55 protein-coding genes and 1 tRNA gene (1 of these 56 only partly in view) are annotated in these 56,451 nt (G+C 62.9%); 44 read left to right on the top strand and 12 right to left on the bottom strand.

Translation table 11 applies throughout. From position 1 onward, the window contains the following. The first annotated feature begins 818 nt into the window (after positions 1-818). Both WBR68_RS26465 and WBR68_RS26470 read left to right on the top strand, forming a co-directional pair. On the top strand, positions 819-1,751 hold the full coding sequence (locus WBR68_RS26465) for an N-carbamoyl-D-amino-acid hydrolase (protein ID WP_205737011.1): 933 nt from the start codon (positions 819-821) through the stop codon (positions 1,749-1,751). A gap of 422 nt (positions 1,752-2,173) precedes the next feature. Continuing rightward, entirely contained in the window at positions 2,174-3,115 is a 942-nt protein-coding gene (locus WBR68_RS26470) for an ornithine cyclodeaminase family protein (protein ID WP_127185331.1), read from the top strand. 151 nt (positions 3,116-3,266) lie between these two features. Here the strand turns inward: WBR68_RS26470 and WBR68_RS26475 are convergent, their stop codons facing one another. Both WBR68_RS26475 and amaB read right to left on the bottom strand, forming a co-directional pair. Continuing rightward, the gene (locus tag WBR68_RS26475; protein WP_127185330.1) at positions 3,267-4,559 is read right to left on the bottom strand and encodes a phospholipase A; all 1,293 of its coding nucleotides are present in this window, start codon (positions 4,557-4,559) and stop codon (positions 3,267-3,269) included. Positions 4,560-4,764: 205 nt separating this feature from the next. Continuing rightward, positions 4,765-6,267 carry an L-piperidine-6-carboxylate dehydrogenase gene (gene amaB, locus WBR68_RS26480; RefSeq protein WP_050450281.1) on the bottom strand — a complete coding sequence of 501 codons (1,503 nt, stop codon included), beginning with the start codon at positions 6,265-6,267 and terminating at the stop codon, positions 4,765-4,767. A 153-nt stretch (positions 6,268-6,420) separates the two neighbouring features. Between amaB and WBR68_RS26485 the strand changes: the two genes are divergently transcribed. The 23 genes from WBR68_RS26485 (at position 6,421) to WBR68_RS26595 (ending at position 30,363) form a co-directional block, all read left to right on the top strand. After that, entirely contained in the window at positions 6,421-7,170 is a 750-nt protein-coding gene (locus WBR68_RS26485) for an amino acid ABC transporter ATP-binding protein (RefSeq protein WP_342490521.1), read from the top strand. A 129-nt stretch (positions 7,171-7,299) separates the two neighbouring features. Next, positions 7,300-8,094 (top strand): ABC transporter substrate-binding protein, encoded by a 795-nt coding sequence (locus tag WBR68_RS26490; RefSeq protein ID WP_050450279.1) that lies wholly within the window; start codon positions 7,300-7,302, stop codon positions 8,092-8,094. 33 nt (positions 8,095-8,127) lie between these two features. Beyond that, positions 8,128-8,820: an amino acid ABC transporter permease gene (locus tag WBR68_RS26495; RefSeq protein WP_050450278.1), complete on the top strand. Its 693-nt coding sequence runs from the start codon at positions 8,128-8,130 to the stop codon at positions 8,818-8,820. A gap of 2 nt (positions 8,821-8,822) precedes the next feature. Continuing rightward, positions 8,823-9,512, top strand: coding sequence for an amino acid ABC transporter permease (locus WBR68_RS26500; protein ID WP_050450277.1), 690 nt, complete (start codon positions 8,823-8,825; stop codon positions 9,510-9,512). A gap of 17 nt (positions 9,513-9,529) precedes the next feature. Continuing rightward, positions 9,530-10,822: an NAD(P)/FAD-dependent oxidoreductase gene (locus WBR68_RS26505; protein WP_050450276.1), complete on the top strand. Its 1,293-nt coding sequence runs from the start codon at positions 9,530-9,532 to the stop codon at positions 10,820-10,822. Between the two features lie 13 nt (positions 10,823-10,835). Beyond that, positions 10,836-11,420: a helix-turn-helix domain-containing protein gene (locus WBR68_RS26510; protein WP_050450275.1), complete on the top strand. Its 585-nt coding sequence runs from the start codon at positions 10,836-10,838 to the stop codon at positions 11,418-11,420. Between the two features lie 105 nt (positions 11,421-11,525). After that, positions 11,526-11,602, top strand: a tRNA-Arg gene (locus WBR68_RS26515). Positions 11,603-11,799: 197 nt separating this feature from the next. Next, positions 11,800-12,312, top strand: coding sequence for a sigma-70 family RNA polymerase sigma factor (locus WBR68_RS26520; RefSeq protein WP_230695692.1), 513 nt, complete (start codon positions 11,800-11,802; stop codon positions 12,310-12,312). Next, positions 12,305-13,309, top strand: a complete 1,005-nt coding sequence (locus WBR68_RS26525; RefSeq protein ID WP_050450273.1) for a FecR domain-containing protein — start codon at positions 12,305-12,307, stop codon at positions 13,307-13,309. The genes WBR68_RS26520 and WBR68_RS26525 overlap by 8 nt, the downstream gene beginning before the upstream one ends. A 118-nt stretch (positions 13,310-13,427) precedes the next feature. Next, on the top strand, positions 13,428-15,908 hold the full coding sequence (locus WBR68_RS26530) for a TonB-dependent siderophore receptor (protein WP_230695693.1): 2,481 nt from the start codon (positions 13,428-13,430) through the stop codon (positions 15,906-15,908). Positions 15,909-16,163: 255 nt separating this feature from the next. Further along, entirely contained in the window at positions 16,164-17,096 is a 933-nt protein-coding gene (locus tag WBR68_RS26535; RefSeq protein ID WP_230695694.1) for a DUF4123 domain-containing protein, read from the top strand. Between the two features lie 10 nt (positions 17,097-17,106). Beyond that, positions 17,107-19,938 carry a toxin VasX gene (locus WBR68_RS26540; protein ID WP_230695695.1) on the top strand — a complete coding sequence of 944 codons (2,832 nt, stop codon included), beginning with the start codon at positions 17,107-17,109 and terminating at the stop codon, positions 19,936-19,938. Continuing rightward, positions 19,938-20,882 (top strand): DUF6708 domain-containing protein, encoded by a 945-nt coding sequence (locus WBR68_RS26545; RefSeq protein WP_230695696.1) that lies wholly within the window; start codon positions 19,938-19,940, stop codon positions 20,880-20,882. The genes WBR68_RS26540 and WBR68_RS26545 overlap by 1 nt, the downstream gene beginning before the upstream one ends. A 244-nt stretch (positions 20,883-21,126) precedes the next feature. Continuing rightward, the gene (locus WBR68_RS26550; protein WP_230695697.1) at positions 21,127-21,321 is read left to right on the top strand and encodes a hypothetical protein; all 195 of its coding nucleotides are present in this window, start codon (positions 21,127-21,129) and stop codon (positions 21,319-21,321) included. Positions 21,322-21,672: 351 nt separating this feature from the next. After that, a complete protein-coding gene (locus WBR68_RS26555; protein ID WP_230695698.1) occupies positions 21,673-22,413 on the top strand; it encodes a DUF6708 domain-containing protein in 741 nt (246 codons plus the stop codon). 304 nt (positions 22,414-22,717) lie between these two features. Further along, complete coding sequence (locus tag WBR68_RS26560) at positions 22,718-23,260, top strand: hypothetical protein (protein ID WP_230695699.1); 543 nt, start codon at positions 22,718-22,720, stop codon at positions 23,258-23,260. Between the two features lie 199 nt (positions 23,261-23,459). Then, on the top strand, positions 23,460-24,221 hold the full coding sequence (locus WBR68_RS26565; RefSeq protein WP_230695700.1) for an enoyl-CoA hydratase/isomerase family protein: 762 nt from the start codon (positions 23,460-23,462) through the stop codon (positions 24,219-24,221). Next, entirely contained in the window at positions 24,218-25,837 is a 1,620-nt protein-coding gene (locus WBR68_RS26570; RefSeq protein ID WP_230695701.1) for an AMP-binding protein, read from the top strand. The genes WBR68_RS26565 and WBR68_RS26570 overlap by 4 nt, the downstream gene beginning before the upstream one ends. Next, on the top strand, positions 25,834-26,769 hold the full coding sequence (locus WBR68_RS26575) for a hydroxymethylglutaryl-CoA lyase (protein WP_230695702.1): 936 nt from the start codon (positions 25,834-25,836) through the stop codon (positions 26,767-26,769). Before WBR68_RS26570 ends, WBR68_RS26575 begins: the two co-directional genes overlap by 4 nt. A 52-nt stretch (positions 26,770-26,821) precedes the next feature. After that, positions 26,822-27,349 (top strand): MarR family winged helix-turn-helix transcriptional regulator, encoded by a 528-nt coding sequence (locus tag WBR68_RS26580; protein ID WP_230695703.1) that lies wholly within the window; start codon positions 26,822-26,824, stop codon positions 27,347-27,349. Between the two features lie 85 nt (positions 27,350-27,434). Continuing rightward, positions 27,435-28,157, top strand: coding sequence for an enoyl-CoA hydratase/isomerase family protein (locus WBR68_RS26585; RefSeq protein WP_230695704.1), 723 nt, complete (start codon positions 27,435-27,437; stop codon positions 28,155-28,157). Beyond that, a complete protein-coding gene (locus WBR68_RS26590; protein ID WP_230695705.1) occupies positions 28,154-29,350 on the top strand; it encodes a CaiB/BaiF CoA transferase family protein in 1,197 nt (398 codons plus the stop codon). Before WBR68_RS26585 ends, WBR68_RS26590 begins: the two co-directional genes overlap by 4 nt. Positions 29,351-29,391: 41 nt before the next feature. Beyond that, positions 29,392-30,363 carry a Bug family tripartite tricarboxylate transporter substrate binding protein gene (locus WBR68_RS26595; RefSeq protein WP_230695706.1) on the top strand — a complete coding sequence of 324 codons (972 nt, stop codon included), beginning with the start codon at positions 29,392-29,394 and terminating at the stop codon, positions 30,361-30,363. 166 nt (positions 30,364-30,529) lie between these two features. Here WBR68_RS26595 and WBR68_RS26600 read toward each other — a convergent pair whose 3' ends face one another. After that, the gene (locus WBR68_RS26600) at positions 30,530-31,480 is read right to left on the bottom strand and encodes an NAD(P)H-dependent flavin oxidoreductase (RefSeq protein ID WP_127185312.1); all 951 of its coding nucleotides are present in this window, start codon (positions 31,478-31,480) and stop codon (positions 30,530-30,532) included. A gap of 158 nt (positions 31,481-31,638) precedes the next feature. Between WBR68_RS26600 and WBR68_RS26605 the strand changes: the two genes are divergently transcribed. The 4 genes from WBR68_RS26605 to WBR68_RS26620 all read left to right on the top strand — a co-directional run bounded on the left by WBR68_RS26605 (position 31,639) and on the right by WBR68_RS26620 (position 33,620). Beyond that, on the top strand, positions 31,639-32,478 hold the full coding sequence (locus WBR68_RS26605; protein WP_230695707.1) for a hypothetical protein: 840 nt from the start codon (positions 31,639-31,641) through the stop codon (positions 32,476-32,478). Positions 32,479-32,559: 81 nt separating this feature from the next. Further along, entirely contained in the window at positions 32,560-32,724 is a 165-nt protein-coding gene (locus WBR68_RS26610; protein ID WP_198158214.1) for a hypothetical protein, read from the top strand. A gap of 127 nt (positions 32,725-32,851) precedes the next feature. Then, positions 32,852-33,190: a DUF6693 family protein gene (locus tag WBR68_RS26615; RefSeq protein WP_050449299.1), complete on the top strand. Its 339-nt coding sequence runs from the start codon at positions 32,852-32,854 to the stop codon at positions 33,188-33,190. A gap of 226 nt (positions 33,191-33,416) precedes the next feature. Further along, on the top strand, positions 33,417-33,620 hold the full coding sequence (locus tag WBR68_RS26620; protein WP_172616244.1) for a cold-shock protein: 204 nt from the start codon (positions 33,417-33,419) through the stop codon (positions 33,618-33,620). 243 nt (positions 33,621-33,863) lie between these two features. Here the strand turns inward: WBR68_RS26620 and WBR68_RS26625 are convergent, their stop codons facing one another. Together WBR68_RS26625 and WBR68_RS26635 are read right to left on the bottom strand one after the other, a co-directional pair. Continuing rightward, positions 33,864-34,148, bottom strand: a complete 285-nt coding sequence (locus WBR68_RS26625; protein WP_230695708.1) for a type II toxin-antitoxin system HicB family antitoxin — start codon at positions 34,146-34,148, stop codon at positions 33,864-33,866. 371 nt (positions 34,149-34,519) lie between these two features. After that, a complete protein-coding gene (locus WBR68_RS26635; protein WP_255696295.1) occupies positions 34,520-34,645 on the bottom strand; it encodes a hypothetical protein in 126 nt (41 codons plus the stop codon). Positions 34,646-34,833: 188 nt separating this feature from the next. Here WBR68_RS26635 and WBR68_RS26640 point away from each other — a divergent pair, with 188 nt between their 5' ends. The 3 genes from WBR68_RS26640 (at position 34,834) to WBR68_RS26650 (ending at position 37,166) form a co-directional block, all read left to right on the top strand. Next, positions 34,834-35,097, top strand: a complete 264-nt coding sequence (locus WBR68_RS26640; protein WP_050449297.1) for a hypothetical protein — start codon at positions 34,834-34,836, stop codon at positions 35,095-35,097. A 140-nt stretch (positions 35,098-35,237) separates the two neighbouring features. Beyond that, entirely contained in the window at positions 35,238-36,737 is a 1,500-nt protein-coding gene (locus WBR68_RS26645; protein WP_230695709.1) for a metal-dependent hydrolase family protein, read from the top strand. 258 nt (positions 36,738-36,995) lie between these two features. Beyond that, positions 36,996-37,166 carry a hypothetical protein gene (locus WBR68_RS26650; RefSeq protein ID WP_157055491.1) on the top strand — a complete coding sequence of 57 codons (171 nt, stop codon included), beginning with the start codon at positions 36,996-36,998 and terminating at the stop codon, positions 37,164-37,166. A gap of 11 nt (positions 37,167-37,177) precedes the next feature. Here the strand turns inward: WBR68_RS26650 and WBR68_RS26655 are convergent, their stop codons facing one another. Beyond that, the gene (locus tag WBR68_RS26655; protein WP_230695710.1) at positions 37,178-38,005 is read right to left on the bottom strand and encodes an IclR family transcriptional regulator; all 828 of its coding nucleotides are present in this window, start codon (positions 38,003-38,005) and stop codon (positions 37,178-37,180) included. A gap of 130 nt (positions 38,006-38,135) precedes the next feature. On the opposite strand from WBR68_RS26655, the gene WBR68_RS26660 reads away from it, so the two are divergent. The 3 genes from WBR68_RS26660 (at position 38,136) to WBR68_RS26670 (ending at position 42,122) form a co-directional block, all read left to right on the top strand. Further along, entirely contained in the window at positions 38,136-38,957 is an 822-nt protein-coding gene (locus WBR68_RS26660) for an enoyl-CoA hydratase/isomerase family protein (RefSeq protein WP_230695711.1), read from the top strand. Beyond that, positions 38,954-41,050 (top strand): acetate--CoA ligase family protein, encoded by a 2,097-nt coding sequence (locus WBR68_RS26665; protein WP_230695712.1) that lies wholly within the window; start codon positions 38,954-38,956, stop codon positions 41,048-41,050. Before WBR68_RS26660 ends, WBR68_RS26665 begins: the two co-directional genes overlap by 4 nt. 79 nt (positions 41,051-41,129) lie before the next feature. Next, positions 41,130-42,122 carry a Bug family tripartite tricarboxylate transporter substrate binding protein gene (locus WBR68_RS26670; RefSeq protein ID WP_370641286.1) on the top strand — a complete coding sequence of 331 codons (993 nt, stop codon included), beginning with the start codon at positions 41,130-41,132 and terminating at the stop codon, positions 42,120-42,122. 88 nt (positions 42,123-42,210) lie between these two features. Here WBR68_RS26670 and WBR68_RS26675 read toward each other — a convergent pair whose 3' ends face one another. Next, positions 42,211-42,861 carry a nucleotidyltransferase family protein gene (locus tag WBR68_RS26675; RefSeq protein WP_230695713.1) on the bottom strand — a complete coding sequence of 217 codons (651 nt, stop codon included), beginning with the start codon at positions 42,859-42,861 and terminating at the stop codon, positions 42,211-42,213. Between the two features lie 164 nt (positions 42,862-43,025). Here WBR68_RS26675 and WBR68_RS26680 point away from each other — a divergent pair, with 164 nt between their 5' ends. From WBR68_RS26680 to paoC, 4 genes are read left to right on the top strand one after another with little or no spacing between them, the layout of a single operon-like run. After that, positions 43,026-44,054 (top strand): XdhC family protein, encoded by a 1,029-nt coding sequence (locus tag WBR68_RS26680; protein WP_230695714.1) that lies wholly within the window; start codon positions 43,026-43,028, stop codon positions 44,052-44,054. A gap of 15 nt (positions 44,055-44,069) precedes the next feature. After that, positions 44,070-44,717: an aldehyde dehydrogenase iron-sulfur subunit PaoA gene (gene paoA / locus WBR68_RS26685; protein ID WP_230695715.1), complete on the top strand. Its 648-nt coding sequence runs from the start codon at positions 44,070-44,072 to the stop codon at positions 44,715-44,717. Beyond that, on the top strand, positions 44,714-45,664 hold the full coding sequence (locus tag WBR68_RS26690; RefSeq protein ID WP_230695716.1) for an FAD binding domain-containing protein: 951 nt from the start codon (positions 44,714-44,716) through the stop codon (positions 45,662-45,664). The genes paoA and WBR68_RS26690 overlap by 4 nt, the downstream gene beginning before the upstream one ends. Positions 45,665-45,668: 4 nt before the next feature. Continuing rightward, on the top strand, positions 45,669-47,888 hold the full coding sequence (gene paoC, locus WBR68_RS26695; RefSeq protein WP_230695717.1) for an aldehyde oxidoreductase molybdenum-binding subunit PaoC: 2,220 nt from the start codon (positions 45,669-45,671) through the stop codon (positions 47,886-47,888). A 33-nt stretch (positions 47,889-47,921) separates the two neighbouring features. On the opposite strand, the gene WBR68_RS26700 is transcribed toward paoC, so the two are convergent. The 4 genes from WBR68_RS26700 to WBR68_RS26715 form a co-directional block, all read right to left on the bottom strand. Next, positions 47,922-48,899, bottom strand: a complete 978-nt coding sequence (locus WBR68_RS26700; protein WP_230695718.1) for a Bug family tripartite tricarboxylate transporter substrate binding protein — start codon at positions 48,897-48,899, stop codon at positions 47,922-47,924. A 101-nt stretch (positions 48,900-49,000) separates the two neighbouring features. Then, on the bottom strand, positions 49,001-49,903 hold the full coding sequence (locus WBR68_RS26705) for an NAD(P)-dependent oxidoreductase (protein WP_230695742.1): 903 nt from the start codon (positions 49,901-49,903) through the stop codon (positions 49,001-49,003). Between the two features lie 43 nt (positions 49,904-49,946). Further along, the gene (locus WBR68_RS26710; protein WP_230695719.1) at positions 49,947-51,434 is read right to left on the bottom strand and encodes an aldehyde dehydrogenase family protein; all 1,488 of its coding nucleotides are present in this window, start codon (positions 51,432-51,434) and stop codon (positions 49,947-49,949) included. Between the two features lie 35 nt (positions 51,435-51,469). After that, entirely contained in the window at positions 51,470-51,862 is a 393-nt protein-coding gene (locus WBR68_RS26715; protein ID WP_050449284.1) for a carboxymuconolactone decarboxylase family protein, read from the bottom strand. Between the two features lie 124 nt (positions 51,863-51,986). Here WBR68_RS26715 and WBR68_RS26720 point away from each other — a divergent pair, with 124 nt between their 5' ends. Continuing rightward, a complete protein-coding gene (locus WBR68_RS26720) occupies positions 51,987-52,913 on the top strand; it encodes a LysR substrate-binding domain-containing protein (RefSeq protein ID WP_050449283.1) in 927 nt (308 codons plus the stop codon). A 73-nt stretch (positions 52,914-52,986) separates the two neighbouring features. Here the strand turns inward: WBR68_RS26720 and WBR68_RS26725 are convergent, their stop codons facing one another. Continuing rightward, a complete protein-coding gene (locus WBR68_RS26725; RefSeq protein WP_050449312.1) occupies positions 52,987-53,790 on the bottom strand; it encodes an IclR family transcriptional regulator in 804 nt (267 codons plus the stop codon). A gap of 209 nt (positions 53,791-53,999) precedes the next feature. Between WBR68_RS26725 and WBR68_RS26730 the strand changes: the two genes are divergently transcribed. The 4 genes from WBR68_RS26730 to WBR68_RS26745 all read left to right on the top strand — a co-directional run. Then, positions 54,000-54,326: a recombinase-like helix-turn-helix domain-containing protein gene (locus tag WBR68_RS26730; RefSeq protein WP_050449282.1), complete on the top strand. Its 327-nt coding sequence runs from the start codon at positions 54,000-54,002 to the stop codon at positions 54,324-54,326. Positions 54,327-54,387: 61 nt separating this feature from the next. Continuing rightward, on the top strand, positions 54,388-55,458 hold the full coding sequence (locus WBR68_RS26735; RefSeq protein ID WP_050449311.1) for an aromatic ring-hydroxylating dioxygenase subunit alpha: 1,071 nt from the start codon (positions 54,388-54,390) through the stop codon (positions 55,456-55,458). After that, positions 55,451-56,233 (top strand): SDR family oxidoreductase, encoded by a 783-nt coding sequence (locus tag WBR68_RS26740; RefSeq protein ID WP_127185298.1) that lies wholly within the window; start codon positions 55,451-55,453, stop codon positions 56,231-56,233. The genes WBR68_RS26735 and WBR68_RS26740 overlap by 8 nt, the downstream gene beginning before the upstream one ends. A gap of 26 nt (positions 56,234-56,259) precedes the next feature. Further along, positions 56,260-56,451, top strand: the beginning of a protein-coding gene (locus WBR68_RS26745) for an SDR family oxidoreductase (RefSeq protein ID WP_230695720.1). The gene runs 600 nt beyond the window's last position; only the first 192 of its 792 coding nucleotides appear in the window; the start codon lies at positions 56,260-56,262; the stop codon falls past the right edge of the window.

Here is a 56,451-nt window from a genome sequence, read left to right on the forward strand (position 1 = left end):
GGTCTGGCGCACTGGTCAGTCCTTCGATCCTGGGAAATTGCGGCCGGTTATGGGTTGACCCAAACCATAGAATCTCGTTGCCGCCTGCGGCGGCTGCCTTCGGATTCCCTCGGGCTTATCGACTCCCCGCGCCACCAGGCCGCCACCACCCCGAGCTGCGCCGCAGAAACTTGTCGGTTGCTGGGGCGGGCGGTGTGCTTGGCATGCTTCTGTGAGGCTGGTGAGGGATTGGAACAGTGTGCAGGGCCGCCAAAGCCGGCCGCGCGGGCGGCCTCTTTTGGCGTTTGGTTTGGTGGCATTTTCCGGGCGTGATTCGACGGACCTCTCTTGGCATGTAATCCGACGACGGACGTTGGCACCTGATTCAACGGACCTATCCTCGGCACCTGACGCGACGGTACTTTGTAGGATGGGTGAAGCGCGGCACGCCCGTCACGCGAAATCCGACGCTTAACGCGCGCAACCCATCACGATCAACCCACACCAACCGCCGTCGAAGCACACGCCCGACACTGCGGGGAAACCCGATATAAAAGTTTGCATGGCGTCCATGATCCAGGGTTATGCCTGGGCCGTCCGCCAACACCGTCCGCGGGCTGAATCCTCAATTTAATCAGCGCCTTGGCCACAATTTCCGCCCAGGCCGCCATCTGCCGCAACCCAACCGCTCACGGTATCGCAAAGTCGCGAAGGCATGCATGCTTCTTTCTTACGGTCGCGCGCGCCATTCGCCGCACCCCCCCCCCCGGCACTCGAACCCCATTCGAAACGAACTTCTGGAGATTGACATCGTGAGTAACGCATCCCCCGCCCGCAAAATGGGCCTGGCGGTCGCCCAGATGGGCGCCGTGAATCTTGCCGACACCCGCGCGGTGGTTGTGCGTCGCCTGGTCGAGATGATGCGTGAGGCCGCCGCCCGCAAGGCGGAATTCGTGGTGTTTCCCGAACTCGCCCTGACGACCTTCTTCCCGCGCTACTGGATGGAAGACGCCGAAGCCGTGGACCGCTTCTTTGAAAAGTCCATGCCCAATGCCGATGTGCAGCCGCTGTTCGACACCGCGCGCGAGCTGGGCATCGGCTTTTACCTGGGCTATGCGGAAGTGACGCCGGAAGGCCGCCAGTTCAATACGGCCATTCTGGTGGATCGCTCGGCCAAGATCATCGGCAAATACCGCAAGATCCATCTGCCGGGCCACTCGGACCACAAGGTTGACGCGCCGTTCCAGCATCTTGAGAAGAAGTTTTTTGAAGTCGGCGACCTGGGCTTTGGCGTGTGGGAGACCAACGACGTCAAGATCGGCATGTGCTTGTGCAATGACCGCCGCTGGCCCGAGACGTACCGCGTGATGTCGCTGCAAAGCGCCGAGCTGATTGTGCTGGGCTACAACACGCCGTCGCTGAACATCCATTGGAACGAGCCCGCGCACCTGCGCACCACCACGCACGAGATCGTGCTGCAGGCCAGCGCCTACCAGAACGCGGTGTGGGTCGGCGCCGCCGGCAAGTGCGGCCATGAAGACGGCCACCACATGATCGGCAGTTCGATGATAGTGGCGCCGTCCGGCGAGATCGTGGCGCGTTCCAGCGGCGAGGAAGACGAAGTGATTACCGCGAAGATCGACCTGGGCATGGGCCAGACCTTCCGCGAACACGTCTTCAACTTCGCCAAGCATCGCAGCCCGCAGCACTACAAGCTGATCACCGAACGCACCGGCGCGGGCGAGCCGCTGCCCGTGCCGGACGTGGCTTAAGCCCGGTTGAAAATTGCCTGCGTCATCGCAGGCAATTTTTTTGGCGACCAGGGATAGCTGCGCCAGGGAATGCCTTCAATGGAGGGCGGGGCGCATCGGGGAATGTCTTGGCAATGACTGGCGCAGGCGCAATTCAGGAATGTCTTGGCAATGGAGGGCGGGGGCGCATCCAGGAATGCCATTGGCAATGGCCGGCGCAGGCGCACCTGGAATGCCGTGGCAATGGAGAATAGGAGCGCATCCTGGAATGCCATTGGCAATGGATGTCGGAGGTTCCATCCAGGGTTGGATCAAGTCCGCCAATAGCTTCCCGAGTGGGCGGGATCTCGACAATCCGGCCCATGATCATCACGACCCACTGCCCACGCTGCTAGACTGCCTTCGGCTCTTTGATTGATTGACCCTTTTCAGGCACTGATCCCATGCGCTTTATCGACACCGAACAGACACGCGGCGCTCTGTCATTCGACGCCGTCATTCCCGCTTTGCGCGAGGCATTCCGCCAGGGCGCCACCGTGCCCACGCGCCACGTCCACGCCATCCAGTCGGGAACGGCGCACGGCACCACGTTGATCATGCCGGCCTGGAGCGACCGCGGTTACTTCGGCGTGAAGATCATCAACATCTTTCCCGAGAACACGCACCAGGGCCTGCCCGGCCTGCACGCCACCTACAACCTGTACAGCGCCACGACGGGCGTGCCGATCGCGCAGGTGGATGGCGACATCGTCACCGTCTACCGCACGGCGGGCGCGGCCGCGTTGGGGGCGGATTACCTGGCGCGCAAGGATGCGAGCACGCTGCTGATCGTGGGCTCGGGCCGCATCGCGGGCCTGGTGGCGCAAGCCATGCGTACCGTGCGCCCAATTCAGCGTGTGATGGTGTGGAATGTGCGCGAGGCCGGCGCCCAGGCGCTGGCGGAAAAACTGCGTGAACAAGGCTTCGACGCCCAGGCCACGACCGACCTGGAATCCGCCGCGCGCGCGGCCGACATCATCAGTTGCGCCACCTTGTCCACCGTGCCGCTGATACAAGGCGCCTGGTTGCGCCCGGGCACGCACCTGGACCTGATCGGCAGCTTCACGCCCGAGATGCGTGAAACGGATCCGGCCTGCTTTGACGGCACGACGGTCTACGTGGATACCGACGAAGCCCCCACCAAATCCGGCGACCTGCTGTCAGCTTTCGACGCCGGCGTACTAACGCGCGACGCCATCCAGGGCAATCTGTACCAGCTCACCACCGGCACCCGCCCCGGCCGCCAAACCGACCAGGAAATCACGGTCTTCAAGGCCGTCGGCAGCGCCCTGGAAGACCTGACGCTGGCCACCCTAGTCTACGAATCCCTGAACCCAGCCTCGTAATGCGTCGGATGGGCGACGCGCGGCACCCCCGTCACGCGAACCCCGTTCACCCATCACGTAGGATGGGTGAAGCGCGCGAACGACGGAAAAAGAACCCCACCACCGAACGCGCGCAACCCATCACACAACGCCCGCAAGTCCCCCATCACCCTCAAGGCACCAACGACAACCCCACCCGGAACTGCGATTCATTGCGCTGGTTATACCCAAGCAATGTCTCGCCATACCCGTTGAAATACTGCAAATGCAGATACCCGTTCATGTTCAACCAAGTGCGTTGCAGCGGCCACGCAAAGTCCAACTGCGTCGTCCGGCGCTTCTGATCGCCCTGGCGGTACATCGCTGACACCACCGCGCCGTTGTCCTGCGCCCAACGCAATTGCCAATCAACGTGCCCGGCATAATCGGCGTAGTCCCGGTTCTCATCGGCCACGCCAAAGTAAGCCTTGACCTTAGGCGCAAAGGTCAGCGTGCTGCCGCCGTCAAAACGGTAGTGAAAGCGCGGTTCGATGTAGCCGTCGTTAACCGAACGCGAGTCTTCGCCATCCTTGCCGTTGGAGCTGTGTTCCACCCCCGTGTTCATGCCGAAGCGCCAGTTCTGGTTGGCGGATTGCCAGATGTTGTCCGACAGCCAGAAGGCGCTGGGGTTGAAGGTGGTGTCGATGAAGGGCATGGAATCGCCCTGCAAATCCCACAGCGAGGTCTGGGTATAGGCCAGGTAGAAATTCTCGCCCCACGTTGCCGGGCGGTCGCCCGACGGGCTGAACAAGCGGTATTTGGCGCTGATCTGAAAGCGCGCCGTGGTGCGGCCGCGCGTGCCGATGTCGAAGTAGACGGGCTTGTATTCCGAGATGGAACTGCGGAAGCGGTCGAACGCGGTTTGCGGCTGCACGGTAGGCGCCACGGTGGCGTCGGGCGCGGGGCCGCCGTCGGGCGATGCGCCCGCGGCGGTAACGGCGGCCACGGGCAGGGGCTGGCCGCTGCGGGCGTCCACCACCGGGCCTTGGGCCGGCGTGCTGGCCAGGGTGCCGCTTTCGCGGCCGGTGGCGTCCAGCGCCATCAAGGACGGCTCGCCTTCAATCGACACGGCCTGCAGGCCGCGCGCATTGCTGGGCACCACCGCCTTCCATGCCATGCGGGCAAAGTTGTTGACGGGCACGCTATAGCTGGCGCGGTCGCCGTCCAGCTTGGCCAGGCTGCGCACGATCTGGCCGTCCTGGCTGCGCCATTGCAGCACCAGTTCAGGCGGCGCTTCCCAGTTGGCGCGTGCGCTGCCGTCGTTGAAGTACACGGCTTCGATGCGGACGGTTTCGCCGGGCGCGGCGGAGGGGCGGTCCAGGCGGTACGACACGCCTGCCGCGGCCGAGCCGGCGGCGCTCAGGGCGACGGCGGCGGTCAGGGTGCGCAGGGCGAAGTGAGGGTGTGCAAGACGGCGTAGGGACATGGGAACGGTGTGTTTTTCTTGTGACGAAGAAATGTAGCATCGCCTGCCGCAACTGTTTGTAAGCCAGGCTTATCGGATGTAGGCCATGTAATAAACAGGTGTTACGCAGGATGTCGTGCGATGGCCCATGCAACAAGGCCCCGCGCGGATCCAACCGCGCGGGGCCTTGCATTTCAAGCCAATGTTCGCAGACTTTCCAGCAGGCTTACTCGCCGAACTTGATCCCCTGCGCCAACGGCAGGTTGCGCGAGTAGTTGATGGTGTTGGTGGCGCGGCGCATGTAATTGCGCCAGGCGTCGGAACCCGATTCGCGGCCGCCGCCCGTTTCTTTTTCGCCACCGAACGCGCCGCCGATCTCGGCGCCGGACGTGCCGATGTTGACGTTGGCGATGCCGCAGTCGGAACCGGACGCCGACAGGAAGGTCTCGGCTTCGCGCAGGTCATTGGTGAAGATGGCCGACGACAGGCCTTGCGGCACGCCGTTCTGCAAGGCCAGCGCGTCGCCGAATTCCTGGTAGCGCATCACGTACAGGATGGGGGCGAAGGTTTCGTGGCAGACCACGTCGGTCTGGCCGGGCATTTCGGCGATGGCCGGGCGCACGTACCAGGCGTTGGGGTATTCATCGGCCAGCACGCGCTCGCCGCCGGTGACCTTGCCGCCTTGCTCGCGCGCGGCGCGCAGCGCGTCTTGCATGGCGTCAAACGATCCCCGGTCGATCAGCGGGCCGACCAGGTTGCCGCTGTCCAGCGGGTTGCCGATGGGGGCGCTGGCGTAGGCCTTGTGCAGGCGTTGCACCAGGGCGTCGGCCACGCTTTCGTGCACGATCAGGCGGCGGGTGGTGGTGCAGCGCTGGCCGGCCGTGCCGATGGCGCCAAACACGATGCCGCGCGCGGCCATGTCCAGGTCGGCGGTGGGGCCGACGATGATGGCGTTGTTGCCGCCCAGTTCCAGCAGCACGCGGCCAAAACGTTGCGCCACGCGCGGGCCTACCTGGCGGCCCATGCGGGTGGAGCCGGTGGCCGACACCAGCGCCACCGTATGCGAATCCACCAGCGCTTCGCCCACGTCACGGCCGCCGATCAGCACTTCGGACAAGCCGGCGGGCGCGTCGCCGAAACGCTGCATGGCTTGCGCGAAGAGCGCTTGGCAGGCCAGGGCGGTCAGCGGGGTTTTTTCAGAGGGCTTCCACACCACGGCGTTGCCGCAGACGATGGCCAGCGCCGCGTTCCACGACCACACTGCCACGGGGAAATTGAAGGCGCTGATCACGCCGATGACGCCCAGCGGATGCCAGGTTTCCATCATGCGGTGGCCGGGGCGTTCGGACGCGATGGTCAGGCCGTACAACTGGCGCGACAGGCCGACGGCGAAGTCGCAGATGTCGATCATTTCCTGCACTTCGCCTTCGCCTTCAGCCACGATCTTGCCGGCTTCCAGGCTGACCAGGCGGCCCAGCGCCGTCTTGTTCTCGCGCAGGGTTTCGCCCAACAGGCGGATCAATTCGCCTCGGCGCGGGGCCGGCACGTCGCGCCAGGCCAGGCTGGCCTGGCGGGCGCGCGTGATGGCCGAATGGGCCTGGGCCACCGTGTGCTCATGCACCTGCGCCAGTTCAGCGCCGTCGATCGGGCTGCGCGCGGTCAGCGTGCCGCCGGTAAGCGCGTCGGGGTTCAGGCCGAGCGCGCGCAGGATGTCTTGGGGGGTGTCCATGCCGGTTCCTTGGATTGCCAGCGAAGTCATGGCTTCGCTTAAGGGTTATGCCTAAGTGGCGATTCGGGAAAAAAATTTACTATACGAAACTCCAGCGTGAATTGCGAAACTTTTTTGCTTAACCCGCTTAAGCGCGGTTTTCGAGGTGCATCAGTGGCAGACGCTTTACTGGATGTCCAGGCAGTCACCAAAACGTTCCATCGCGACGGGCAGCCCCCGCATCTGGCGCTGGACGGCGTTGATTGCCAGTTGAACAAGGGTGAAGTCATGGTGGTGGTCGGGCCGTCGGGCTCCGGCAAAAGCACCTTGCTGCGCACGCTGAACGGCCTGGAAAGCATTGATAGCGGCACCATTCGCGTGGACGGCGTGTCCTTGACGGACCCGGCCACCGACGTCAATCGCTGGCGCACCAATGTCGGCATGGTTTTCCAGCACTTCAACCTGTTCCAACACCGTACTGCGCTGGACAACGTGGCGCTACCCCAGCGCGTGGTGCGCGGGCGCAGTCGCGCAGATGCCGAACGCTACGCCCGCGATCTGTTGGGCCGCGTCGGCATGGCCGACTTCGGCGAACGCTATCCCAGCCAGTTGTCGGGCGGCCAGCAGCAGCGCGTGGCCATCGCCCGCGCGCTGGCCATGGACCCCAAGCTGATGTTGTTCGACGAGGCCACGTCCGCGCTTGACCCTGAAACCGTGGGCGGCATCCTGGAACTGATGCGGCAACTGGCGCGTGACGGCATGACGATGGCCGTCGTCACCCACGAAATGGGATTCGCGCGCGACGTCGGCGACCGGGCCTTGTTCATGGACGCCGGCCGCATCGTGGAAATGGGCACGCCGGACGAAGTGTTCGGCCATCCCAAGGAGCCGCGCACGCGCGCTTTCCTGGACAAGATTCTGTAGTTCAAGCAACTACCGCAGTTCAAGCAGTCCAAGCACAGGCCGGTCCGGCAAATCCGGGCGCTGCCGGCCATGCGGCAACACCCTATGCCAAGCCCGGAACGACGTCATCCACCACAAGGGAATATCGAAATGCTGAAAATCAAACAATGGCTGGGCCTGGCCAGCATCGCCGTCGCCGCCAGCACCGTGGCGCTGCCCGCGCAAGCCGACGAACTAAGCGACATCATCAAGCGCGGCGAACTGCGCGTTGCGGTGCAAACCTCGGGCCCCTTGATGAGCTTCATGGACAAATCCGGCAAGCGCACCGGCCTGGCCGTGGAAGTGGCCAAGCGCATGGCCGACGACCTGGGCGTGAAGCTGGTCCTGCAAGACTACGAATGGAAGGGCCTGCTGCCGGCGCTGTTGTCCGGCAAGGCCGACATGGTGGCCGCCGACATGACGCCCACCCCGCAGCGCGCGGCGCAAGTGCTGTTCTCGGCGCCCATGTTCTATGCCGAAACGGTTGCCGTGGTGCAGAAGGACTCGCCCTACAAGTCGTATCAGGAACTGAACAAGGAAGGCCTGAACGTTGGCGTGCTGGGCGCCAGCACCTACGCCGAAGCCGGCAAGAAAATGCTGCCCAAGGCCACCATGAAAGAGTTCTCGGGCGGCAGCGCCCCGGTGGGCCAGGCCCTGTCCAGCGGCCGTCTGGACGCCGGCATCATGTCCATGTCCACCGCCAACCAGTTCCTGGTGGACTTCGGCAACCTGCGCGTGCTGGACGGCGTGATGGTGCGCGAGCCGCTGGCGTTTGCCGTCGGCCCCAACGCCTTCCGCCTGAAGTTCTGGCTGGATAACTGGCAAACGCTGAAGACCGCCGACAACACGCTGCCCGAGCAGGTGAAGTACTGGTACTCCACCGACTGGAAGAAAGACCACCAATAAACCGCGCCACATAACCAGGAGACCGGAGCGCCCATGGATTGGCTGATCGACTACTACAACTGGCGCATCGTCAGCCAGTACACGGGCGAATTCGCCACGGGCCTGGCCAACACGCTGATCGCGGCGGGCGCCAGCCTGGTGCTGTCCGTGTTGGCCGGCGTGCCGCTGGCCTTGCTGCACATGTCGCGCCGCGGCGCCATCTGGCGCCCGGTGGCGGCCTACGTGCAATTCATCCGGTCCACCCCCTTGCTGGTGCAGATCTACCTGGTGTATTACGCGGTGCCCATGGTGATACCGGGCGCCGGGCGCTGGAGCGAAATGGTGCTGGGCATCATGGCCATGACGCTGCACCACGCCGCCTACATGAGCGAGATCATCCGCGTGGGCATTGAATCCGTGCCGCGCGGCCAGATCGAAGGCGCCAAGGCTTGCGGCATGAACTATCAACAGCGGCTGCGCTACGTGGTGCTGCCGCAGGCATTCGCCAACACGCTGCCGCCGTTGCTGGGGCAGACCGCCGTGCTGATCAAAGACACGTCCCTGCTGTCGCTGATCACCGTATTCGAACTGGTCGCGGCCGGCGTGCAGATGAACAGTGACCGCATCGTGCCCAGCGAAAGCTTCCTGACGATTGCCGCGGGCTACCTGCTGATCTACGGCGTCATGCTGTTGTTGTCGCGAGGCGTCAGCCTCTGGTTGGCCGGCCCGGCCTGGAACGCGAGGTAAGCATGCTGGATTCCTATCTTTCCACCGCCGGCGTCGTGCTGCCCTTTCTGCTGAAGGGCTTCTGGGAAACGCTGAAGATATCGTTCGTGGCCATCATCGCGGGCTCGCTGCTGGGCTTTGTGATAGGGGTGATACGCAGCTACCACATCCGTGGTATTCACCAGTTGTTGGGCCTGTACATCCACATCCTGCGCGGCACGCCGTTCCTGGTGCAGCTTTATATCTTCTACTTCGTGCTGCCCAACTCCGGCATCGAACTGCTGCATTGGGATTCCGCCACCGCCGCCTTCGTGTCGCTGTCCGTGTACACGTCCTGCTACGTCGCTGAAATCGTCATGGGCGCCATCCAGTCCGTGCCGCGCGGCCAGACCGAAGGCGCCATGACGCTGGGCCTGCGACCCCTGCAGATCCTGCGGCTGGTCGTGTTGCCGCAGGCCATGCGCCTGATCGTGCAACCCATGAGCGGCGTCTACGTCATGCTGATCAAAAGCACCGCCATCCTGTCGGTGGTCGGCATTACCGAACTGACGCGCCAGGGCGAGGTATTCATCATTACCTTTCCCGCTAAATCGCTGTTCATCTACGGCATGATCGCCGCCATCTACTTCATCTACTGCTACCCGTTGCTGCGCCTGGCCAACTGGCTGGAAAAGCGCCTGACGGGCGGCCTGCAAGGCGCAAGCCTGCATTGACACGGACCTGAACCGGCATGGCCTCCGAGTACATCGACACCTACTACAAGCGCACGCTGTCCGACGCGAACACGCGCTATGCGCCGCTGGCCGGCGTGGCCAGCACCGACGTCTGCGTGGTGGGCGGCGGACTGGCCGGCTTGTCCACCGCGCTGGAACTCGCCCGACGCGGCCGCAGCGTCACCTTGCTGGAAGGGCGCCGCATCGCCTGGGGCGCATCCGGGCGCAACGGCGGCTCGGTGTCGCCCGCGTTTTCGGCCGGCGCCGACGCCATCAAGCGCCATGTGGACGAAGACCACTACCGCCAGCTTTACCGGCTGTCGATGGAAGGCGTCGAGATCATCCGCGACAACATCCGCACACTGGCCATCGCCGACGCCCACAAGGTCGACGGCCGGCTGCGCGTGGTGCGCTACGAAGCCACCGACGCGCTGAACCAATGGTGTGACGCCCAGCGCCGCGACTTTGGCCGCGATGTGCGCTTCCTGACGCGCAGCCAGGTGCGTGAACGCCTGCTGTCCGACGTCTATCACCAAGGCGTCGAAGACCCGGCCTCGTTTCACTTTCATCCGCTGAACTACGCGCGCGCGCTGGCCCGAGAATGCGTGCGCCTGGGCGTGCGCATCCATGAAGATTCCCCCGTCACCGGCGTCACGCTGACCGGCGCCGTCAAGCACCTGAAAACCGCCCAAGGCCAGATCGAAGCGCGCACCGTGGTGCTGGCCACCGGCGGCTACACAGGCGACGTCGTGCCCGCGCTGCGCCGCGCGATGCTGCCCATTGCCACCTACATCATGCTGACCGAACCGCTGGGCGACCGCGTGCTTGAGGCCATCCGCAGCACCGCCGCCATCGGCGACGACCGCCGCGCCGGTAATTATTACCGCGTGCTGGATGGCGGCCGTATCGGCTGGGGCAGTAGAATCACCACCCGTGTCGACGACCCACCCGATCTGGCCGAATCGCTGCGCCGCGAATTGCTGTCCGTTTACCCGCAATTGCAGGGGCTGCGCGTGGAAACCGCCTGGTCGGGCCGCATGGCTTACGCCCGGCATCTGATGCCGCAGATTGGCCAGCTGGCGCCAGACGTCTGGTATTGCACGGCGTTCGGCGGGCACGGCATGAACACCACCTCCATTGGCGGGCGCGTCGTGGCCGAAGGGATCACCGGCGACACGCAACGCTATAAATTATTCGAACCTTTTGGGCTGGCCTGGAACGGCGGCGGGCTGGGCACGGCGGCGGTTCAACTGACTTATTGGTCTTACCAGGCGCGCGACTGGTGGCGGGAGCGCACCACGCGGGCATGACAAGGTACACAGGATGCACGGCAACAAACAAAGCGCGTTGGCGCAACGGCTGCGGGCCCTGCGCCAAGCGCGCAATTGGACCCTGAAGCAGGCGGCGGCAGCCACCGGCGTTGCCGCGTCCACGCTGTCGAAAATAGAAAACAGCCTGCTGTCGCCCACCTACGACAACCTGATCAAGATCGCCGCGGGCCTGGACCTGGACGTAGCCGAACTCTTCACCGCGTCCGACGCCCACATGGGCACCGGCCGCCGCAGCCTCAGCCGCGAAGGCGAAGGCCGCCAATACGAAACCCCGTACTACGACCACCGCCTGCTGTGCACCGCGCTGTCACACAAGCGCATGATGCCGTTTCACACCCGCGTCAAGGCGCGCTCGTTCGACGAATTCCAGGACTGGAGCCGCCACCGCGGCGAAGAATTCGTCTACGTGCTGGAAGGGGAGGTCATGCTGTACACCGAGTTCTACGAACCGGCGCGTTTGAAGGCGGGCGAAAGCTTCTATATAGACAGCCGCATGGGCCACCGGGTAATCAGCCTGAGCGAGGCGGATGCGATGGTGCTGTGGGTGTCCACGCACGCGGATATCGAGGACGAGTAGGGGCGTGGGGGAGGAGAGGCGCGTGCGGTGGGCCGCGTTACACGTTTTTCGGCAACAAGGTAAAATGCGGCGCCCGGACATCTTCCGGGGTCATCAAAAGACTGCGCGGCAGTAGCTCAGCTGGATAGAGCACGGGCCTTCTAAGCCCGGGGTCGGGGGTTCGAGCCCCTCCTGCCGCGCCAGAATAGTCTGCAAATACAAGGCTTTGAACGGGCCCACCCACCGAGCCCCACCCACCGAGTCCACCCACTCGCGGTCCAGAAGCCACATCGCGTCGTTGCATTGGTCGATGTATTCGCTGAAGGCGCCGTCCACCATGCCGTCCGTGTCGTGTCTATAATGCGAATCGTTATTGTTCCATTTTGGTGCGGGCGCAGCCGTGTCTTCCTCATCCGATGTTATGAAAGGCCAGGCGGTCGAGGACCTTTATCGCGTCCATCACCGCTGGCTGGTGACACTACTGCGGCGCAAGACGGGTAACGTCGACCAGGCGGCCGACTTGGCGCACGACACCTTCGAACGGGTCTTGCGTGACGATATCCGCGCCATCATCGCGGCGCCGCGCGCCTGCCTGACCAACATCGCTCGCACGCTGACGATCGGCCACTACCGCCGGGCGGCCGTCGAGGGGGCCTATTGCGAGGTGCTGGCGCGCCAGCCCGTCGACGTGGCCCCTTCGCCGGAAGAGCAGGCGCTGGTGGTCGAGGCGGTGACGGCGGTGTGCGCCGTGTTGGATGGCTTGTCGGTGCACGTGCACCGGGTGTTCATGCTGGCGCAGGTGCAAGGCCTGTCGCAGCCCGAGATCGCCCGCGAATTGGGCATTTCCACCAACGCCGTACAGAAAGCCTTGTCCAAGGCCTTGCAGCATTGCTATCTGGCGATCTATGGCTGACGCCGCGATGCTAAGCAAGCGTGCCCCGGACGGCCTGCCGGTCGATCGCAAGCGCCTGGCGCAGGCGGCCGACTGGATGGCGCGGCTGCAAGGCGAGCCCAGCGACGCGACGGTGGCCGCCTGTCTGCGCTGGCGTCAGGCGCATCCCGACAACGAAACCATCTGGCAGCGGATGTGCGCCATGCGCGGCGATCTTGCGGCGCGCTGTGCCGTGGCGCCGCCGGCGGTCGCGGTCGAATTGATCGAGCGGGCCGCGATGCGCCGCGCGCGCCGCGACGCGCTCAAGTGGATGGTGACGGGCGGCGCTGTGGCCGGGCTGGCATGGGCCGCCGAACCGTGGGAACGCTGGCCCGTCCTGCTGGCGGATCAGCGCACGGGCACGGGCGAACTGCGCACCCTGACGTTGGATGACGGCACGCGCATCGTCATGGGGCCGGGCACCGCGCTGGACCTGCGCCTGGACCAGCGGCCTCGCTCCCTGGTGCTGCGTTCGGGTGAAATCTTGATCACCAGCGCCAGTCCCAACGACTTGGGCCCGCTGTCGGTGATGACGCGCGACGGCGTGCTGACGCCTGTGGGTACGCGCTATTCCGTGCGCGACAACGGGGCTGACCGAGGCTATGAGATCGCCGTTTTTGTAGGGGCGGTTGATATCGTCGCGCGCGCCGATGGGCGGGTGACTCGGGTGCTGGCAGGCCAGCATACGGCGCTGCAAGCGTTGGGCACCGGTCCGGTGCTGCCGGTGGCGCCGGGCGCGGACGCCTGGACGCATGGCATGTTGTTGGCCGACCGGATGCCGTTAGGCGACTTCGTGGCGCAATTGGCCCGCTACCGGACTGGCGTGCTGCGTTGTGATCCCGCCATCGCGCGGCTGGAAGTGGTGGGCACGTATCCGTTGGCGGACACCGACAGCATTCTGACGATGCTGCCCCGGGTGTTGCCGGTGCGGGTGCATTACCGCACGCGATATTGGGTGACCCTGAGCGCCGCCCACTGAGGGCGCGGTGAAGTTGTTACAGGAAAGGCGGAAATTCAGCGTTCGAGCGAAAGAGATAGAGAACGGCGCCAACACACCGGCGTATCTGTTTTCCATCCCAGTCTAGGAACTCTGAGTCATGGCCTTTCCCCGAGCCGCCCGCCACACCCTTCTTGCGTCGGTATTGCTTGGCGCAATCCTTCCCCATCTGCCGTCTTCTGCCTGGGCGCAGGCGGCAGCCGACGATCAACGTCGCGCCTATCGCATTGACGCGGGTGGCTTGAATGCCGCCTTGTTGAGCTTCGGCGCGCAGGCTGGAGTGTTGATCGCAAGCGATCCCGCCGTCACGTCGGGTTTGCAGAGTCCGGGCGTGGACGGGGTGATGAGCGTCAGGGAAGGGCTGGTGGCGTTGCTGCGCGGCACGGGTCTGGAGGCGCTGCCCGAGCGTGACGGGTATCGCCTGGTTCGCGTGCCGCCGCCCGGCGTGACGCAGCTTGAGCCCGTCACCGTGCTGGGCCGCGTGGGCGTGACCGAAAACACGGGTTCTTTCACCGCCAGTTCGGCCACGGTGGGGGGCAAGACGGCGCAAGCGCTGCGCGAGGTGCCGCAAAGCGTGTCGGTGATCACCCGGCAAGAAATCGAAGACCGGCGTCTGGTCAGCCTGAACGATGTGATGAGCGCCACGCCAGGCATCGCGATGTTCCAGGGAGCGATGCTCAGCAGCAACTACCTGTCGCGCGGATTCGCAATCGGCAATATGCGCGTGGATGGCGGGGCGTCGATGTACCGCTCGTTCGGTGCGGACGATGACATGGCGTTCTATGATCACGTCGAAGTGCTGCGCGGTGCTGACGGTCTGTTTGGCGGCGCCAACGAAGCGGGCGGCACGATCAACCTGGTACGCAAGAAACCCACCCCGGAATTGCAGGTCATCGCGCAGGCCGAGGTAGGCAGTTGGGCCTATAAGCGTACCGATTTGGACGTGAGTGGCCCGCTGACGGAAAACGGCAAGTTGCGTGGGCGCGGCGTGCTGGCCTATGAAGACAAGAATTTCTTCTACGATGTGGCGCACAGCCGCCGCACGCTGGGCTACGGGATTCTTGAAGCGGATCTGACCAGCACCACCATGGCCTTTGTCGGGGCCTCTTATCAAAAGCGGGATTCGTCCTATCAGGGCTACGGTTTGCCGCGCTATGCCACCGGCGAGGACCTGAAGCTTCCCCGCAATACCTACCTTAGCGGCGCCGACGATCAGGCGACCCGGACCATCGTCAATCTCTTCGGGCATGTAACGCAGCAGCTTGGAGGCGATTGGAGCGCCAACCTGGACATCAACCATGAAAATTCGCACCAGGACCGTTTCGATCACTATTTCTCCGGCGCGATCGACCCCTTGACGGGCAGCGGGTTGTTCGACACCGCCAGCGACCAGAACGAGCACTTCAAGAACACGTCCATCGACTTGTCCGCCAATGGTTCGTTTGGCCTGTGGGGCCGCCGCCACCAGGTGGTGGTGGGCGCCAGTTGGGAACGTTTCCGGCCCAGCACTTATGGTTCCAAACCGTCCAACCGCGGTCAGGCGGTGCCTGACATCTTTGAGTTCGATCCTTACGATTACCCGCGCGACACGGACTTCACGCCGATGTGGAATCAGACCACCGACACGCGGCAGGCCGGCGTGTACGGGTCGCTGAACATGCATCTGGCCGATCCGCTGCATGTGATTGTGGGCGGCCGCCTGAGCCGGTACGACTACACATTCACGAACCAGACCTTGAATGCCGCAAGAGAGGTCACTGCAACCTCGGTGACCCAGTACCAGGACGACAATGTCTTTACGCCCTATCTGGCCGCGACGGTTGATCTGAACGACACCTGGACCACCTACGCCAGCGTGGCCGAAACCTTCAAATCGCAAGCCAACAGCCTGCAAGGCCCGGCGCCCGGTAACCCGCTGGACCCGGTAACCGGCCGCAACTACGAGATCGGCCTGAAGGGCGAGCATCTGGACGGCAAGCTGCATAGCGCGTTCGCCATTTATCAGATCGAGCGCAAGAATGCCGCCGTGCGCGATACGACCTATCCGTCCAGCAGGGCGGGCAACGGCGCGACTTGCTGCTTCCTGCCCAACGGGAACATCGTCAGCAAGGGCTTCGACGCGGAATTAAGCGGGGAAGTGGCGCCGGGCGTCCAACTGACAGCCAGCTACAACTACAACCAGAATCGCGACCGCAATGCGTCGGGAGGCAGCTATCAGCCCCTGACGCCCAAGCACATGGCCAAGATCTTTGCGACCTACCAGTTGCCGGGCGAACTGCATCGCTGGAAAGTGGGCGGCGGCGTCAGCATCCAAAGCACCACCTATGTCAGCGGCAGCGCGTACTTGCGTAATGCCGACGGCAGCCTCAGCAAGCAAAGCAAGCCTTACAAGTTCACGCAGCCCGGCTACGCGATCTGGAATGCGTTTGCCCAATACCAGATCAGCGACAACTGGTCGGCGCAGGTCAACGTGAACAATTTGTTCGACAAGACCTACTACAGCACGGTCGGTTACCTGGACTACGGCAACTTCTACGGGACGCCGCGCAGCGCCGCATTGACCTTGCGCGGCCGCTTCTAAGCCGTTGTCCGGCTGGCTCCCGAACAGGTTCGCCTAAGAGAACAGGACATGTCCCATACATTTCTAAGATTGTTCTCATTTACCTGCTTAGGAGCTTGCTTCTAAAAGTGGTTACCACCACTTGACGCCTGAGACGGCCACTACGGTCCGTCCTCGGCGGGAGCACGCCATGACTTCTTCGTCCGACTTCCTGACCTTCACCGCCCCGCAGATATTCGAAGCAACGCTCAGCGTTCCAGGCCATACGGAAACGGCATGAAGGACACCACGTCCGATCAATCCAACTGGTCGCGTCAAGTGGTGAACACACTGCCTCACCTGAACTGGGCCACGCTCCAACAGGGCGCACGGCCTTGGCTTTGGCTGAGCGGAGCACACAGCGAAACACTTGAACAAGACCTGCTGAAGTTAACCAAGCGTTTTGACTATCGTTGGGTGTGGCGCGACACGCCCTGGGAATACGCTTCTCCAGGCTATCGCGGCGGGCCTTTGCTGGTACCGCTGGACGAGCCGCTCTTTACCTTCGCGCTCGACCACTGGCTTGGCCAGCAGGCGGGCTTGATTCTGCTAGGCCCTGACGACGAAGCCATGCTCGTGGCTCACCTCCAGCACTTGCACCAACTGTTGGGATCTGATGGTTTTCCGATCGCTTTCAGTCTCCATGCCGCGCGCGCCCTTGAAGAACTCTGTGAAGGCTTGCCAGCAGATCGTCTATCTCAGCTTTTCGGCCCCATTCAGCGCTTTGTCTGGCACGCAGGTGATGTGCTGTCGGGCGAGTGGCTGTGTGCCGATGCACCGGAAACCGCTTTCACTTCGTGGATAACGGAAAGCCCCATCGCTTTGACAGCGAACGATGAGGCAGCGCTTGGCCAAGCCAGCCACGCGTGGTTCATGCGCGACTGCGCACGCGACTTTCGTCAACGCTTTCCGGCGTACGGCCGCCCAGAGAATGAATCCGTGCTCTGGCGGCATCTAAATCTCTTCACCAGTGAGGCCACCGATCAACTGGGGCTAGTCACAGAACGCGACGTTCGCCACTACCTGGAACTGCGCTTTCGATATTCACAGGAGAGCTTTACCAAGGACGTCGCGTTGCGCGACATCTTGGTCAATCGACAGGTGCGGGGGAAACAGTGCTTGACTGACGCTGAAGCGCGGCTGGCGGCTTCAGCTCCGGCAATGTCGTAAGGGAAGATGCATGACGACGACTTACAAAATAGCGCTGAGCCCGGACCGCCCCAATGAAAAACAACTGGGTAAAGCTATCTCGGCACCACCGTGTCATCGGTGCATTCCTGTCTACCCACTACGCTACGGCATCGCGGATAGGGCGCTAGATAAAGACGTATTTTCCACCCTTGATACCGAGGGCTATCCCGCGCTCACATCAGGCAAGGCCTACGGTTTACGCGTGCTGCGTCCGGGCACTTACGTCTACCTCTGCTTTTTCGAGAAGGGCCGCATGTGGACGCAGCACTATCAAGTTACCGAGGACGTGCGATTTGCTCGTATCTGGTGGAGCCGTGCCGATGAAACCGACGCTACCCCGGGTCGGCAGGCGAGCCCCGATACTGCGGGCGCCAAGTCCTTTCTGCTAGCCCCAGAAAGCAAAGCCGCAGAGAGCATCTACCTGATGGTAAGTGAGACGATGCTTACTCATCGCACGCTTTGGGATATCGAAACGAACAAGGACGGGCTGCGGGATGCGCTGGCCGTCAAAATCAAGCCTGCTGGGGGGGCTAAGCAGAAGCATGTCTTTAGTGCCGCATTGCTTGGCAACGCCGCCCGGGAGCTTGTTCCACCGGCTGTGCACGGCACTCCCATGCATTATGGCTGGAGCGAGATTCAGTTCTCGGTGGCCGTTGCGGACCACAATAATATCTTGGGCAATATGTACATCGAACTGCGCCCTCGTATGGACATCACGCCTCTGGTGGCTGCGCTGCAAGATCCCATCGGAATTGCAAGTGAGCTGCACTACCTGGTCACAGAGGCTGTAGCGAGCAAGACGAAGTATGCCGGTCAAAATGCGCACAAGTTGCAGAGCGGGATGCTCATTACCAACTATTTTGAGGCCATGAAGAAGCAGGCTGCCAGTTCCCCGGATTTGGCCAAGGCCCTGGCCAAGCAACGAAATCTGGTGAACTATGTTGGCGCAACGTCGTTTCCCGATACCTACTCGAAGAAGATCAAAGAGTTTGAGAAAACCATTGCCACGGCGGTGAAAGATTCCATCGCCTGGGTGCTGCTCATCGACCAAGAGAAGCTGTTGGGCAAGGCACTGAGTTGCTTTGACCTTCGCGTGATCCACAACGCACGCGGCTATGAGAATGCCGTCTTCCAGTGCGTGGGCGGCTTGGTTCATACGAAGGACGGGGCGCAAGCCCTAAGCGACTTGATCGCCAAGCCCGCAGACAAGAGCCCCTATTGGCTCGCACTCGCCAATGGCAGCGAAATTTTGCTGGCCCGGTTGCAGTCCGGTACGGGTTATATCGCCAAGAACATGTTCGAAGTCATGGACAAGTTCATGGAAGAGCATGTCATCACTCCCGCCACCAATGCGCTGATTGGATTGCTGCAGGTTTTGCCGCAGGCAAAGCAAGCGGACGTATTGGTACGGCGTCTGCGACACGTGATGGAGATCCGAGCCAACGCAACCATCGTTGTATACGACGTTAGTTTGGTGGATTTGCAGCGCGCCGCCTATGAATTCCAGGGCTATCAAACGCTAGGTGGCGAGCGCTCGCAGGGCTGGAAAATTCCGTCTCCGAAAGTCAATCAAGCTGACATAGTGACGCGTGTTTTGGTGTACGACTGGGTCAAGGTCGGCGAGACAACTTATCGCGAGCTCGACAGCGCGCCGGCAGATCGGCCTGCGTTACCTCCTGCACGAGCTGTTCTCATGGAAGGTAATCCATTCATTAACGCGGTGAATCGTATGCGTGGTCCTGGAGGCCATCTGTTCACGGGCCTGGGCGGATATCTTGCCCTTGTTGGACTGACTAAGGCTCTAAAAGAACTAGGTACAAGTAAAGACAGAGCCGCTGCCAGGACTAGCGTTCTGGGCGCTTTAATTGCTTTGATTGGCGCCGCGATAGAAATAAGCGCAAGTGTTGTTGCGGTGCGTGCGGGTGTCCGAGGGAATACGGCTTTGGCTTCTACTGCCAAGATCTTTGCGGCTAAACGCGGAGTTGCTATTTTCGGTGCCGGCGGAGCAGGCCTATTGGCAATTGCCGAGGCGTTCAGAGCCGTCGGAGCGTTCAACAACAGCAATCAGGAGCAAGGAGTTATGTTTCTCGGTTCGGCAATTGCTAGCGGTGTGCTAGCCGTTGCAACATGGGCTGGTGGCATGGCTACCGCAGCGACCGTGTCTGGCGGCGCGGGAGCTGTCGCCTTTCTTGGGCTCACCCCAGGCGGGTGGGCTGTTGTCGCCATTGGAGCCGTAGTAGCTGTCATTGGATTTGCTTTTGGTGTTGATATGACCAAGCACGGCCCGGTGGAAATTTGGCTCAAGCATAGTGCTTGGGGTGTTGACAGCCGCCATTACACAAATAAAGAAGAGTTGGATACGGTCTACAGTTTGTACTACCGGCCACGACTTACACCCGAGTGGAATCAAACATCTGGGTACTCGGTAGGCACACTACGCATTCACTGTCAGCTTCCTGGTGTTGATGACATGCCAGGTGAGCGTTTTCAAACTAGGTTCTCCTTCACATTGCGTGGAAACAAGATCGCTCGGATCGACGGGCCGATCATGTATGCCGCAGGCACTAGCCCTATCGACTATCACAGGGAATGCCTGATTACATCCTTAGGCGGCACCGGCAAAGAATGCGGCTGGTCGATCCAAATGCATGAGGACACAAAAGTAGCACTGGAGTATTTGTATATTCCTCATCCCGAGCAACAACCTGGCCTCGCATTGCCGCAGCCTGACGCACCGGATCCGTTGGTGTTCACCTCGAGCGGATGGCTCTCCGACCCAATTGATTTAGCCAAACTAGAACCTGTTGGGGCTCCAAAATAATGTCTGGCATCAAGCGTCTGCCCAGAAATCTCCGCATCGGTGGGACACCACTGCACAAAAATTGGTTCACAGGTGAACCTCCGCAACCGGATGGTGTGCGTAGGGTAAACAGTCAGGCTGTTGAACTTGAAACCTTTGCGAATTTCACTCAACTTGGGGCCGCTGGAGCCCTTGGATTGTCAGTCGTTGTCTCGCTCGGAGCATGTGCGCTTATTCTTTTTTTTGAAGGTATAGAGCAAGTGACTTTGAGGAGCTTCGTGGAGATTGCACTCTACATTCCCGTACTGCCTGCAATGATCTCCATTTTTTACTTCGCAAGTGGTGCCCATCGAAATCGCGGTGCGTATATTCGCATCCACCGAGGCACCCGCAAACTCTACTTCATCTATCCGCGCCAGAAACGTCTGCACGTACTTGATTGGGGCCAACTCGAAGCCTTGGCAGGATACGTTCCCATTGTGTCTGCAAGTGGCTACGCCAGTCGGCACCCGCTGTACCTTTTTGGTGTGGACTACAGCATGGACCCGCCGACAGAAATCTGTGCGGCATGCGGCAATCTCGGCCTGTTTGACGGCGACCGTTCGGCCAAGAGCCTTTGGTCCTATTTGCAAGTCTTCATGGAACGGGGCCCAGAAGGCCTGCCCAAGCCCGCGCCGCTGCCACCACGAGGAAGCCGCTGGCAAGAGACCCAACAACCCTATCGAGACTGGTATGCAGGCCTGCGACGCCGGCTGACGAAGCCCTATGGAATGTTCAAAGCCCCCCTCACCATTCCGCTCTGGCTAGGCTGGCTGCTCATCAATGCATTTCCGGACAGCGTCGAGGCCTTCATCCAGCACAACGTGCCCTACACACAGTTCCCAAAAGAAATCGATAGGTTGTGCGGCTTTGACGAGAAGCGCAGGCCAGTGATTCGTGTGAATGGGGAGCGTATTGATTCGTGAGCACATGCCCACTATTCAATGAACGACCGTTACCTGGGTTGGCATTGCTACACCCGGACGCGCCGACGCCGTTGGTGTTCACATCAAGTGGCTGGTTCACGAATCCGATTGATTCAGCCAAGCTAGAACCCGTTGGAGCAAGCCCGCGCCACTGCCGCTACGACAGAGCCGCTGGCGAGAGACCCAACAACCCTACCGAGACTGGTATGCAGGCCTGCGACGCCAACTGGCGAAGCCCTACGGCATGTTCAAGGCGCCCTTGATCATTCCGCTCTTGTTAGGTTGGCTGCTTATCAATGCGTTCCCCGATAGCGTCGAGGCCTTCATTCAGTACAACGTGCCGTACACACAGTTCCCAAAGGAAATCGATAGGTTGTGCGGCTTTGACGAGAAGCGCAAGCCAGTGATTCGTGTGAATGGGGAGCGTATTGATTCGTGAGCACATGCCCACTATTCAATGAACGACCGTTATCTAGGTTGGCATTGCTTCAACTCGACGCGCCGACATCACTGGTATTCACATCAGGTGGCCGGCTCACGGTTCTGCTTGATTCAGCCAAACTTAAACCTGTCGGGGCACCAAATAATGTCAGCGATTAAACGTCTGCCAAATAGTCTCCGCTTTGGTGGAACGCGACTCTACAGAGATCAGCCGACCGGGGAATCGCCTCAACCCGATGGCGTAAGACGGGTGAGCGAACAGTGTGTAGAACTCGACACTTTCGCTAATTTCATTCAGCGTGGAGTGGCTGGTTACATAGGCGCATCGTTCGTTGTGGCTGTCGCCACTATGCTGCTGCTTCTTGTGGTAGTTGGCGTCGAGAATATGACCTACCGCATCGCCGGCAACATGCTTCTTGGGGTGCTACTCACGTTAACAATAGCGCTACTTTTCTACTTCGCAGGTGGTGCCCATCGAAATCGCGGAGCGTATATTCGCATCCACCGAGGCACCCGCAAGCTCTACTTCATCTATCCGCGCCAGAAGCGTCTTCATGCACTCGATTGGGATCAACTGGAAGCCGTGGCAGGGTACGTTCCCATTGTGTCTGCAAGTGGCTACGCCAGTCGGCACCCGCTGTACCTTTTTGGCGTGGACTACAGCACGGATCCGCCGACCGAGATCTGTGCGGCATGCGGCAATCTCGGCTTGTTTGACGGCGACCGTTCGGCCAAGGCCCTCTGGTCCTATTTGCAAGTCTTCATGGAACGTGGTCCAGACGCCCTGCCCAAGCCCGCGCCGCTGCCACCACGACAGAGCCGCTGGCGAGAGACCCAACAACCCTACCGAGACTGGTATGCAGGCCTGCGACGCCGTTTGGCGAAGCCTTATGGAATGTTCAAGGCCCCCCTCACCATTCCGCTCTGGCTGGGCTGGCTGCTCATCAATGCATTTCCGGACAGCGTCGAGGCATTCATTCAGTACAACGTGCCGTACACACAGTTCCCAAAGGAAATCGATAGGTTGTGCGGCTTCGACGAGAAGCGCAGGCCAGTGATTCGTGTCAACGGGGAGCGCATTGATTCTTGAGCACATGGCCAGTGTTGGATGAACGAGGGCAGACTCCGCCGCGCTTGCGTATCGCGGCCGCGTTTCGCTTGTGTCAGCGTTGCTGAATGGTAAGCGCCCGGCGAACACGCCTTAAGCGCCGCCATTGTCCGCAAGCCTTAAACCCTGGCACATCGCGTCCTCAAACACCTGATGCACTCGGCGCAATCGCTCGGTGTAGGTGAAGGTGGTGGCATTACCGGAGGGATTGCCCTTTTCGGTGGAGTTACATAGACCGCTTCCGCGACTACCCTATTCGTTCGAAAAAAGAACCGAGGGGATCGTCATGAAGAGATGGCTATGCGGGGCGGGCATCATGGGGATGATGTTGACGGGTCCGGTTGCAGCCCAATACATCGCCACCTGGCAGGATCCCGCAGGCGTGTGGAAGGGCCCTGCGGCGAATCAACCGGGTACGGAGCTTTACGCTGCTGAAGCAGCCGCGCAACGCGCTTGCCTGGATCGCGGCAACCCCAAACTTTGGAACCGTGCGGCGAAAGTGACGGAAAAGGCGACGGGAAAGGTGCTCGTGGAACTGGACTGCGACGCGGAGCGCGCCAAGAGAAAGAAGGGCCAGCCTCAGGCCGTCGCATCTTCCAGTGCTACGACCTACCAGGTCTCCAGGAAGGATCCCTTCGGTAGATGGATGCACGGACACGGTTCCGATCCTGGGGCAAATCTCGCTTTGGCGGAAGGCTACGCATACGAGGCCTGCAAAGATCGCGGCAACCCTAAAGACCTGCAGTTGGCGTCCAAGGTGACGGAAAAAGGGACGGGAAAAATCGTGCTGGAACTCGATTGCAACGCCGTGCGCGCGAAGGCGAAGTGACCGGCTGACCTAGCGAACTTTCCGCCATGCCCGGGCTTGGCGAGCGATACACAGCGCGCCCTCGACGACGTGGCCGCCAAGCTGAATGTCAACGTAACAGCGTGCGAATAAATAGTGGATTAAATCAACTAAAAGGCATATAGTCGATCCACGGCCGCGGCTTCATGCGGTGACAAGAACCGAACATTCAGGAGCAGGCATGACCCGGACTTATCACACGATTCTGTTTGAGGTGCAGGACCGTGTTGCCACGGTGACGTTGAACCGGCCCGATAGCCGTAACGCGCTTAGTTCGCAGATGTGCGCGGAGTTGGTGCAGGTCATGGAGGCGATTGCTGCCGACCCTGGCGTGCATGTGGCGCTGATCACGGGCAGCGGCCCCGCCTTTTGCGCTGGCGCCGATCTCAAGGAACGCAAAACCATGAACCATCAGGAGCTGACGGCGCGCCGGGTTCAGGGCTTTGCCGCCTATGCCGCCATTGAGCGCCTGCCGCAACCCGTGGTGGCGGTGGTGCATGGTCCGGCCTTTGGTTCGGGTTGCGAAATCGCCGGCGCCTGCGACTTCGTGCTGGCCTCCACCGAGGCCGTATTCTGCTATCCCGAAGTGGGTTGGGGCACAGTCGGCGCAACGCAGCGTCTGCCGCGTATTGCTGGGGCTCGCAAGGCCAAAGAGCTGTTGTTTACCGGCCGCCGCTTCGACGCCGCCGAAGCGTGCGAGATCGGACTGGTCAACCATGTGTATGCGCCCGCTGCGCTACGCCAGGAGGCGCAAGCCATGGCGGCCGCCATGGCCCGTGCCCAGCCTTTGACGATGCGTTTGACCAAGCGCAGCATCGATCAAGGCCTGGCCACCACGCGCGAAGGCGCCATGGCCATCGAACTGTTGGCGATCGAAGAAAACCTGCGCGGCACGGATTGGCAAGGCGCCATCGCCGGCTTTGGCAAGGAGCCGCAGGCATGAAGGCGATGACTCTGGCTGCCTGTTTGGCGCAGACGGTGGCGGCACGTGGACCTGACGAGGCTTTTGTTGCCCCGGGGGAACGTTTGAACTGGAATGAACTGGCAGCCGGCGCCCGGTTACGTGCGCAGGCTTTGTATGCGGCCGGTGTGCGTCGTGGCGACCATGTGGGCATCTTTCTAGGCAATGGTGGCGACTGGCTGCAACTGTTCTACGCCTGCGCCTTGATCGGCGCGGTGACGGTGCCGGTCAATACCCGGTTCAAGACGGAAGAGCTGGCCTTCTGCCTGCAACAGGCTGACGTCAAGCTGCTGCTGACTGCCGACACTTTTCTGGGCATAGACTTTCTGGATCTGCTGCAGCGGGTAGAGCCGGCCCTGGCTCAGCGTCTGCCTGGCGCGGCGCTGCCGGTCTTGGGCAAGGTGGTGGTGCTGGGTGAACGCAGCCTGCCGGGCACGACCTCGTGGGCGGACTTTATCGAAGGCGCGGATCGTGCCGATATGGCCGGCTTTGATGCAGCCATGCACGCCGTCAGCAGTGATGATGTGCTTTTGATCCAATACACCTCGGGCACGACTTCGTTCCCCAAGGGTGTGATGCTCAGCCACGCCAATATGCTGGGCAATGCCGCAGCCGTGGCGCAGCGCATGGGCGTGCAGCCGGAAGACCGCTATTTCAGTATCCGGCCTTATTTCCATGTGGCGGGCACCACGCTGTCCATTTTGGTCAGTCTGGTAACGGGGTGCTGTCTGCTGACCTTGCCGAATTTCGATGTGGGCGAGACCTTGCGTATCTTGGATGAGGAGCGCTGCACGCTGACCTCCGGCAACGACACCATCTTTTTGATGCTGATGGGCCATCCTGATTTTGATCGTCAGCGGATTCATTTGCGTGGCGGTTGGGCGGCCGCTGGCCCCGAGGTGATGCAGAAGATTCGCGATGTGATGGGCGTGCCGTCGGTGTGCAATGCCTATGGGCAGTCCGAAGCCTCGCCCAATATCGTCATGTCGGCCTGGAACGACGAGTTTTCATTGCGCGCCCACGGGTGGGCCTTGCCGCATCCCGGCATGGAAATCCGCCTGGTCGATCCGGCGACCGGCGCGGTGGTCGCACCGGGCGGGCAGGGCGAGATCCAGGCCCGTGGCTGGAGTGTGATGAAGGGCTACTACAAGATGCCCGAGGCCACCGCACGGGCGTTGAGCGAGGATGGCTGGCTTAGCACCGGCGACCTGGGCGAGATGAATGCCGAAGGGCGTTTGCGCATGGTGGGCCGGCTGAAGGATATGTTCCGCGTCGGTGGCGAGAACGTGGCGCCGGCCGAGGTTGAAGAGGTTTTGCATGGTCATCCCGCCGTACGCATGGCCCAGGTGGTGGGGGTGCCCGATGCCCGTCTGGGCGAAGTGCCGGCCGCCTTTGTGCTGTTGCGCGAAGACCAGCAGGCCGAGCCTTCCGAACTGATTGCCTGGTGCAAAAGCCGTTGCGCCAATTTCAAGGTGCCGCGCTATATGGAAATCGTCGATACCTTCGAGAACATAGGCATGACGGGTAGCTCCAAGGTGCAGAAGATCAAGTTGCGCGCCCATGCGATCCGCCTGTTTGGCCTGGAGGAAAAAGCATGACGCGCGACGTGGTGCTGTGCGAGTGTTTTGCCCGCGACGGCTTGCAGCATGAGCCGGATTTCATTGCGACCGAGATCAAGATCGAATTGGTCGACGCGTTTGCGGCGCTGGGTTTTGAGCGGGTAGAGGCCACCTCGTATTCCAATCCCAAGGTGGTGCCGCAGTTTGCCGATGCGAGCGACATGCTAACGGCGCTGCCGCGTCGGGACGGCGTCTGGTACAAGGCGACCTGCGCCAATGCGCGCGCCGTGCAGCGGGCGCTGGCCGATCTGGAACAAGGCCATGGCGCCAATGAGATCAGCCTGCTGGTCTCGGCCAGCGAGTCGCACTCCGAGCGCAATCTGAAGCGCAGCCGCGCGGATCAATGGGGCAACATCGCCGACATGGCCAGCCTGGGCCGGGGCCGCTTCCGCATGATAGGCACGATTTCGGTGGCGTTTGGTTGCCCCTTCGAGGGTGCGGTATCGGCAGATAGCGTGCTGCGCGACGCCGAGCGCTATGCGGCGCTGGGTGTGGACATCGTCACCTTGGGCGACACCACCGGCATGGCCACGCCGCAAGCGGTGCGCGAGCTGTACGGCGCGTTGCAACGCGAACTGCCGCAGCTCACGTTGGTGGCCCATTTTCATGACACCCGCGCAACGGGTCTGGTGAATTACGTGGCCGCCCTGGACGCAGGTGTGCGCTGGTTTGATTGCGCCATTGGCGGCGTGGGCGGCCATCCGGCCAAGGTCAAATATGGCGGTGGACATACCGGCAATGTGGCGACGGAAGACCTGGTCAGTCTGTTTGAATCCATGGGTGTGCGCACGGGTCTGGATCTGGACGGATTGGCCGTCGTATCGCAACGCTGCCGCGAGGTGCTGGGGCGCGACCTGCACAGCCGCGTGGCCGATAGCGGCTTCCATCCGCTGATCAAGGCCGGCGCTTGAGCGGCGTTTGTATATGATGCCCTCGTCACCGCAACCGCTCCAAGAGAATTCCATGGCAACCAGAAGCAAGCTTTCCACCCGCCGCGCCACGCCCGCCACGCTCAAGGATCTGTTCTCCTATCGCTTGAACCGGCTGGCCTATGTGTCCAGCCGCATTGCCGCGGGCCTGAACGAAAGCCGCTATGGCGTTGGCCCGCGTGAGTGGCGGATTCTGGCCTTGCTGGGTGCCACGCCCGATATGTCTTTGAACGCAGTGGCACGTGAAGCCAATATCGACAAAAGCCAGGCCAGCCGTACGGTGTCCGACCTGATCGAGCGCGGCCTGATCAAGCGCAGCGCCGATGCCCAGGATGCGCGTGGCGTAAGCCTGGACCTGACGCGCGCCGGAAAAAAGCTCTACCAAGAAGTATTTCCGGCCGCCATTGAGCGTAATGAGGAGATGCTGGCCGTGCTGAGCGAAGACGAGCGCGAGGTGCTGGAGCGCGCCTTGGACAAGATGACATCGCACATGCTGGATATGCTTAATGACTTGAAGGCCGAAGTGCCGACACGCCGCGGTCGCGGCGTGCAGCCGCGCTAAGGCGGCAGCCTGTCTGTGACAGGCGTTCTTATGCTCATAAAGTTGATTAAATCAATTAAATAGAGGTCAAGACATGGTTGAATTGATGATTGAGAATCAGGGCGCGGTGCGCGTGCTGCGGCTGAATCGCCCGGAAAAGCACAATGCCTTGAACACCGCCTTGACGACCGGCTTGCTGGCCAGCCTGCGCGAGGCCGATCAAGACCAATCGGTGCGCGCGGTGATGCTGACCGGCAATGGCAAGTCGTTTTGCGCGGGCGCGGATACGACGGAGTTTTCGGCGCTGACGCCAGAGCACCCCGAGGCCGTGTTGGCGCGCGCCAGCCTGACCACCGACCTGCATCTGGTTTTCTCGCGCATGAGCAAGCCTGTGATCGGCGCCGTGCATGGCAATGCGCTGGGCGGCGGCGCCGGCCTGGCGCTGGCCTGCGACATGGTGGTCATGGCCGAGGACACGCGCTTTGGCTATCCGGAGTTGCGCCACGGCATCGTGGCCGCAGTGGTGATGGCCAATCTGGTACGGCAATTAGGTCGCAAGCAGGCTTTCGAGCTGGTGGCCATGGCCGAGGCCATCGACGGCCATCGGGCACTGGCCTTGGGCCTGGCCAACCGGGCAGTGCCGGCCGCCGATGTCTTGCCGCAAGCATTGGAACTGGCCGAGCGTGTCGCCGGCTGGGACCCCGCCGCCATGGGCCTCACCAAACGCGCCTTCCATCGCTGCGCGGATCTTGCGCTGGAAGAGGCGCTGGGCGTGGGCCGAGACGCCAACATCATCATGCGTGGCTTTCGACAAGGGGCGGCGCGATGAAGCCGCTTGATGGCGTCACCATTCTGGACTTGTCGCGGGTGCTGGCCTGCCCCTTCGCGTCGATGATATTGGCCGAACTGGGCGCCACGGTGATCAAGGTCGAGCAACCCGAAGGCGGGGATGAGACGCGCGGATTTGAACCCAAGGTGCACGGCGAGGGCGGCGATGAGTCGGCCTACTACCTTGCCTTCAATCGCAGCAAGCAATCGATCACGGTCAATTTTCGTAAGCCCGAGGGCCAGGCCTTGATACGCCGGCTGGCGCAGGACGTGGATGTGGTGGTCGAGAATTTTCCGGTGGGCACCCTGGCGCGCTATGGCCTGGACAAAGCGCACATCGCGCCCGAAAACACTGACCTGATTTACTTCTCGTGCACGGGCTTTGGCATGACCGGGCCCTATGCCGCGCGTAAAGGCTATGACACCGTGTTCCAGGCGATGGGCGGCATCATGAGCCTGACCGGCGAGCGTGGTCGCGGGCCGGTCAAGCCAGGCTTGCCGGTGGCTGACCTGACCTCGGGGCTGTGGGCGGCGATAGGCATTTTGTCGGCCCTGGTTGGCCGTGAGCGTAGCGGGCGCGGCTGCCATGTGGATTTCTCCATGCTGGACGGGCAGGTCGGCCTGCTGTCTTTGGCCGCGGCGCGGTACTTCGCCTTGGGTGAAGTGCCGCCGCGCATGGGCACGGAACATCCTGGGCGCGTGCCGTCGGCCGCGTTTGAATGCCGCGATGGCAAGTGGGTGCAGATCACCGGCAGCGATCAACACTGGAAACCGCTGTGTGACCTCTTGGACCTCCCGCAATGGAGCGCCGATGAGGAACTGGCCCGCAACGCTGTGCGCGTGGCCCGGCGTGAGGAAGTCATGGTGGGCTTGCAGAACGCAGTGGCCAAGCTGGACCGCGATGAACTTTGCCGCCGCTGTGATGCCGTCGGCGTGCCGGCCGGGCCGATTCTGGACGTGGGCGAGATTCTCAATAACGAGCATGTGCTCGCGCGCGGCATGGTCGCAAGCTATGAGCATCCTCGCATCGGCCGCTTTGGCGCGGTGCCGGTGCCCTTCAAATTCGAGGGATATGAAGATCCACAGGTCGAACGGCCTCCTTTGCTGGGCGAGCATACCGACGAGGTGTTGCGCGCAAGGCTGGGGATGTCGAACGAGGAAATCACGGCGCTACGGCAGCTTGGCGCCATCTAGCAATACAAAACATGCATCCCAATGAGGATCAGGAGACAAAGATGAATACCTTGAAGCGATTGCTGTGCGGCCTGGCCGTCAGTGCGGTGTGCAGCGGTGCGAGCCTGGCGGCGGACAGCTATCCCAATCAGCCGATCACGCTGGTCAATCCTTATGCGGCGGGCGGCCCCGCCGATGTGCTGGGACGAGCGCTGGCGCGCGAGCTGGAAAAGCAGCTGGGCAAGGCGGTGATCGTAGAGAACAAGGCCGGCGGCGGTGCTGCCATAGGCGCCAATTTCGTGGCGCGGGCCAAGCCGGATGGCTACACCTTGTTGCTGGGTACGTCCGCCGCGCATGTGGTGACGCCCTTGATGCAGCGGACGCCGTACGACGGCATCAAGGATTTTGCCTTCGTGGGCATCGTGGCCAACCAGCCCAATATGCTGGTGGTGCGTTCGTCCTTGCCGGTGTCGACCTTGCCGGAGCTGATCGCCCTGGCACGCAAGGAACCGGGCAAGATCAACTACGCGTCGGCGGGGCCGGGCAGTTCGCCGCATCTGGGCGGCGAGCTGTTCCGCCAGCAGTCCAAGGTCGACATCATGCATATTCCCTATAGCGGTGCTGCCCCCGCCATCAATGATCTGGTGGGCGGACAGGTTGACATGGCCGTGTTGAATCTGGCGGCCAGCGTGCAGTTCATTCGCAGCGGCAAACTCAAGGCGCTGGCCTATGCCAACCCCAAGCGCTCGGCCTTGTTTCCCGATGTGCCCACCTTGGCGGAAGCGGGGGTAAGCGGGGCGGAATCGGCGTCGTGGTACAGCCTGGCTGCGCCCAAGGGCACGCCGCCCCAGGTGCTGGAGACATTGAACAAAGCCGTGCAGGCCGTGAACCAGTCGCCGGAATATCGCAAGCTGATGGACGCGCAGGGTGTCGAGCTCTGGACCATGACGCCGCAAGAAGCGACCCAGTTCGTGGAGAAGGATCAGGTCGCCATGCGCAAGCTGGTCGAAGGCGCGGGCTTGTTGAAGAAGTAGGGCGGTTGAAGAAGTAGGCTTGCCGAAGAAGTCAGGAGGCTCACGACTTCAGACGTGAAATGAAGGGCCCCGAAGGTTGGGTGATCTCAACCTTCGGGAGCCTGTGTAGAGCATGAAGTTGCTGCTTGCCCAGCTCAACAGCGCTGGACCTTGCCACGGTCGGCACTCAACCCAACGCGGAAAGCCGCCGAATCGCCACCAAGGTTTCTTCCACCAGACGCTGCATTAATTCGCCGGCCGGCACCAGGTCGCCAATCAATCCGGCGCTTTGCCCGGCTTCGACCTTGCCCAGTTCGACATTGCCTTCCAGCGCCGCTTGCTTCAAGGTGCTTTGCGCAAACAGGGCGTCCAGCTCTTCATCGCTGCCGCTGCGTTCGGCGGTGAGGTACTGCTGGGCAAAGGCGTTACGCAGCATGCGCACCGGTGAGCGCCCTCGGCCAACCAGGGTGGTGTCGCTGATGTTCGCGCCCATCACGGCCGCTTTATAGGCGGCGTGCACGCCCGCTTCGGGTGTCAGCAAGAAACGCGTTCCCAGTTGCGCGCCGGCCGCACCCAGGCAAAGCGCGGCGGCAATCCCCGCGCCATCCGCGATGCCGCCAGCGGCAACCACCGGAAGGTCCACGCGCTGCACCGTCGCCCGCAGCAGCACTTGGGTGGTGATCTCTTCGGGGCCGGGGTGCCCGCCGGCCTCCAACCCGACCGCGATCACGCCATCAACGCCGGCCGCCTGGGCCTTCTCGGCATGGACCGGGCTGGCAATGACTTGCAGCCACTTCATGCCGGCATCGTGGACTCGGCCCAGATGCTCTCGCGGCCCGCCTTGCGAGGCGATGATGATGGGGGCGCCTTCCGCGATGGCAATGTCCAGATGTTCACGCGCGCGCTTGTTGTAAAGCGGGATGTTCACCGCGTAGGGGGCATCGGTCAGGCTGCGCAGCTTGCGCAGCGCGGCTTGCAGCGCCTCCGGGTACATCGGCCCGGACGCCACCACGCCCAGGCCACCGGCGGCCGAGACAGCCGCCGCCAGTTCCGCATTGGACGAGGCCCAGCTCATGCCGGCTTGAATGATGGGATATCGGATACCCAGAAGGCGGGTCAGCGGGGTCTGCAAGGTCATGATGGCATCTCGATCGGAAAGCAACCATTTTCGTGCAGGTTGTTGATTTAATCAACTAAATTGAGAGCGATGGTTCTTTTACAATCCAGCCCGGTCCCAGGCGGGCATTCCGCCCGCACCTTCTGACGGGCCTTATCAACAATAGGATGTGGCAGTACATGGCAACGCAGCACTCTCAGCCCTCGACAGGCGAACTGATCAAGACTTTTCGGCATGGCAAGTTCTTTGTCTATTTCCTTGTAATACTGGGCATCGCGTGCCTGGCACTGGCCGGTTTCGTTGTCTACCTGAGCACCATCGTGCCGCAGAAGAATCCCCCAGTTTTCTTTGGCACCGCTGGTTTCCTGGCGTTCTGCGGGCTCGGCGCGCTTGCGGCCAGCGTGTGGCAGAAGAAGTTGCGTCAGCCTAGCTATGAGATCTATGAAAAGGGCGTGGCCCGGATCGTCGGTGCGCAGAAGACGTACACGGCTTTTGCCGATATCGAAGATCTTTACCTGTTCAGCTCCGGGCAGACCGTGATGAGCGGCCTGGCCACCAACCTGGCCTATCGCCGCAACGCGAAAGAATCCTTCAACTGGATCAGTCTGCACCTGTCGGGCTTCATGGACTTCCAGCAGTTGTTCCGCGAGCTCTACCTGCGCGAGCGCCAGCCCGTCGTTCTTGATACCCTGGCGTCCGGCGGCGCGGTCACCTTCAACTACATCAGCACGGGACAGGTCTGGCGCAAGCGCATGAGCGGCAAGTTCCTGAGCATCACCACCCAACCCATCGTCGTCACCCGCGACGCGCTGCAAGTGCAGGGGCAGACGGTGCCGGTATCCAGCTTGTGCAATGTGGACCTGAACGCGTGGACCGAGAAGGTCGTCATCAAGGATGCGGCCGGCAACACCGTGCTGTCGACCATCGGCTTGGGCATCCTGGGCCTTGATCTCTTTCTGAACACCTTGAGCCTGATGCTTGAGCAAAACCAGGACGTTGCGGCGGAACAGGTCGCTTAAGCAGGGAACGTGGGCGGATCGTTACAAAAGTAGGGGCATGGTTGCAGGGCGCCGAAATACACTTTCGGCGACCTTAACCCTATGGATTTCAAGATGAAGATGTTCTGTGCCCTGGCCGTCGTCGCATGCCTGCTTGGTGGATGCGCGGTCTACACACCCGATGGCGCCGTGATCGTGGACCCGCATGGCGGTGGCGGCGGCGGCGGCTTCTGCCCGCCTGGACAGGCCAAGAAGGGAAATTGCTGAGCATCCTTTGACGAAGGCTAGAAGTTTGCCCAGGCATGCAGCACGATGTCGGTTGGTGTGTTTTGAAACATTTATAAAAAAATGGTAAAACCTCCAGCGTTACTTACATCGAGAGCCTGGGCACACCATGAAGCAATTGAAGTTGAAATCGGATCTCACCGTCGGCGATATCATCGGCCACGGGATTATCTGGATCCTCTTGAGCATCGTCACGCTCGGCCTGGCGCTGTTCGTGTTCCCGTACTACATGCAGCGATTCATCATCAGCCGGACTGCGGTGCTTGACGATTCCGGCCGCCGCGTGGGGCGCCTGGAATGCACGATCGATTTGGCCAGCATCATTGGAAATATCGTCATCTGGGCGATCATCTCCATCGTCACGCTGGGCATCGGTTATCTCATCTTCCTGTACAAGATCAATGCGCATTGCATGAATCACACCAAGGTTGTGGACGTCACTATCTGACGATCAACCCGCACGAATCAGCCCGCCTCTACAGGCGGGCTTTTTTTTTTATGACAGAGGGACTTGGCGCTGACAGCCCTATAGGCGCCGCTTCGGCCGCAGCAGGGCAGAAAGCCCGCTCGCGTAATTGTGTCATTTCGAAACAGGGATATCTTTGTTCCCGGTAATCACCCATAGTGGCCCCCGGGAATATTTTTTCCCTGTACCTCTAGGACATACATTGAAGATAGAAACTGGCATCGTGAAGTGGTTCAACAACGACAAGGGCTACGGCTTTATTTCCCCGGAACTGGGCGGTAAAGATTTGTTCGCGCACTACTCTGAAATCCAGGGTGACGGACACAAGTCTCTTGAAGAGAACCAACGCGTGTCGTTTGTCGCCGGCCAAGGCCAGAAAGGCCCCCAGGCGACGATGATCAAAGCGATCTAATTCCTGAGCTGCTTGCGCAAGCAGGCAGATGGGATGCAGTGATAGGGCCGAATCCTTTGAAACATGGGATTCGGCTTTTTGCTTTCTGATCGCTACGTTGTGCTGCACTGTCGCGGGAGCCCGAAGCATCAGCGCGCCGCGCCGCTTGCAGATTGAACAATTGCACTGCGTACGTCCAGATCCAGATCGACCTCGAAGCGGCAGGCGTCGCAATGGCATGAGCCTTGATAAGGATGCGTGGGGTCAGACGAAGGGCCAGGAGCGGGGTGGGGTGTTGAGCTTGGAAAGGTCAATGTCGACCTGCATCCAGAAGCCGCCTTCAAACGCCGTGCGCTGCATCCAGTCGTTAACGGCGCTGGGGAGCGCGATAGGCTCGCTTTCGCCAAATAAATGGGCCTCAACGGCTTCTTGTGCTGCTGCATGCAACTGTTGCAGCGTGGGGGCTGCGGCATGGCAACCCGGAAAGTCTGGAAAAGAGGCGCCGTAGGCGCTGCCTTTTTCCTTGTGTACGTAAATGGGGTAGAGCACATGGTTCTCCTGCCGAACTGCTGTCGCTAGCTAATAGCTTCGCCCGTCAGCGCCAAATAATGCCCAGCCCGGCCGCATGGCAGAGCATTGCCCAGGCCGCATAGGGAATGTGGCTATCGCCGCCAGTCCATCGCCGGACCGTACGCCCGTCTGATATCCCAAGCAGTCTTGCCGCTTGCCCGCCGGTCAGACCGGCCATGGACAAGGCGGCGCGCACCTCATCCGCTGTAGGCTGTTCCCAGCCGTCAGCGAAGGGACGCAGGCATACCGCTCGAATCGTAGTGACATCATCACCGTAGGGAATGCGGGATTCCATAGTCAAACAGGCCCGGTATTCCGGGCCGCTCCTTGGTTAGTTCATCAGGCCGGATTCAGCGCGAGAGGCGAAGCAGTTGCTTGATCGCCGTGGGGCTGTTTGCCGCAACGCCGGGCTGCCGAAGATGCTTGTCCAGAATGGCGATGGCGGCCTGGACGGTGGCCTGTTCTTGCAAATTCATCGGAGGTACTCCGGTCAGTGACCTTGCGCGAGATGCGCCGGCCTTAAGTGAAAGTTAGGTCATAATGTCCTAATATGCAAGTGTTGATTTCGACGTACCCCTCGCACGTACTGCTACCACTTGGTACGGCCTGCTCGCCGAAGCCTTGCTATAAAGACAGCTACCGCAGCGACGCAAGGATTAGGAAAATGTGGATTCAAACGCTGGGCCGCCCCGCTGTGGCGCTCATGCTGGCCGGACTGGTTGCCGGTTGCTCATCGATACTTCCCGGGTCGTCAGAGCCGGCCTCCGCCGCCGCGTCCGAACGCGTGGTCAGCGACAACTGCAAATTCTTGCGCAGCCGCTGCATTCATGAAGGCTCTTACGATGCCGGCGAACGAGACTATGCCGAGCTGGAAGCGCGGCGCTTGAATCAGGCGGAACTGCAACGATTGCGCCGCATGGCGCAGTAAGCGGCAAGGCCATAAGGGCATCGCATCACGCCTTCCTATTTCGCTTCGTATATCGGCCGCTGGCATCGTGTCGCCACGCTTCTGTTTATTGAGTAGCATCGGACCATCTTTGGCCAGGCACTCAATGTCAGGAGAACTCGATGGCCCGTTCCACCGCAGTCCAGCGCGACACTTCCCAGACCTATCTATTCAGCCGCAGACGCCCCTGCCATTGCGGCAGCGTGGCGTGCCGCTTGATCTACCAGCGCGTGATGGCGGATATGTCGCGACGCAAGTTCCTGGGCGGCGTGGCGGCCATGGCGATGCCCTTCATGGGCGCGCGCGCCGCGACCGCAGCGACCGATATCTTCCGCCATCCCGCCACGCCTGCTCGCCCCTTGCTGCTGACCAACCTGCGCCTGTTCGATGGCACCGGCAAAGCGGTGCAAGAGGGCGTGCAGGTGTTGATCAAGGGCAATGTGATTACCGACTTGCCGGCCGCTGGCGTATCCGTTGCCGATGCCCAGGTCATCGACTGTCAGGGCAAGCTGGTGATGCCCGGGCTGATCGACGTGCATTGGCATTCGATGCTGGCGGCGGTAGCGCAAACCACGGCGATGACGGCCGACCTGGGCTACCTGTACATTGCGGCCGCCGAGGAAGCCGAGCGCACCCTGATGCGCGGTTTCACCACCATTCGCGACGCCGGTGGCCCCGCGTTCGCCTTGAAGCGCGCCATCGACGAAGGCATGGTGCCCGGGCCGCGCATCTACCCCAGCGGCGCCATGATTTCCCAAACGGCGGGACATGGAGATTTCCGCTTGCGCAGCGAAGTGCCGCGCGCGGCCAACGCGCCGTTGAGCCTGGTGGAAAGCGTGGGCGTCGCGATGATTGCCGACGGTGCCGACGAAGTCTTGCGCCGGGTGCGCGAACAATTGATGTTGGGCGCATCGCAGATCAAGGTCATGGCGGGCGGCGGCGTGGCCTCGCTTTACGATCCCTTGGACAGCACGCAGTTTTCTGAAGTGGAACTGCGTGCCGCAGTGGACGCGGCGGCGGATTGGAACACCTATGTGATGGCGCACGTGTACACGCCCAAGGGCATCCAGCGCACGATCAAGTCCGGCGTTAAATGCATTGAACATGGCCAACTGGCGGATGACGCCAGTGCGCGCATGATGCGTGACGAGGGCGTGTGGTGGAGCCTGCAACCGTTTTTGCAGGACGAAGACGCCAACACCTATCCGGATGCCGAACGGCGCGCCAGCCAGCAGCGCGTGTCCGAAGGCACGGTCAACGCTTATGAGCTTGCGCAGAAATACGGCATCAAGACGGGTTGGGGCACCGACATTTTGTTCAACGCCAAGAACACACCCAGCCAAGGGCGGCAACTGGCCAAGCTGGTGCGCTTTTACGACCCATTGACCCTGCTTGCCCAAGCCACGGGTGTGAACGGCGAACTGCTGGGGCTGTCCGGCGAGCGCAATCCGTATCCGAGCGCGTTGGGCCGTATCGCCGTGGGCGCTTTGGCAGATATTCTGGTGGCCGAAGGAGACCCCTCACGCAATCTGGATTTTCTGGGCGACCCGACGAATAATTTGCGGCTGATCATGAAAGACGGAAAGGTCTATAAAAATACCCTGGGCGCCTCGGCCGGTTAATCGTCTTTTATTAAGATGCATTATTCGTGCATATTATCTTTTTGGGTTTGTTGCAGAATAAATTGAAATAGTTAATGGGTTAGATACTTTCTGTCTGGTTTGATTGCCTTTCTTAAAGACCGGGGTCGCATCACTCTCTACACTGCGCCGTTCTTGTAGAGGTGTAAATCCGGAATGCTGAATAGGGCAGTGCTTGTGCATGTGGCTTCGTTACTGGTGCTCTGGCCATCACAAAAACTACGACACGAGATTATCTGTGTGGAATATCCGGAAAATCCACGAATAATCGTGCTGATCAGAAAAGATGTTTTCCTGAAATGGAATATCCCGGGTCAGGGCGACCCGCAAGGCGGTCCCGAGGGCGGCTGTACCGAAGAACAATCACGCAGCATCCGCCGCATCAAGGCCGTGACCGGTGTCCGGGGTTGATCCTTGGTGTGCTAGCCACCGGGCCCACGACGTTCCAACTCATGAACAATCTTGTCTCTCAACGCCAGCAGCGCCGCCGCATGCTGCCGTTCTACCGTTGATGCCGTGTCATCCGTAATCAGGCTAAGGTTCAAGGCCAGCATTTGCCCGCCGGGCACGGCCAAGGGCGTGGACATGGCGACTACCCCCGGTTGCCAGGACGCCAGGCAAACTCCTGTGGCGGAAACTTTCTCAATCGCTTTGCCGACCTCGGCGCTTATCGGTTTCCACGACGCGCTGCGATAGCCCTGCATTATTTCCTCAAGCAGCGCCTGGCGCGCCTTGGCATCCAGGGTGGCCAGATAAGCGCGCCCTAACGAAGTCAGTTCAATGGGCACCCGTTGGCCCGCCACGATGGTGCGCAGCGAGGCCTTGCGGTTATAGCGGATGGATTCCAGATAAACCATTTCCGTGCGGTCCGCGCTGGCCAGACCGATATTGACCTTGCGCTTGTTGGACACATCCTGCATGAATGGCGTGGCCGCTTTCAAGACGGGCGAGGCGGCGCGCATCGCGTGTCCCAGGCTGAGCACGGGCGCGGCCAGCCGGTAGGCGCGCGCGCCCCGTTCGTATTCCAGAAAACCGCTGGTCACCAAGGTTTGCGTCAAGCGGCTGACCGTTGCCGCCGATAAACCAGTGCGTTCGGCAAGTTCACCATTGCCCAGCAGGTCGGTGCCGGGCTTGAACGCCCGCAGGATGTCCAGGCCACGGGCCAGCGAGCGGTTCTGGCTGATGCCATCGAAACGTTGCGGAGCGGCGGCCGAGAAATCGGCCGAAATTTCTGATGTCCGGGTCGTCATTAGCAATTCCATCTAGTGGAAATAGGTGCGTGTATTCGCCAACTGTAGCGCCTACCGTGTCGATATCGCCAGCCGAGAAAAACCCGTCATAGGGACCGGCTGGCCCATCGACCAAGACGGAGCAAGCAAGATGGCGGACTACGAATTCATCAAACTGCAGTTGGACGGCGGAGTGGCGACGCTGACGCTGAACCGCCCGGAAAAGCGCAACGCGATCAGCGACGCCATGCGCACCGAATTGATCCACGCGCTGGAGGCCGTGAGCGCCGACCGGGGCACAAGGGCATTGGTGCTGACCGGGGAAGGCAAGGGCTTTTGCGCGGGCGGCGACATCTCGGGCATGCAGCGCCGCATGGACGCCCCCTCGGGCGAGGTCGCCTTCAACGGCTGGTCGCGGCAGCAGCGGGTGCACCACGCGGTCAGCCTGCTGTATCGCATGCCCAAGCCCACCATCGCGGCCGTCAACGGCGCGGCCGCCGGGTTGGGCGCGGACACGGCCCTTAGCTGCGACTTCATCGTGGCATCTGAAGCGGCGTCATTCACCTGGAGCTACATTGCGCGCGGGCTGATTCCGGATGGCGGCGGCATGTATTTTCTGCCGCGCCGCGTGGGGCTGGCGCGCGCCAAGGACCTGATCTATTCCGGCCGCAAGGTACTGGCGTACGAAGCCTTGGCCTTGGGGATCGCCGACCGCCTGGCACCCGCCGGGGACGAGGTGCGCGCGGCCCAGGCTTGGGCGGCCGAACTGGCGCAAGGCTCGGCCACGGCGCTGGCGCTCAGCAAGTCGATTCTGGACCAGAGTTCCGAGCTGACGGCGGACCAGGTGTTCGCGATGGGCAGCCAGGCGCAGGGCATTTGCTACACCAGCACGGAACACCGCGAATCCGTGGCGGAGTTTCTGGCGAAGATGGCCCAGGCCAAGACGGCCAAGGCCCCGGGAGCAGCCCAATGAACGGCCTGCAAAAGCTGCTGCGGCCGCGCAGCGTGGCGGTGGTGGGGGCGTCGGCGGATCCGGCCAAGACCTCGGGCCGGCCCGTGGCCTATTTGCAGAAGCACGGCTTCCAGGGCCGCATCTATCCGGTCAACCCCAAGGCGTCCGAGATTGCCGGGCTGCGCTGCTACCCCGATGTGCGCGCCTTGCCGGAAGCGCCGGACGTGGCCATCGTGCTGCTAAGCGCCCAGCACACGCAGCAAGCCGTGCGAGACCTGGCCGATATCGGCACGGGCGCGGCCATCGTGCTGGCCAGCGGCTATTCCGAAACTGGCGAAGAGGGCGTGCGCCGTCAGCGCGAACTGCGCGACGCGGCGGGCAGCATGCGTATCCTGGGTCCCAACACAATAGGCCTGGTCAACCTGACGGACCGCATCACGCTATCGGCCAGCGGCGCGTTGGAACTTGATGACCTGCACAGCGGAGCGGTGGGCCTGGTGTCGCAAAGCGGCGGCATCCTGGGCGCCTTGCTGTCGCGCGCGGCGGCGCGTGGCATTGGACTGTCCAAGCTGATCTCCACCAGCAACGAGGTCGATCTGGATCTAGCCGATTTTGTGGACGCGCTGGCCGACGACCCCGCCACGCGCGTCATCGCGCTGTATGTGGAAAGCATCCGCAACCCCAAGACCTTTCGCGCCGCCGCGCGCAAGGCAGCCGCCGCGGGCAAGCCCATCGTGGCGTTCAAGATTGGCCGCTCGGAATCCGGCGCGCAGGCCGCCGCGTCGCACACGGGTGCGCTGGCGGGCGCGGACGCCATGTACGACGCGTTGTTCGACGACGTGGGCGTCATTCGGGCGCAGACGTTTGCAGACCTGCTGGACATTCCCGCCGCGCTGGCCAGCGAACGCAAGCTGGGCGGCCCGCGTGTAGCGGTGCTGACCTCAACCGGCGGAGCGGGCACGCTGGTGGCCGACAGCCTGGGCGTGGCGGGCTTTGAACTGCCCGCGCCTGATGCGGCCACCGGCGCCGCCTTGCGGGCGCTGCAAACCGGCGACCACGCCGCCCTGGACCGCAACCCCATCGACGTGACCCTGGCCGGATTGCAGCCGGACCTGTTGCGCAACGCCATCCGCATCGTGCTGGAAAGCGATCAGTACGATGCGCTGGTGGTTGTGGTGGGCTCGTCCGGCGTGGCGCAGCCTGAACTGATGGCCAATGCGTTGCGCGATTCACTAGCGTTAAGCAGCAAGCCCTTGATGGCCTTCGTCAGCCCACACGCGCCGCGCGCGGCCGAGGTGCTTAGCCAATACGGCATCCCTGCGTTCCCAGCGCCCGAGAGCATCGGCGCGGCGCTGTCCGCCATGTGGCGCGTGCAGCGCAACAAGGAACGTGCCGCGCCAGTGCAGCCGCGGTCCAAGGCCACCGAACCGATTTTTTGCGCCGAGCGGGGCTCGCTGGACGAGGCTCAGGCCAAGGCGCTGTTCGCCCGGTTCGGCATACCCGGCGTGCGCGAAATCACGGTCACGTCCGACGTTCAGGCAAGCAGCGCGGCCGCCACCTTGGGGCCACGCGTGGTGCTCAAACTGTTGTCCAGCAAGATCACCCACAAAAGCGATGTGGGCGGCGTGGCGGTCAACGTGGCGCCCGAAGACATCGCAGAGCGCCTGCGGCAGATGACGCAAGACGTACAGCGGCATACGGGCCAGCCGCCCCAGGCCTTTCTGGTGCAAGAGATGGTGACGGGCGCGGCCGAGGTCATCGTCGGCCTGCATCGCGACACGGTCGGTACGGCGCTGCTGTTGGGCATGGGCGGGGTGGTGGCCGAGCTGGTGCGCGACACGACCTTGCTGTTGCTGCCGGAAGATGGCGCGGCCTTGACGGAAGACGCGGTACTTGCCGCCTTGCAACGCCTGAAAACCTGGCCCTTGCTGGACGGATATCGCGGCCGCCCCAAAGCGGATGTGCCCGCGCTGATCCAGGCGGTGCTGGCGTTTGCGCGCATGGCCACCGCCTTGCAAGCACAGTTGATCGAAGCCGAAATCAACCCCTTGTTCGTCAAGCCCTTGGGGCAGGGCGTCTGCGCGGCGGATGGCGTCGTGGTGTTGAAGGACTGACCGGGCGCGGTCATTCGGCCGCCCTTTTTTGCAGAGGCGCCGCAATCAGACCGGCGCAAAAAAATATCAGGAGACAAGCATGAAGACCCAGAAATTTGCATGGCTATCCGCCAAGGCCGTGGCCGCCACCGCGCTGACGATGGCGACGCTTTGCGCACCGCAGGCGCACGCGGCGTTTCCAGACCGGCCGCTGCGCATCGTGGTGCCGTTCACCCCGGGTGGTGGCACCGACATCGTTGCGCGCCAACTAGCCAAGGGCTTGACCGACGAGCTAGGCGAATCGGTCATCGTCGAGAACCGGCCGGGCGGCAGCACCATTATCGGCACGGAAAACGTGGCCAAGAGTCCGCCAGACGGCTACTCGCTATTGATGGCGACCTTCGCCCATGCGGTCAACCCGGCCATCCACAAGAAGCTGCCCTACGACACCGAAGCCGCGTTCGCACCGGTGGCGATGATCGGCAAGTCGCCCAATGTGCTGGTGGTGTCGCCCAAGTCCCAATTCAAAAGCGTGCAGGACTTGCTGACCTACGCGCGCGCGCATCCCGGCAAGCTGACGTTCGGCTCGTACGGCAACGGCACGTCGGCGCATCTGGCGGGGGAATTGTTCAAGAGCCTGGGCAAGGTCGACATCCTGCACGTGCCGTACAAGGGGGCGGGGCCGGCCATCAACGACCTGATAGGTGGGCAGATCGACATGATCTTTTCTACCTCGGCCAGCGTCAGCGGCCAGATCAAGAACGGGCAGCTGCGCGCGCTGGCGGTCACCACCAAAGACCGCTCGCCCGCGTATCCGGGCGTGCCCAGCGTGGCGGAAGCGGGCGAAGCCGATTACTTCGTGGATAGCTGGTATGGCGTCTTCGTACCGCGGGGCACGCCGCAGGCGGTCATCGACCAGCTCAACGCGGCCATCAAGAAGGTGTCGGGCAAGGCGGAATTTCAGGCGGCGCTGGAACTGGAAGGGCTGGTCGCCAGCGTGGGCACGCCGGCCGCGCTGGGTGAATACGTGAAGCAGGAAGAGGCGCGCTGGACCAAGATCATCCGTGACGCGGGGATTGCGGACAAGCCCTGAACGGCGCCATGGACGCCGCCGCATGGCACGCGATCAAGAACGCCATCAAGAACGCCATCAAGGATGCCGTGGCGGCGCGGGTCGCGCGTCAGGACTTGGAATTCAAGTCCCGCGGCGCATCCACATCCGCCAGCACGCCCGGGTCGTCGACCGCTAGTTCATGAACCGGATGGCGCATCAACACGCTGCGCGCGCCCACATCGCCCGATAGCGCGGCAAGCTCCGGCCAGAGCGCGCGCGCGAACGCCACCGGATGTCCACGGCGGCCCTGCCAGGTAGGCGCCACGATGCGATGCTGGCTGGTCGCGGCAGCAACCCGCAAACAGGTATCGGCGCGTAGCCACGGCATGTCGGCCAGGGCGATCAGGCAGGCGGACTCTGTCAAGTTCGGGGATTGCGCCTCTCGCATCAAATGACGCGCGGCCGTCGCCAGGCTATCGCCCATGCCGTTGGCTTCCGCGCTGACCAGCACGATGTCGCACCCTGCTGATTCCAGCAACGCCCGCAGCGCCGTTTGGTCGGCGCGTAGCACCGCAATGGTGCGCGCGGTGGCTTGGCGCAGCGCACGGGCGCAAGCCACGGCAACCGGGGTGCCATCGTCCAGCAATGCCAACAGCTTGTCCTGGCCCGGCGCGATGGCGGCGTAGCGTCGCCCGTGGCCCGCCGCCAACAGCACGCCCACGCACGGTCCCGGTGCAGCGGATGCGTCTAGCGTAAGAGAGGATGCGAAGCTGGGCATGGTAATTGCTGGATTGGCGAGTCGGCGCTCCGTCGTATCGGCACATCGGCACATCGGCGCACTGGCGCGTTGGGGAGTTCTGCTGATCAGAGTATGCGGATTTTGCCTCTTTTCTTGTCGGGCGGCGCGCTGCTACAGTGGTTTCGATATCTGGAGGGCAACACATGGAGAGCCTGGATTTGCAGGTTTTAGCCGCAATCGAGAGCTGGCGCCATCAGGGCCACCGATTCATTTTGGCTACGGTCGCCAACACTTGGGGCGCCTCGCCACGGCCACGCGGATCCTGGCTGGCGGTGCGCGACGATGGGCGCATAGTGGGGTCGGTATCGGGCGGCTGTATTGAAGACGACCTGATCGACAAAATACGGCGCGGCGGGCTTTGGCAGCCACGCCCGTATGCGCTGACCTACGGCGCCACCCGCGACGAAGCGTTGAACTTTGGCCTGCCCTGCGGCGGCATTCTGGAATTGCTGATTGAACCCGACCCCGACGTCGCGCTGCTGCAAGGCCTGGCCGAACGCTTGAACAACGGTGAACTGGTCAAAAGAACGCTCAGCCTGGACACCGGCATGGCGGCCTTGGCGTCTGCCCAGCCGGGCGATCAATTCCATTGGGACGGCAAAACGCTGACCACGCTGCACGGGCCGCAATGGCGTCTGCTGCTGGTGGGCGCGGGCGACATCGCGCGCTACATCGCGCCCATGGCGATGGCGCTGGGCTTTGAAGTGATCGTGTGCGACCCGCGCCAGGAATACGCCGGGTCGTGGCATGTGCCGGGCACACGGCTGCTGACGACGATGCCCGACGACACTGTCACAGCCCTGGCTCCGGATATCCGCACGGCAATCATCGTGCTGGCGCATGACCCCAAGCTGGACGATATGGCGCTGCTGGAAGCGCTGCCGTCGCCAGCATTCTTCGTGGGCGCGCTGGGTTCGCGGCGTACCAACGACCAGCGCCGCAAGCGCCTGCTTGAACATTTTGGCTTCACGCAAGCGCAGGTGGCGCGCCTGCGCGGGCCGGTGGGCCTGCCCATCGGCAGCCGCACACCGCCGGAAATCGCCGTGTCCATCCTGGCCGAATTGACGCAAGAGCGCATCCGGCACACCACCCCGCCCAGCACCCATTCGCTACGGGAATGCGGGTTGCTGGCCGACGACCTGGAGCGCGGCGTGGTTCGCGTTGCCGACTAAGACAAAGGGGCTGCCTTGGAAAATTCGCTTGCCATCAAGATCACCCGTCGCAACCTGCTCAAGGCAGGCGCTGCGTCGGCCACCGCCACCGCGATGGCCGCGCCATCGATGACTGCCGCCCAGCAGGGCTCGCAGGCCGGCATGCAAGCCATGTCCGCCACCGTGACCTTGCGCGTGAACGGCGCGGCGCGCGAGGTGTCGCTGGACATGCGTACGACGCTGCTGGACGCGCTGCGCGAACACCTGCACCTGACCGGCACCAAGAAGGGCTGCGACCACGGCCAGTGTGGCGCCTGTACGGTGGTGCTTGACGGACGCCGCGTCAATTCCTGTTTGACGCTGGCCGTCATGCATGACGGCGCCGAGATCGCCACCATCGAAGGCCTGGGCACGCCCACCGCACTGCACCCGATGCAGGCCGCCTTCGTCAAGCATGACGGCTACCAGTGCGGCTACTGTACGCCCGGGCAGATCTGTTCGGCGGTGGCGATGCTGGAAGAGGTATCGCAAGGCGTGCCCAGCCACGTCAGCGCCAGCCTGACCGAGCGCCCACTCTTGAGCGCGGAGGAAATCCGCGAACGCATGAGCGGCAACATCTGCCGCTGCGGCGCGTATTCGAACATCGTCGAAGCCATCACCGAGGTGGCGGGGAGCAAGGCATGAGGCCCTTTACCTACGAGCGCGCCCGCACCCCCGCCGAAGCCGCCGCCAGCGCCGCCCAGGTGCGTGGCGCGCGCTTCATCGCGGGCGGCACGAACCTGCTGGACCTGATGAAGCTGGAAGTCGAAACCCCCACGCATCTGATCGACGTGAACGGCTTGGGCCTGGACCAGATTACAGAAACGCCAGACGGGGGCTTGCGCGTGGGCAGCTTGGTGCGCAACACCGACCTGGCTGCCCACGAGCGGGTGCGGCGCGACTACGCGGTGCTGTCGCGCGCCATTCTGGCAGGCGCCTCCGGGCAGATTCGCAACCGCGCCACCACCGCCGGCAATCTGTTGCAACGCACGCGCTGCCCGTATTTCTACGACACCAACATGCCCTGTAATAAGCGCGCGCCCGGCACCGGTTGTTCCGCCATGGGCGGCGTGACGCGCCAGTTAGCCGTGATAGGGGCCAGCGAGGCCTGCATCGCCACGCATCCCAGCGACATGGCGGTGGCCATGCGCCTGCTGGATGCCCAGGTGGAAACGGTGCGCCCCGACGGCGCCACGCGTGTGATTCCGATTGCGGATTTTTACCGCTTGCCCGGTGACACGCCGCACATCGATACCAACCTGGAAGCCGGCGAACTGATCACCGCGGTGAACCTGCCCAAGCCGGTGGGCGGCGTGCACGTCTACCGCAAGGTGCGCGACCGTGCCTCGTTCGCTTTTGCGCTGGTGTCCGTGGCCGCCGTGGTGCAGGAAGACGGCAGCGGCCGTGTGGCGCTGGGCGGCGTGGCGCCACAGCCGTGGCGCATGGACGCGGCCGACGCCGCCATGCCGCAAGGCGCCCGCGCGGTGGCCGACCGCCTGCTGGCTGACGCGCGACCCATCGAAGACAACGCGTTCAAGCTGACGTTGGCGGCTAGAACCCTGAGTGCAGTGCTGGCGCAAGCGAGGGCCTGACGCGATGAAATTCGATACTCCCGCTACTGAAAACCCCATTGATCAATTGAAGGTCGTGGGCCATGGCGTCGACCGCATCGACGGCCCGCTCAAGACCACCGGCACGGCGTCCTACGCCTATGAACGCCACGATGTCGCACCCCAGGCCGCCGTGGGCTACGTGCTGGGCGCGGCTATTGCAAAGGGTCGCATCAGCGCCATGGACATCGAGGCCGCGCGCCGCGCACCCGGCGTGTTGGCGGTGGTAACCGCGCAAAACGCCGGCAAGCTGGGCAAGGGCAAGATGAACACCGCCACGCTCTTGGGCGGGCCAGACATCCAGCACTATCACCAGGCCATCGCCTTGGTCGTGGCGGAAAACCTGGAGCAGGCGCGCGCCGCCAGCCGCTTGATCCGCGTGCAGTATGAACGCGCGCCTGGCGCGTTCGACCTGGCGGCGGAAAAGGAATCCAGCGCTAAGGTCGGCAAGGAAGGCGGCGGCAAACCGAACCCCCGCGAAGACCGCGTCGGCGACTTCGAAAGCGCCTACGCACAAGCCCCGGTAAAGATAGACCACACCTACACCACACCCGACCAATCCCACTGCATGATGGAGCCGCATGCGTCCACGGCGGTATGGGAAGGCGATTCGCTGACCTTGTGGACGTCCAATCAAATGATCGCCTGGGGGCGCGGCGACGTGGCTCGTACGCTGGGAATTCCGCGCGAAAAAGTGCGGCTGATCTCGCCCTACATCGGTGGCGGCTTTGGCGGCAAGCTGTTCGTGCGGGCCGACGCCTTGCTGGCCGCGCTGGGCGCGCGCGCGGCGCGCCGGCCGGTCAAAGTGGCATTGCAGCGGCCCTTGATCGCCAACAACACCACGCACCGCCCGGCCACGATCCAGCGGGTACGCATTGGCACCACGCAAGACGGCAAGATCACGGCCATCGGCCATGAAAGCTGGTCGGGCGATCTGCCGGGCGGCGGTCCCGAAGAAGCCGTGCAGCAGACCCGCCTGCTTTATGCCGGCGCCCACCGGCTGACCGCGCTGAACCTGATGGTGCTGGACCTGCCCGAAGGCAATGCGATGCGCGCGCCGGGCGAAGCGCCAGGCATGATGGCGCTGGAGATCGCGGTGGACGAAATGGCCGAGGCCGCGGGCGTGGACCCGGTGGAGTTCCGCGTGCGCAACGACACGCAGGTGGACCCTGCCAAGCCCGAGCGCCCGTTCTCGCAACGGCGCCTGATTGAATGCCTGCGTGTGGGCGCGGACCATTTCGGCTGGGCCTCGCGGCGCGCGCGGCCCGCCTCGCGGCGCGAAGGCCGCTGGCTGGTGGGCCTGGGCGTGGCGGCGGCGTTTCGCAATAACCTGGTGATGAAGTCGGCCGCCCGTGTGCGCCTGGATGCGGCCGGCCAGGTCATTGTGGAAACCGACATGACCGATATCGGCACCGGCAGCTACACCATCATTGCGCAAACGGCCGCTGAAATGCTGGGCGTGCCGCTGGCCAAAGTCATCGTGCGGCTGGGGGATTCCTCGTTCCCGGTGTCGGCCGGGTCAGGCGGCCAATGGGGCGCCAACAGTTCCACGGCTGGCGTGTACGCAGCCTGCGACAAGCTGCGCACCGCCATCCTGCAACGGCTGGGTTTTTCCGGCGACGGCGCGGGGTTCGCGGACGGGTCGGTGACCGACGCCAGCGGCCGTATCGCCACGCTGCGTGAGGCGGCGGCCGGCGGTGAGCTGGTGGCCGAAGACATCCTGGAATTCGGCGACCTGGACAAGAAGTTCCAGCAGTCCACCTTTGGCGCGCACTTTGTTGAGGTGGCGGTGGACGCCGCCACTGGCGAAACGCGCATCCGCCGCATGCTGGCCGTGTGCGCGGCGGGGCGCATCCTGAACCCCAAGACCGCGCGCAGCCAGGTGATAGGCGCCATGACGATGGGCGTGGGCGCGGCGCTGATGGAGGAATTGGCGGTGGACGATCGCGTGGGCTATTTCGTGAATCACGACCTGGCCAGCTACGAGGTCCCCGTGCATGCCGACATCCCCAGTCAGGAGGTGATTTTTCTGGACGAAACCGACCCGATTTCGTCGCCCATGAAGGCCAAGGGCGTGGGCGAACTGGGCTTGTGCGGCGTGGGCGCGGCGATTGCCAACGCGGTCTACAACGCCACCGGCGTGCGCGTGCGCGACTACCCCATCACGCTGGAAAAACTGCTGCCCGGGCTGCCTGACCTGACTTGAAGGCCAGGATGCCGCGGTGGCGCGCGCGCGGGTTCAGTTCTTCTGGATATTGTTGGCGGTGGCAATCGGGCGCAGCTTCGCGATGTCTGCCGTGACCCGTTGCGCGTAGGAGCTGCCGGGCTCGAAGCCGGGTTGAATACCGGCGGCCAGCAGTTTGTCGGAGGTTGCCTTGTCGGCCAACGTATCCGCCAAGGCCAGCTCCAGCTTTCTCCGCACATCGGCCGGCAAGTCCTTCGGGCCCACGACGGCAAACCAGGAATCCATCTTGAACCCGGGGTAGCCGCTTTCCGCGATGGTCGGCACGTCGGGCATCATCGGCGAGCGCTTTTCCGTGGTGACCGCGATGGCTTTGATGCGGCCGCTTTTCAACGCGGCGGCGGCGGCGGGGATGGCATCGAAGCTCAGGGGAATCTGGCCGCCCATCAAGTCGGTGATGGCGGGCGCGCTGCCTTTGTAGGGCACATGCATGACTTTGACACCCGCGGCGGACCACAACATTTCGCCGGCAAAATGAACGGTGGTTCCGTTGCCGTGCGAGCCATAGGAATAGGCACCTGGGTTGGCTTGTATGTTCTTGATCAACTGAGGCAGCGTCGATGCCTTTTCTTTGTCGTTGGCCAACAGCACCAGGCCAGTCGAGCCGACGATGCCCAAGGGCGTGAAACTGGTTTGCTCGTTATAAGGCAGCTTTTTGTACAGAATTGGGTTTACGGAAAACGTGGTCGCGGTGCCCAGCAACAGTGTGTAGCCGTCTGGATCGGACTTGGCCACGGATTCAGCCCCGATGATGGTGGCCGCGCCCGCCTTGTAGTCCACGACCACTTGCTGACCCAGCCGCGCACCCAGGCCTTGCACCAGAATGCGGGCCACGGTGTCGACCGTGCCGCCTGCTGGAAAGGGCACGACCAGCCGGATGGGTTTTTCCGGGAATGCCGCCTGTGCTGGCGCCATGCCCAGCCCCGCGGACAACGCCACCAGTCCAAAGCCCAATGCCAATGTTTTGATCTTCATGTTTTCCCCTTGATACCTAGTAGATAGGTTGCTGTTGGTGATGACAACGACACCCGAGCCGAGGCGTCTATGCACCTTCGGTCCGGTCGGTAGGATAGGTGTCAGCCGTAGGCGATGGCGCTTTTTGTGTCCACGGCGTTCGTGTCCAGTTCAACGATGCGGTTGAAATCTTCGGTGTCGTCGATACTGTCGGCGCTGGCTGCCCACACCGCGCCGACCTCGCTGCTGATGGGCAGGGCAAGGCCCGCCTGCGCCATCATGTCGATGGCCAGGCGCACATCCTTGCGCATCAGTTGCATGGTGAAGCCAGAGTCGAAGCCCTTGTTCAAAATGCGGCTGGGATAGTTGTAGAGCGTGACACCGCTGCGGCCCGAGCCTGCGTTGACGGCCTCAATCAATTGCGTGGTGTTCACCCCGGCGGCCTCGGCAATCCTGAAGGCTTCGCTGGCGGTGAGCAGGTGCGACGCGACCAGCAGGTTATTGACGAGCTTGGCGATATGGCCCGCGCCCACCTGGCCAATCACAAATCGTTTGCTTCCCAGTGCGGAAAGCACTGGTTCGGCGGCGCTGAGATCCTCGGGCGCGCCGCCGATGAACATCGTCAGATCGCCGCTTTGCGCGCCGCGCGGGCCACCACTGACCGGCGCATCCACGAACCTGACGCCGCGCGCGCGCAGGACGACAGCCAGGGCCTGGGTGACGGTGGGGTCGGCCGTGGTGGTGTCGATCAACAGCAGGCCGGCCGGCGCCAGGGCGGCGATGCCATCCTCGCCTTCGACCAGCTTGCGCACGATGGCCGAGTTGGGCAGCGACATCACTACGGCCTGCACGTCCGCCAGCAGTTGCGCCAGCGTGCCGGCGGCGTTGATGCCTTCTTCCTGGGCCACGCGGGCGGTCAGCTCGGGGCTGGCATCCAGCCCCGTGACCTGAAAGCCCGCGCGCTTGAGCGACGCCGCCATGCCGCGCCCCATTTTTCCTAATCCGATAACGCCAATTGCTTTGATGTCCGACATGATGCGTGTTCTCTGAGTGAGGGGTCGGCCAGGCTCAAGCGCCCGTGCCGATGGGGATCCAGACGCTTTTGGTCTGGGTGTATTCGTACAAGGCCTCGACGCCACTTCCGCGCCCGTAGCCGCTGCTGCCATAGCCGCCGAAGGGCGTCGAGACATGCATGTCGCGGTACATGTTGATCCAGAAAATACCCGCCCTGACGCCCGCCGCGACACGATGGGCGCGGGCGATGTCGCGCGTCCATACGGCGCCCGCCAGGCCGAATTCACTGTCGTTGGCAATGGCGATGGCTTCTTCTTCGGTGTCGAAGGGGATGGCGACGACTACGGGGCCAAATACTTCTTCGCGCGCGATACGCATGGTGTTGGTGACGTCTTTCAACACCGTGGGTTCAACGTAGTAGCCTTGGCCGCGCGCCGCCACCTTGCCGCCCGCCACGCATTGCGCGCCTTCGGCCAGGCCCACGGAAATCAGGGATTCAATGCGGTTCAGTTGCGCCAGGTTGTTGATCGGGCCGCTGTCGGCGGATTCATCCAGAGGGGCGCCAACCTTGTATTGCTGTGCGGCCTGCGCGAGTTCGGCCACGAAGTCGTCGTAGATCGGCCGTTGCACCAGCAAGCGCGAGCCGGCCGCGCAGTTTTGCCCGGTGTTCGCAAAGGCCGCCACCACGGCAGCGCTGACCGCTGCCTTGCGGTCGGCGTCCTGGAAAACGATGTTGGCGGATTTTCCACCCAGCTCCAGCAGGCAGGAAATCGGCCGCTTGGCGGCTTGCGCGTTGACCTTGCGGCCCGTGCCCACCGACCCCACGAAGACGATCTTCTTGATGTGATCATGCGCAATGACGGGGTCGCCTATCGTTTGCCCCAGCCCGTTGAGCACATTGATCACCCCGGGCGGAAAGCCGACCTGCACCGCCAGATGGGCCAGCACCAGCGACGACAAGGGCGTCAGCTCCGAAGGCTTGATCAGGACGGCATTGCCCGTGGCCAGGGCCGGCGCAATGTTCCATGCGGCCAGGTACAGGGGCGAATTCCACGGCATGATGGCAAACACCACACCCAGCGGCTCGCGCAGCGTGTAGTTCAACTGCCCGCCCGGTACCGGCACCACATTGCCGCCGAACTTGTCGGTCCAACCCGCGTAATAGCGAAAAATTTCGGCGACGGCCGCCAATTGCGCTCTGCAACCTTTGATGGCTTTGCCGGTGCTGGCGGCTTCCAGACGCGCCAGCGGGTCGGCAACCTGGCTCACCGCTTGCGACAGCGCCATCAGCAGTTCGCCACGACGCTGGGCGGATAGCGCGGCCCAGGCCAGAAAGCCCGACTGGCTGCTTTGCAAGGCCGCTTGCACCTGCGGCGGGCTGGCATCGGCGTAGCGGAACAGCGTGGTTTCGTCGGTGGGGTTGGTAATGGTGATGGGCTCGCCATCGCCCGCCAGCAGGGCGCCATGGACATATGACCCGATCTTCGGATCCGGGCCGAGCAACTGCACCAACAATTGTTGGACGATCTCTGAATAGGACATCACGGTCGCCACCTTTGGAATCGCGGACACGCGGGTCACGGCTTGGCCGCTTCGGCGTCGAGTTCGGCAAACAACTGCTTGGCGATGCGCGTGCATTCGCTGCCGGTGGGCACGCCGCAGTACAGCGCGGATTGCAGGAAGACTTCGCCGATTTCCTCGCGGGTCAGGCCGTTGTTCAGCGCGCCTCGGATATGGATCTTCAGTTCGTTGGGGCGGTTCAGCGCGGCCAGCATGCCCAGGTTGACCAGGCTGCGGGCGCGGCGGTCAAGGCCCGGGCGGTCCCAGATGTCGCCCCACAGGTTGCGGATGGCGAAGGCGCGCATCGGTTCGCTGAATGCATCGGTGGCGGCAGCGGAATGACTCACATAGGCTGCGCCCAGGACTTCGTTGCGGATTTCTTCGCCACGCGAAAATAGGTCTTTGCTCAAGGTCGTCTCACCAGATTAGGGGTCGTGATCAGGAATCGTTGAGACCAGTGTAGGAAGCAGAGGGGGATGGCGTAAGATGCAAAAAAAGCCATCACGATAACCAAAGGTTTTCGGCGTAAACGCTATGACTCTGGACCAACTCAAGGCCTTCCTGGCCGTCGTCGAGCACGGCAGCATCCGAGCGGGAGCCCGTTCGCTGGACGTGGCGCAAAGCGGGCTGACCAAACAGATTCGCCGGCTGGAGCAAAGCCTGGGCGCGGCGCTGTTCGTGCGCGCCAATAGCGGCATCGTGCTGACCAATCACGGCAATACCTTGCTGGCGCGCGCCCGCATCATCCTGGGCGAATGCGAGCGGGCAGAGCAGGACTTTCAATCCTTGCGCGGGCAGTTGAGCGGGCGCTTGAATGTCGGCGCATCATCCGAGGCGTTCGCGCGTTTCCTGCCTCAGTGCATTGCGCAGTTGCGTGACCAGCACCCCGCCGTCAGCGTGCATGTGGCCAGCGGGCCGTCCACGACCTTGCTGTCGGGCATACGCGAAGGCAGGCTGGACTTTGCCGTGACGCTGGTGTCCAAACGCAGCGACATGACGGACTTGCGCAGTGATCGGCTCACGGCCTCCCGGCCGCGCATCCTGTGCCGTAAGGGGCATCCGCTAAGGCCAGCAACGTCGATTCGGGAACTGGTGGGCAGCGACTGGGTGAACACCGCCCGCTTGGGCGAGGAAGGCACGCCGTCGAACCGCCTGGGCGACTGGTTCAAGCTGAACGGGCTGCCCGAGCCGAACATCGCAATCTCGGTGGAGTCCCTGCTGGACACGCTGAACCTGATCACGAGTTCGGACTTCCTGTTTCTGGGACCCGAGTTCGTCTTGCAGCAAAGCGGCTTTGAATACAAGTTATCAGCCCTGGACATTGCCGAGCCGATTCCGTATTCCGATCTGTGCGTGGTGCAGCGTGCGGCTGTGCCCTTGGCGCCGGCCGCGCAGGCACTGGCCTCGATGCTGATTTCGTACGGCCGGATGTCGGAGAAGGCCCGCGCACCGGCCGTGTAAGCCGCGCCGCGAACACGAGCAGGGTATGACCCAGCCGCCCCAGCCGCTGGCGCGCGAACCAGCGGCGCGCCGATCAGCGCGGCGCGTGATCCAGCAAGCCGGACAAGGCTGCCGCGCTTTGCCGCACGGCCGCGACGATGGCGTCCTGGTCCAGGCTGCCTCCTTCCCACTGCGCGGCGGGAATGGTCACGCCGATGGCGGCGGCAATGCGGCCGCTCTGGTCCCGCACGGGCGCGACCACGCTTGCGATGGCGGCTTCGAAGAAGCCCGTGTCTTGCACATAACCCCGCTCGGCGTCCTGCCGCAGCATGTCATGCAGTGCTTCCACCGTAGCGGGGGTGCGCGGCGTAAAGCCCTGTAGCGGCGTTTCCGGATATAGGGCGCGCAGTTCGTCCAGCGTCAGATCACACAGCAGCGCGCGCCCCAATGACGTGGAATGCGCGGGCAGGCGCGTGCCCACATACACCGTGCTGACAAACGGCGTGGGCGCCGAAGACTTGGCCACCACCACCACCGATTGCCCGTCACGCACCACCAGGTTGGAGGGCAGGCCGGTCGCATCGCGCAACTTTTCCAGCAGCGGCCCGCCCAGCTCGGTCAATTCCAACGACGCCAGGTATTCGAAACCCAGGCGCAGCACTCCCATGTCCAGCCGGTAGGCGGTGCCCGATTCCACCTTGCGCACGAAGCCCATGCGTTCCAGCGTGGTCAAGAGGCGAAATACGGTGGAGCGTGGAATCGACAGCCGGCGGGCCAGCTCGGGCGCCGTCAACGTTCTGTCGTTCCTGCTGAATTCACAAAGCAGCAGCAGGCCGCGCTCCAGCGCGGGAACGGCATAGCGGTCGGACGGGGTCTCGCTGGTGTCGAGGTCGGTCAATTCGTGCTCCAGGGCGGTGTTCCAAAAATTGGCGACGACAGAGTACCGCAGCTCTTGCGCAAACGGGGCCAACTCGTACTTGTCTGAAAAACGGCGTGTCTAGGGATATCCCGGATGCCAGGGTGCTGGATGCTCGCCATAATTTGTCCATATACAAAACGTCGTTTTATATATAAGACAAAATGACAATAATGTCATCGGAGATCGTCATGCCCTTGCCCCCTCGGCCAACGGCCCCGCTGTCCTACAACCCGCAACTGACGCCCTGGGCGCCGCCCGCCCTTGAACCCACCGCGGGCAAGGGCGGCATAGAGCGCCCAGGCGCCGTGCCAAACCTGGTGTGGCAAACCCGCGCGCAAGCCCCCACCGCCTACGAAAACGCGCTGGGCGACGCCTTGGAAGCGGCTTTTGACGGCGGCGCCGAGACGCCCGCTGACTTGGTGGCAAGCCTGAACGCCCAGGCGCTGCGCGCGCCGGACGGCGAGGCCTGGACCGAAGCGGGTTTTCTGCAGGAAATGCGTCGGCTTGGCGCCTGATGTTCTTTATCGGCCAGGACTTGATCCGCCGCCATCCATCCCACTTGAGGGGTCTGTGACCATGACATCGCAACGGATAGAAAACCGCCTGAATCAGGGCTTGCGCAATTACTGGTATCCGGTCGTCGCGCAATGGGCGGTGGGCGGCGCGCCGCTGGGGATTACGCGCCTGGGCCAGAACATCGTGCTGTGGCGCGACGCGCAAGGCAATGTCCACGCGCTGGAAGACCGCTGCCCGCACCGTGGGGCGCGCTTGTCCATGGGATGGAACCTGGGCGATCGCCTTGCGTGCTGGTATCACGGCGTGGAAGTGGGCGGCGATGGTCAGGTCAAAAGCGTGCCGGCCGTCAGCCAGTGCCCGCTGGAAGGCCGCAGCTGTGTGAAGGCCTACCCGGCGCGCGTGGCGGCGGGCGCGGTGTTCCTGTGGTTCGGCCAGGGGCCGGCGCCGGAACTCAGCCTGCCAGAGGAACTGGACTGCGGCGAGCACTCGCACTTCCTATGTACCGCGCAGTGGGCCTGCAACTACCGCTACGCCATCGACAACGTCATGGACCCAATGCACGGCGCGTATCTGCACGCGGCGTCGCATTCGATGGCCGATGGCGACAAGCAGGCGCAGATGGCCATCCGCGAAACCGACACCGGCCTGATCTTCGAAAAGAGCAATCAGTCGGGCGTGAACTTTGACTGGGTCGAGTTCGGCGAAACCGATTCAATGTGGCTGCGCCTGTCCATCCCCTACAAAAAGCGATTCGGCCCCGGCGGCGAATTCGGCATCGTGGGCTACGCCACGCCGGTGGACGAAAACCACTGCCAGGTCTTCTTCTGGCGCACGCGGCGTGTGCAAGGATGGCAGCGCGACGTGTGGCGCTTTCTGTATCGCAATCGGCTGGAAGGCCTGCATTGGGAAGTACTGGAGCAAGACCGCGTCGTGCTGGAAAGCATGGCGCCGGACGCGCGCAAACACGAAACGCTCTATCAGCATGACGTCGGCATCACGCGCGTGCGGCGCATCCTGCAGCGGCGCGCCGAGGCCGAAGTGCAAGCGGAAGTGCAGGCCGACGTGCCGGCTACCGGGCAGACCACTGTGCAGACGACCGGGCGGGCAAACGAGCAGGCCGCGCATGTCTGACGCCCACACTGCCGCCTTGCCCCCGCTCTCATTGGCCGGCCGCCGCATCCTGGTGACCGGGGCGGCGCGCGGGCTGGGCCTGGCGTTTACGGAATATCTGGCGCAAGCCGGCGCGCAGATCGCAATGGTTGATGTGTTGGGCCCGGAACTGGATCAGCAACTGAGCCGGCTGCGCGATGCCGGCCTGCGCGTGCACGCCTTCCTGGCGGATCTGCGCAACCCGGACTCCTGCCTGCATTGCGTCCACGACGCGGTGTGCGCGCTGGGCGGCTTGGACGGGCTGGTGAACAACGCATCCATCACCCATTCCGGCGGCCGCCTGGCCGAAGAGCTGGACGTGGCGATGTGGGACAGCGTCATGGAAGTCAATGTGCGCGGCACCTGGCTGATGACCACGGCCTGCCTGCCCGCGTTGCGCGCCAGCGGCCGGGGCAGCATCGTCAATATTGCGTCCGACACGGCGCTGTGGGGCGCGCCCAAGCTGCTGGCCTACGTGGCCAGCAAGGGGGCGCTGATCAGCATGAGCCGGTCGCTGGCGCGTGAGTTGGGTGCCGACAACATCACGGTCAACACGATCGCCCCGGGCCTGACGCGCGTGGAAGCCACCGACTACGTGCCGGCCGCCCGCCACGAGCTCTACCGCAACCAGCGCGCCATTGCGCGCGAGCAGGTGCCCGCTGACTTATGCGGCACGGTGGCCTTTTGTCTGTCGGACCTGTCGCGTTTCATGACCGGGCAATTACTGGCCGTGAATGGCGGCATGGTGATGCACTGACCCCCAGCAGATCAGGTGGAAAGACTATGTGGCAGTTGAAAAACAAAGTGGCGGTGGTGACGGGCGGCTCGTCGGGCATTGGCCTGGCAACCGTGCAGCGGCTGCTGGACGCGGGCGCCGCCGTCGCATTCTGCGGGCGCGATGCGCAACGCCTGGCCGACGCCCGCGCACAACTGCTGCGGCAATGGCCCGACGCGCGGCTGCTGGCCGCGCAATGC

The sequence above is a fragment of the Achromobacter sp. JD-1 genome, assembly GCF_038594925.1.
Lineage (GTDB): Bacteria > Pseudomonadota > Gammaproteobacteria > Burkholderiales > Burkholderiaceae_B > Achromobacter > Achromobacter spanius_C.

Excerpts from the sequence above, each read along its gene's own strand:
- WBR68_RS26465 (WP_205737011.1), top strand. The coding sequence starts at position 819 with ATGGGCCTGGCGGTCGCCCAGATGGGCGCCGTGAATCTTGCCGACACC.
- WBR68_RS26470 (WP_127185331.1), top strand. The coding sequence starts at position 2,174 with ATGCGCTTTATCGACACCGAACAGACACGCGGCGCTCTGTCATTCGAC.
- WBR68_RS26475 (WP_127185330.1), bottom strand. The coding sequence starts at position 4,559 with ATGTCCCTACGCCGTCTTGCACACCCTCACTTCGCCCTGCGCACCCTG.
- amaB (WP_050450281.1), bottom strand. The coding sequence starts at position 6,267 with ATGGACACCCCCCAAGACATCCTGCGCGCGCTCGGCCTGAACCCCGAC.
- WBR68_RS26490 (WP_050450279.1), top strand. The coding sequence starts at position 7,300 with ATGCTGAAAATCAAACAATGGCTGGGCCTGGCCAGCATCGCCGTCGCC.
- WBR68_RS26495 (WP_050450278.1), top strand. The coding sequence starts at position 8,128 with ATGGATTGGCTGATCGACTACTACAACTGGCGCATCGTCAGCCAGTAC.
- WBR68_RS26500 (WP_050450277.1), top strand. The coding sequence starts at position 8,823 with ATGCTGGATTCCTATCTTTCCACCGCCGGCGTCGTGCTGCCCTTTCTG.
- WBR68_RS26505 (WP_050450276.1), top strand. The coding sequence starts at position 9,530 with ATGGCCTCCGAGTACATCGACACCTACTACAAGCGCACGCTGTCCGAC.
- WBR68_RS26510 (WP_050450275.1), top strand. The coding sequence starts at position 10,836 with ATGCACGGCAACAAACAAAGCGCGTTGGCGCAACGGCTGCGGGCCCTG.
- WBR68_RS26525 (WP_050450273.1), top strand. The coding sequence starts at position 12,305 with ATGGCTGACGCCGCGATGCTAAGCAAGCGTGCCCCGGACGGCCTGCCG.
- WBR68_RS26530 (WP_230695693.1), top strand. The coding sequence starts at position 13,428 with ATGGCCTTTCCCCGAGCCGCCCGCCACACCCTTCTTGCGTCGGTATTG.
- WBR68_RS26535 (WP_230695694.1), top strand. The coding sequence starts at position 16,164 with ATGAAGGACACCACGTCCGATCAATCCAACTGGTCGCGTCAAGTGGTG.
- WBR68_RS26540 (WP_230695695.1), top strand. The coding sequence starts at position 17,107 with ATGACGACGACTTACAAAATAGCGCTGAGCCCGGACCGCCCCAATGAA.
- WBR68_RS26545 (WP_230695696.1), top strand. The coding sequence starts at position 19,938 with ATGTCTGGCATCAAGCGTCTGCCCAGAAATCTCCGCATCGGTGGGACA.
- WBR68_RS26550 (WP_230695697.1), top strand. The coding sequence starts at position 21,127 with ATGTTCAAGGCGCCCTTGATCATTCCGCTCTTGTTAGGTTGGCTGCTT.
- WBR68_RS26555 (WP_230695698.1), top strand. The coding sequence starts at position 21,673 with ATGCTGCTGCTTCTTGTGGTAGTTGGCGTCGAGAATATGACCTACCGC.
- WBR68_RS26560 (WP_230695699.1), top strand. The coding sequence starts at position 22,718 with ATGAAGAGATGGCTATGCGGGGCGGGCATCATGGGGATGATGTTGACG.
- WBR68_RS26565 (WP_230695700.1), top strand. The coding sequence starts at position 23,460 with ATGACCCGGACTTATCACACGATTCTGTTTGAGGTGCAGGACCGTGTT.
- WBR68_RS26570 (WP_230695701.1), top strand. The coding sequence starts at position 24,218 with ATGAAGGCGATGACTCTGGCTGCCTGTTTGGCGCAGACGGTGGCGGCA.
- WBR68_RS26575 (WP_230695702.1), top strand. The coding sequence starts at position 25,834 with ATGACGCGCGACGTGGTGCTGTGCGAGTGTTTTGCCCGCGACGGCTTG.
- WBR68_RS26580 (WP_230695703.1), top strand. The coding sequence starts at position 26,822 with ATGGCAACCAGAAGCAAGCTTTCCACCCGCCGCGCCACGCCCGCCACG.
- WBR68_RS26585 (WP_230695704.1), top strand. The coding sequence starts at position 27,435 with ATGATTGAGAATCAGGGCGCGGTGCGCGTGCTGCGGCTGAATCGCCCG.
- WBR68_RS26590 (WP_230695705.1), top strand. The coding sequence starts at position 28,154 with ATGAAGCCGCTTGATGGCGTCACCATTCTGGACTTGTCGCGGGTGCTG.
- WBR68_RS26595 (WP_230695706.1), top strand. The coding sequence starts at position 29,392 with ATGAATACCTTGAAGCGATTGCTGTGCGGCCTGGCCGTCAGTGCGGTG.
- WBR68_RS26600 (WP_127185312.1), bottom strand. The coding sequence starts at position 31,480 with ATGACCTTGCAGACCCCGCTGACCCGCCTTCTGGGTATCCGATATCCC.
- WBR68_RS26605 (WP_230695707.1), top strand. The coding sequence starts at position 31,639 with ATGGCAACGCAGCACTCTCAGCCCTCGACAGGCGAACTGATCAAGACT.
- WBR68_RS26610 (WP_198158214.1), top strand. The coding sequence starts at position 32,560 with ATGGATTTCAAGATGAAGATGTTCTGTGCCCTGGCCGTCGTCGCATGC.
- WBR68_RS26615 (WP_050449299.1), top strand. The coding sequence starts at position 32,852 with ATGAAGCAATTGAAGTTGAAATCGGATCTCACCGTCGGCGATATCATC.
- WBR68_RS26635 (WP_255696295.1), bottom strand. The coding sequence starts at position 34,645 with ATGAATTTGCAAGAACAGGCCACCGTCCAGGCCGCCATCGCCATTCTG.
- WBR68_RS26640 (WP_050449297.1), top strand. The coding sequence starts at position 34,834 with ATGTGGATTCAAACGCTGGGCCGCCCCGCTGTGGCGCTCATGCTGGCC.
- WBR68_RS26645 (WP_230695709.1), top strand. The coding sequence starts at position 35,238 with ATGGCCCGTTCCACCGCAGTCCAGCGCGACACTTCCCAGACCTATCTA.
- WBR68_RS26655 (WP_230695710.1), bottom strand. The coding sequence starts at position 38,005 with ATGACGACCCGGACATCAGAAATTTCGGCCGATTTCTCGGCCGCCGCT.
- WBR68_RS26660 (WP_230695711.1), top strand. The coding sequence starts at position 38,136 with ATGGCGGACTACGAATTCATCAAACTGCAGTTGGACGGCGGAGTGGCG.
- WBR68_RS26665 (WP_230695712.1), top strand. The coding sequence starts at position 38,954 with ATGAACGGCCTGCAAAAGCTGCTGCGGCCGCGCAGCGTGGCGGTGGTG.
- WBR68_RS26670 (WP_370641286.1), top strand. The coding sequence starts at position 41,130 with ATGAAGACCCAGAAATTTGCATGGCTATCCGCCAAGGCCGTGGCCGCC.
- WBR68_RS26675 (WP_230695713.1), bottom strand. The coding sequence starts at position 42,861 with ATGCCCAGCTTCGCATCCTCTCTTACGCTAGACGCATCCGCTGCACCG.
- WBR68_RS26680 (WP_230695714.1), top strand. The coding sequence starts at position 43,026 with ATGGAGAGCCTGGATTTGCAGGTTTTAGCCGCAATCGAGAGCTGGCGC.
- WBR68_RS26690 (WP_230695716.1), top strand. The coding sequence starts at position 44,714 with ATGAGGCCCTTTACCTACGAGCGCGCCCGCACCCCCGCCGAAGCCGCC.
- paoC (WP_230695717.1), top strand. The coding sequence starts at position 45,669 with ATGAAATTCGATACTCCCGCTACTGAAAACCCCATTGATCAATTGAAG.
- WBR68_RS26700 (WP_230695718.1), bottom strand. The coding sequence starts at position 48,899 with ATGAAGATCAAAACATTGGCATTGGGCTTTGGACTGGTGGCGTTGTCC.
- WBR68_RS26710 (WP_230695719.1), bottom strand. The coding sequence starts at position 51,434 with ATGTCCTATTCAGAGATCGTCCAACAATTGTTGGTGCAGTTGCTCGGC.
- WBR68_RS26720 (WP_050449283.1), top strand. The coding sequence starts at position 51,987 with ATGACTCTGGACCAACTCAAGGCCTTCCTGGCCGTCGTCGAGCACGGC.
- WBR68_RS26730 (WP_050449282.1), top strand. The coding sequence starts at position 54,000 with ATGCCCTTGCCCCCTCGGCCAACGGCCCCGCTGTCCTACAACCCGCAA.
- WBR68_RS26735 (WP_050449311.1), top strand. The coding sequence starts at position 54,388 with ATGACATCGCAACGGATAGAAAACCGCCTGAATCAGGGCTTGCGCAAT.
- WBR68_RS26740 (WP_127185298.1), top strand. The coding sequence starts at position 55,451 with ATGTCTGACGCCCACACTGCCGCCTTGCCCCCGCTCTCATTGGCCGGC.